59 protein-coding genes and 1 pseudogene (2 of these 60 running past the window's edge) are annotated in these 55,624 nt (G+C 63.9%); 38 read left to right on the plus strand and 22 right to left on the minus strand.

Annotation, left to right across the window (positions count from 1 at the left end; translation table 11 throughout):
* The 17 genes from WDX12_RS12905 to WDX12_RS12985 all read left to right on the plus strand — a co-directional run.
* On the plus strand, positions 1–1,412 hold the 3' portion of the coding sequence (locus WDX12_RS12905; RefSeq protein ID WP_434725127.1) for a di-heme oxidoredictase family protein. 190 nt of this gene lie to the left of the window's left edge; only the last 1,412 of its 1,602 coding nucleotides appear in the window; the start codon falls outside the window, past its left edge; the stop codon is at positions 1,410–1,412.
* Positions 1,413–1,432: 20 nt separating this feature from the next.
* On the plus strand, positions 1,433–2,512 hold the full coding sequence (locus WDX12_RS12910) for an imelysin family protein (protein ID WP_434725621.1): 1,080 nt from the start codon (positions 1,433–1,435) through the stop codon (positions 2,510–2,512).
* A gap of 3 nt (positions 2,513–2,515) precedes the next feature.
* Positions 2,516–3,631: a DUF1513 domain-containing protein gene (locus WDX12_RS12915; protein ID WP_434725128.1), complete on the plus strand. Its 1,116-nt coding sequence runs from the start codon at positions 2,516–2,518 to the stop codon at positions 3,629–3,631.
* Between the two features lie 126 nt (positions 3,632–3,757).
* Complete coding sequence (gene tsaB, locus WDX12_RS12920) at positions 3,758–4,447, plus strand: tRNA (adenosine(37)-N6)-threonylcarbamoyltransferase complex dimerization subunit type 1 TsaB (RefSeq protein WP_434725129.1); 690 nt, start codon at positions 3,758–3,760, stop codon at positions 4,445–4,447.
* Positions 4,447–4,941, plus strand: coding sequence for a GNAT family N-acetyltransferase (locus tag WDX12_RS12925; RefSeq protein WP_434725130.1), 495 nt, complete (start codon positions 4,447–4,449; stop codon positions 4,939–4,941). Before tsaB ends, WDX12_RS12925 begins: the two co-directional genes overlap by 1 nt.
* 27 nt (positions 4,942–4,968) lie before the next feature.
* Positions 4,969–5,769 carry a lysophospholipid acyltransferase family protein gene (locus WDX12_RS12930; RefSeq protein ID WP_434725131.1) on the plus strand — a complete coding sequence of 267 codons (801 nt, stop codon included), beginning with the start codon at positions 4,969–4,971 and terminating at the stop codon, positions 5,767–5,769.
* 107 nt (positions 5,770–5,876) lie between these two features.
* Positions 5,877–7,286, plus strand: a complete 1,410-nt coding sequence (miaB, locus tag WDX12_RS12935) for a tRNA (N6-isopentenyl adenosine(37)-C2)-methylthiotransferase MiaB (protein WP_434725132.1) — start codon at positions 5,877–5,879, stop codon at positions 7,284–7,286.
* 136 nt (positions 7,287–7,422) lie between these two features.
* Positions 7,423–8,415: a PhoH family protein gene (locus WDX12_RS12940; protein ID WP_226892268.1), complete on the plus strand. Its 993-nt coding sequence runs from the start codon at positions 7,423–7,425 to the stop codon at positions 8,413–8,415.
* 11 nt (positions 8,416–8,426) lie between these two features.
* Positions 8,427–8,924 carry an rRNA maturation RNase YbeY gene (gene ybeY / locus WDX12_RS12945; RefSeq protein ID WP_320297752.1) on the plus strand — a complete coding sequence of 166 codons (498 nt, stop codon included), beginning with the start codon at positions 8,427–8,429 and terminating at the stop codon, positions 8,922–8,924.
* A 27-nt stretch (positions 8,925–8,951) separates the two neighbouring features.
* On the plus strand, positions 8,952–10,022 hold the full coding sequence (locus WDX12_RS12950) for a hemolysin family protein (protein ID WP_434725133.1): 1,071 nt from the start codon (positions 8,952–8,954) through the stop codon (positions 10,020–10,022).
* 102 nt (positions 10,023–10,124) lie between these two features.
* Positions 10,125–10,595, plus strand: a complete 471-nt coding sequence (locus WDX12_RS12955) for a VOC family protein (RefSeq protein ID WP_434725134.1) — start codon at positions 10,125–10,127, stop codon at positions 10,593–10,595.
* A gap of 97 nt (positions 10,596–10,692) precedes the next feature.
* Positions 10,693–12,282 carry an apolipoprotein N-acyltransferase gene (lnt, locus tag WDX12_RS12960; RefSeq protein WP_434725135.1) on the plus strand — a complete coding sequence of 530 codons (1,590 nt, stop codon included), beginning with the start codon at positions 10,693–10,695 and terminating at the stop codon, positions 12,280–12,282.
* 140 nt (positions 12,283–12,422) lie between these two features.
* A complete protein-coding gene (locus WDX12_RS12965; RefSeq protein WP_320297748.1) occupies positions 12,423–12,845 on the plus strand; it encodes a helix-turn-helix domain-containing protein in 423 nt (140 codons plus the stop codon).
* A gap of 165 nt (positions 12,846–13,010) precedes the next feature.
* Complete coding sequence (gene metK, locus WDX12_RS12970; RefSeq protein ID WP_320297747.1) at positions 13,011–14,276, plus strand: methionine adenosyltransferase; 1,266 nt, start codon at positions 13,011–13,013, stop codon at positions 14,274–14,276.
* Complete coding sequence (gene trmB, locus WDX12_RS12975; protein WP_434725622.1) at positions 14,273–14,983, plus strand: tRNA (guanine(46)-N(7))-methyltransferase TrmB; 711 nt, start codon at positions 14,273–14,275, stop codon at positions 14,981–14,983. The genes metK and trmB overlap by 4 nt, the downstream gene beginning before the upstream one ends.
* A gap of 64 nt (positions 14,984–15,047) precedes the next feature.
* Positions 15,048–15,347, plus strand: a complete 300-nt coding sequence (locus tag WDX12_RS12980) for a DUF1778 domain-containing protein (RefSeq protein WP_320297746.1) — start codon at positions 15,048–15,050, stop codon at positions 15,345–15,347.
* A gap of 3 nt (positions 15,348–15,350) precedes the next feature.
* Entirely contained in the window at positions 15,351–15,860 is a 510-nt protein-coding gene (locus tag WDX12_RS12985) for a GNAT family N-acetyltransferase (RefSeq protein WP_434725136.1), read from the plus strand.
* A gap of 52 nt (positions 15,861–15,912) precedes the next feature.
* Here the strand turns inward: WDX12_RS12985 and WDX12_RS12990 are convergent, their stop codons facing one another.
* Positions 15,913–16,185: a hypothetical protein gene (locus WDX12_RS12990; protein ID WP_434725137.1), complete on the minus strand. Its 273-nt coding sequence runs from the start codon at positions 16,183–16,185 to the stop codon at positions 15,913–15,915.
* Positions 16,186–16,257: 72 nt separating this feature from the next.
* On the opposite strand from WDX12_RS12990, the gene WDX12_RS12995 reads away from it, so the two are divergent.
* The 12 genes from WDX12_RS12995 (at position 16,258) to WDX12_RS13050 (ending at position 29,588) form a co-directional block, all read left to right on the plus strand.
* Positions 16,258–16,506 carry a CopG family ribbon-helix-helix protein gene (locus WDX12_RS12995; protein WP_224666574.1) on the plus strand — a complete coding sequence of 83 codons (249 nt, stop codon included), beginning with the start codon at positions 16,258–16,260 and terminating at the stop codon, positions 16,504–16,506.
* The gene (locus WDX12_RS13000; RefSeq protein ID WP_320297744.1) at positions 16,503–16,790 is read left to right on the plus strand and encodes a type II toxin-antitoxin system RelE/ParE family toxin; all 288 of its coding nucleotides are present in this window, start codon (positions 16,503–16,505) and stop codon (positions 16,788–16,790) included. Before WDX12_RS12995 ends, WDX12_RS13000 begins: the two co-directional genes overlap by 4 nt.
* A gap of 158 nt (positions 16,791–16,948) precedes the next feature.
* On the plus strand, positions 16,949–17,581 hold the full coding sequence (gene rimP, locus WDX12_RS13005) for a ribosome maturation factor RimP (RefSeq protein WP_320297743.1): 633 nt from the start codon (positions 16,949–16,951) through the stop codon (positions 17,579–17,581).
* Positions 17,582–17,627: 46 nt separating this feature from the next.
* Positions 17,628–19,223 (plus strand): transcription termination factor NusA, encoded by a 1,596-nt coding sequence (nusA, locus tag WDX12_RS13010; RefSeq protein ID WP_320297742.1) that lies wholly within the window; start codon positions 17,628–17,630, stop codon positions 19,221–19,223.
* A gap of 38 nt (positions 19,224–19,261) precedes the next feature.
* Positions 19,262–19,912, plus strand: a complete 651-nt coding sequence (locus WDX12_RS13015; protein WP_434725138.1) for an RNA-binding protein — start codon at positions 19,262–19,264, stop codon at positions 19,910–19,912.
* Complete coding sequence (gene infB, locus WDX12_RS13020) at positions 19,909–22,491, plus strand: translation initiation factor IF-2 (protein ID WP_434725139.1); 2,583 nt, start codon at positions 19,909–19,911, stop codon at positions 22,489–22,491. The genes WDX12_RS13015 and infB overlap by 4 nt, the downstream gene beginning before the upstream one ends.
* A gap of 124 nt (positions 22,492–22,615) precedes the next feature.
* Positions 22,616–23,032, plus strand: a complete 417-nt coding sequence (rbfA, locus tag WDX12_RS13025; protein ID WP_320297739.1) for a 30S ribosome-binding factor RbfA — start codon at positions 22,616–22,618, stop codon at positions 23,030–23,032.
* Positions 23,033–23,992, plus strand: coding sequence for a tRNA pseudouridine(55) synthase TruB (gene truB, locus WDX12_RS13030; RefSeq protein WP_434725140.1), 960 nt, complete (start codon positions 23,033–23,035; stop codon positions 23,990–23,992).
* Between the two features lie 329 nt (positions 23,993–24,321).
* Complete coding sequence (gene corA, locus WDX12_RS13035; RefSeq protein WP_320297737.1) at positions 24,322–25,416, plus strand: magnesium/cobalt transporter CorA; 1,095 nt, start codon at positions 24,322–24,324, stop codon at positions 25,414–25,416.
* Positions 25,417–25,709: 293 nt separating this feature from the next.
* Complete coding sequence (rpsO, locus tag WDX12_RS13040; protein WP_027165894.1) at positions 25,710–25,979, plus strand: 30S ribosomal protein S15; 270 nt, start codon at positions 25,710–25,712, stop codon at positions 25,977–25,979.
* Between the two features lie 379 nt (positions 25,980–26,358).
* Positions 26,359–28,509: a polyribonucleotide nucleotidyltransferase gene (gene pnp / locus WDX12_RS13045; RefSeq protein WP_320297736.1), complete on the plus strand. Its 2,151-nt coding sequence runs from the start codon at positions 26,359–26,361 to the stop codon at positions 28,507–28,509.
* Between the two features lie 71 nt (positions 28,510–28,580).
* Positions 28,581–29,588 (plus strand): class I SAM-dependent methyltransferase, encoded by a 1,008-nt coding sequence (locus WDX12_RS13050; protein WP_434725141.1) that lies wholly within the window; start codon positions 28,581–28,583, stop codon positions 29,586–29,588.
* Between the two features lie 8 nt (positions 29,589–29,596).
* On the opposite strand, the gene WDX12_RS13055 is transcribed toward WDX12_RS13050, so the two are convergent.
* The 4 genes from WDX12_RS13055 to fabA form a co-directional block, all read right to left on the minus strand.
* On the minus strand, positions 29,597–31,150 hold the full coding sequence (locus WDX12_RS13055; protein ID WP_320297734.1) for a putative bifunctional diguanylate cyclase/phosphodiesterase: 1,554 nt from the start codon (positions 31,148–31,150) through the stop codon (positions 29,597–29,599).
* A gap of 102 nt (positions 31,151–31,252) precedes the next feature.
* Complete coding sequence (gene fabI / locus WDX12_RS13060; protein ID WP_095765954.1) at positions 31,253–32,065, minus strand: enoyl-ACP reductase FabI; 813 nt, start codon at positions 32,063–32,065, stop codon at positions 31,253–31,255.
* A gap of 31 nt (positions 32,066–32,096) precedes the next feature.
* Positions 32,097–33,317, minus strand: a complete 1,221-nt coding sequence (gene fabB / locus WDX12_RS13065) for a beta-ketoacyl-ACP synthase I (protein WP_320297733.1) — start codon at positions 33,315–33,317, stop codon at positions 32,097–32,099.
* A 116-nt stretch (positions 33,318–33,433) separates the two neighbouring features.
* Positions 33,434–33,949 (minus strand): 3-hydroxyacyl-[acyl-carrier-protein] dehydratase FabA, encoded by a 516-nt coding sequence (fabA, locus tag WDX12_RS13070; protein WP_149790431.1) that lies wholly within the window; start codon positions 33,947–33,949, stop codon positions 33,434–33,436.
* Between the two features lie 246 nt (positions 33,950–34,195).
* Between fabA and irrA the strand changes: the two genes are divergently transcribed.
* Together irrA and WDX12_RS13080 are read left to right on the plus strand one after the other, a co-directional pair.
* Positions 34,196–34,627, plus strand: a complete 432-nt coding sequence (gene irrA / locus WDX12_RS13075) for an iron response transcriptional regulator IrrA (protein WP_434725142.1) — start codon at positions 34,196–34,198, stop codon at positions 34,625–34,627.
* A gap of 10 nt (positions 34,628–34,637) precedes the next feature.
* Positions 34,638–35,018, plus strand: coding sequence for a DUF4260 domain-containing protein (locus WDX12_RS13080; protein ID WP_434725143.1), 381 nt, complete (start codon positions 34,638–34,640; stop codon positions 35,016–35,018).
* A 133-nt stretch (positions 35,019–35,151) separates the two neighbouring features.
* Here WDX12_RS13080 and WDX12_RS13085 read toward each other — a convergent pair whose 3' ends face one another.
* The gene (locus WDX12_RS13085) at positions 35,152–35,967 is read right to left on the minus strand and encodes an oxidoreductase (protein ID WP_434725144.1); all 816 of its coding nucleotides are present in this window, start codon (positions 35,965–35,967) and stop codon (positions 35,152–35,154) included.
* A 77-nt stretch (positions 35,968–36,044) separates the two neighbouring features.
* Positions 36,045–36,938 carry an NAD(P)/FAD-dependent oxidoreductase gene (locus tag WDX12_RS13090; protein WP_434725145.1) on the minus strand — a complete coding sequence of 298 codons (894 nt, stop codon included), beginning with the start codon at positions 36,936–36,938 and terminating at the stop codon, positions 36,045–36,047.
* A 129-nt stretch (positions 36,939–37,067) separates the two neighbouring features.
* On the opposite strand from WDX12_RS13090, the gene WDX12_RS13095 reads away from it, so the two are divergent.
* Positions 37,068–37,754, plus strand: a complete 687-nt coding sequence (locus tag WDX12_RS13095; protein ID WP_320297728.1) for a TetR/AcrR family transcriptional regulator — start codon at positions 37,068–37,070, stop codon at positions 37,752–37,754.
* A 79-nt stretch (positions 37,755–37,833) separates the two neighbouring features.
* A pseudogene (locus tag WDX12_RS13100) lies at positions 37,834–37,966 on the plus strand (transposase); the annotation flags it as partial.
* A gap of 23 nt (positions 37,967–37,989) precedes the next feature.
* Here WDX12_RS13100 and WDX12_RS13105 read toward each other — a convergent pair.
* Entirely contained in the window at positions 37,990–38,547 is a 558-nt protein-coding gene (locus WDX12_RS13105) for an SH3 domain-containing protein (protein WP_320297727.1), read from the minus strand.
* 270 nt (positions 38,548–38,817) lie between these two features.
* On the opposite strand from WDX12_RS13105, the gene WDX12_RS13110 reads away from it, so the two are divergent.
* Positions 38,818–39,819: a 2-hydroxyacid dehydrogenase gene (locus tag WDX12_RS13110; protein WP_112100053.1), complete on the plus strand. Its 1,002-nt coding sequence runs from the start codon at positions 38,818–38,820 to the stop codon at positions 39,817–39,819.
* A 4-nt stretch (positions 39,820–39,823) separates the two neighbouring features.
* Here WDX12_RS13110 and WDX12_RS13115 read toward each other — a convergent pair whose 3' ends face one another.
* The 11 genes from WDX12_RS13115 to WDX12_RS13165 form a co-directional block, all read right to left on the minus strand.
* The gene (locus WDX12_RS13115) at positions 39,824–40,237 is read right to left on the minus strand and encodes an aconitase X swivel domain-containing protein (protein WP_434725146.1); all 414 of its coding nucleotides are present in this window, start codon (positions 40,235–40,237) and stop codon (positions 39,824–39,826) included.
* The gene (locus tag WDX12_RS13120; protein WP_434725147.1) at positions 40,234–41,487 is read right to left on the minus strand and encodes an aconitase X; all 1,254 of its coding nucleotides are present in this window, start codon (positions 41,485–41,487) and stop codon (positions 40,234–40,236) included. Before WDX12_RS13120 ends, WDX12_RS13115 begins: the two co-directional genes overlap by 4 nt.
* Positions 41,484–41,972, minus strand: coding sequence for a GNAT family N-acetyltransferase (locus tag WDX12_RS13125; RefSeq protein WP_434725148.1), 489 nt, complete (start codon positions 41,970–41,972; stop codon positions 41,484–41,486). Before WDX12_RS13125 ends, WDX12_RS13120 begins: the two co-directional genes overlap by 4 nt.
* A gap of 4 nt (positions 41,973–41,976) precedes the next feature.
* On the minus strand, positions 41,977–42,732 hold the full coding sequence (locus WDX12_RS13130; protein ID WP_320297723.1) for a molybdopterin-synthase adenylyltransferase MoeB: 756 nt from the start codon (positions 42,730–42,732) through the stop codon (positions 41,977–41,979).
* A 31-nt stretch (positions 42,733–42,763) separates the two neighbouring features.
* Positions 42,764–43,924, minus strand: coding sequence for a DNA replication/repair protein RecF (gene recF / locus WDX12_RS13135; RefSeq protein ID WP_434725149.1), 1,161 nt, complete (start codon positions 43,922–43,924; stop codon positions 42,764–42,766).
* Positions 43,925–43,952: 28 nt separating this feature from the next.
* Positions 43,953–45,071: a DNA polymerase III subunit beta gene (gene dnaN, locus WDX12_RS13140; RefSeq protein WP_140645319.1), complete on the minus strand. Its 1,119-nt coding sequence runs from the start codon at positions 45,069–45,071 to the stop codon at positions 43,953–43,955.
* Between the two features lie 201 nt (positions 45,072–45,272).
* Positions 45,273–46,748: a chromosomal replication initiator protein DnaA gene (gene dnaA, locus WDX12_RS13145; protein WP_434725150.1), complete on the minus strand. Its 1,476-nt coding sequence runs from the start codon at positions 46,746–46,748 to the stop codon at positions 45,273–45,275.
* 912 nt (positions 46,749–47,660) lie between these two features.
* Entirely contained in the window at positions 47,661–47,927 is a 267-nt protein-coding gene (gene rpsT / locus WDX12_RS13150) for a 30S ribosomal protein S20 (RefSeq protein ID WP_140645317.1), read from the minus strand.
* A 196-nt stretch (positions 47,928–48,123) separates the two neighbouring features.
* Positions 48,124–48,897 (minus strand): enoyl-CoA hydratase, encoded by a 774-nt coding sequence (locus WDX12_RS13155; RefSeq protein ID WP_434725151.1) that lies wholly within the window; start codon positions 48,895–48,897, stop codon positions 48,124–48,126.
* Between the two features lie 47 nt (positions 48,898–48,944).
* Positions 48,945–49,835, minus strand: coding sequence for a bifunctional DNA-formamidopyrimidine glycosylase/DNA-(apurinic or apyrimidinic site) lyase (gene mutM / locus WDX12_RS13160; RefSeq protein WP_434725152.1), 891 nt, complete (start codon positions 49,833–49,835; stop codon positions 48,945–48,947).
* Positions 49,828–51,066: a phosphopentomutase gene (locus tag WDX12_RS13165; protein ID WP_434725153.1), complete on the minus strand. Its 1,239-nt coding sequence runs from the start codon at positions 51,064–51,066 to the stop codon at positions 49,828–49,830. Before WDX12_RS13165 ends, mutM begins: the two co-directional genes overlap by 8 nt.
* A gap of 132 nt (positions 51,067–51,198) precedes the next feature.
* Between WDX12_RS13165 and WDX12_RS13170 the strand changes: the two genes are divergently transcribed.
* Positions 51,199–52,137, plus strand: coding sequence for a phosphate/phosphite/phosphonate ABC transporter substrate-binding protein (locus WDX12_RS13170; RefSeq protein ID WP_434725154.1), 939 nt, complete (start codon positions 51,199–51,201; stop codon positions 52,135–52,137).
* 4 nt (positions 52,138–52,141) lie between these two features.
* On the opposite strand, the gene WDX12_RS13175 is transcribed toward WDX12_RS13170, so the two are convergent.
* The 3 genes from WDX12_RS13175 to WDX12_RS13185 all read right to left on the minus strand — a co-directional run bounded on the left by WDX12_RS13175 (position 52,142) and on the right by WDX12_RS13185 (position 53,963).
* Positions 52,142–52,753: a TadE/TadG family type IV pilus assembly protein gene (locus tag WDX12_RS13175; protein ID WP_320297715.1), complete on the minus strand. Its 612-nt coding sequence runs from the start codon at positions 52,751–52,753 to the stop codon at positions 52,142–52,144.
* 37 nt (positions 52,754–52,790) lie between these two features.
* Positions 52,791–53,402 (minus strand): TadE/TadG family type IV pilus assembly protein, encoded by a 612-nt coding sequence (locus WDX12_RS13180; protein WP_430699285.1) that lies wholly within the window; start codon positions 53,400–53,402, stop codon positions 52,791–52,793.
* Between the two features lie 141 nt (positions 53,403–53,543).
* Positions 53,544–53,963: a pilus assembly protein N-terminal domain-containing protein gene (locus WDX12_RS13185; RefSeq protein ID WP_320297714.1), complete on the minus strand. Its 420-nt coding sequence runs from the start codon at positions 53,961–53,963 to the stop codon at positions 53,544–53,546.
* A gap of 348 nt (positions 53,964–54,311) precedes the next feature.
* Between WDX12_RS13185 and WDX12_RS13190 the strand changes: the two genes are divergently transcribed.
* The 3 genes from WDX12_RS13190 to cpaB all read left to right on the plus strand — a co-directional run.
* Positions 54,312–54,488, plus strand: a complete 177-nt coding sequence (locus WDX12_RS13190) for a Flp family type IVb pilin (protein WP_320297713.1) — start codon at positions 54,312–54,314, stop codon at positions 54,486–54,488.
* A gap of 158 nt (positions 54,489–54,646) precedes the next feature.
* Positions 54,647–55,165 (plus strand): A24 family peptidase, encoded by a 519-nt coding sequence (locus WDX12_RS13195; protein ID WP_320297712.1) that lies wholly within the window; start codon positions 54,647–54,649, stop codon positions 55,163–55,165.
* 222 nt (positions 55,166–55,387) lie between these two features.
* Positions 55,388–55,624, plus strand: the 5' portion of a protein-coding gene (gene cpaB, locus WDX12_RS13200) for a Flp pilus assembly protein CpaB (protein ID WP_320297711.1). 576 nt of this gene lie beyond the right edge of the window; only the first 237 of its 813 coding nucleotides appear in the window; it begins with the start codon at positions 55,388–55,390; its stop codon lies off the right edge, out of view.

Below are 55,624 nucleotides of genomic sequence, written 5' to 3' on the forward strand. Positions count from 1 at the left end.
AGGATCAGGCGCGGGTTCTGGCGGTCACCAGGCCAACGACCGATTTTACCAAGCCCGAGGCGTTCGAATTGATGCAGGGCGGCGCCGGCACGTCGCGCAAGGACGTCGATCGCGACGCCTTCTCGCAGTCCTCCGCCAACATCACTTTCGAGGAGGAGGGCACCTTCAAGCTCGGCAACGCGCTTTTCCGCAAGAACTGGGTGTCGTCGCCGTCCTCGACCCAAGCTTCAGACGGGCTCGGTCCGCTGTTCAACGAGCGCGCCTGCCAGAACTGTCATCTGAAGGACGGTCGCGGCCGTCCTCCGCAAGGCGATGCCGGATCGACATCGATGTTCCTGCGGCTCGCCCGCGACGCCGCCAGCGCCGAGGAAAAAGCCGCGCTTGCCGATCACAAGGTGCTGAACTTTCCCGATCCGGTCTATGGCACGCAACTGCAGGATCTTGCGGTCCCGGGCCTCAAGGGCGAGGGCCGCATGCGCGTTGAATACTCCGAGGAAAAAGTGACGCTCGGCGACGGCACTGTCGTTTCGCTGCGCAAGCCGCGCTATTTCGTCGACAATCTCGGCTACGGGCCGCTCGGTACGCGCACCACGCTGTCGCCGCGCCTGACGCCGCCGATGATCGGGCTCGGCCTGATCGAGCAGATTGCGCCGGCCGATATCCTCGCCCATACCGATCCGGACGACCGCGATGGGGACGGTATTTCTGGCCGGCCGAACATCGTGCGCGACGCGTTGAGCGGCGCGGTGACCTTGGGCCGCTTCGGCTGGAAGGCGCAGACCGCCTCGATCCGCCAGCAGGCGGCCGATGCCTTTGCCGGCGATATCGGCATCTCCACGCCGGAAATGCCGAAGCATTGGGGCGATTGCACCGAGGCGCAGACGGATTGCCTTGCCATGCCGAACGGCGTGCAGCAACGCCTGGGGGTGGAGGCGCCGCTGCCGGTCATGGACCTCGTCACCTTCTATTCGCAGAATCTGGCCGTGCCGGCGCGGCGCGACATCGCCACACCGCAAGTGCTCGCCGGCAAGAAGCAGTTCTACGAGATGGGCTGCATTTCCTGCCACACGCCGAAATTCGTCACAATGCGCGGCACGCCCAACAAGGCGCAGGCCTTCCAGCTGATCTGGCCTTATTCCGACTTCCTCCTGCACGACATGGGCGAGGGCCTTGCTGACGGCCAGCGGGTTGGGGAAGCGAGCGGCAGCGAGTGGCGCACCCCACCGCTCTGGGGTATTGGGCTCACCGCGACGGTCAACGGCAATGTTTTCTATCTGCATGACGGCCGCGCCCGCACGCTTGCCGAGGCGATCCTGTGGCATGGCGGCGAGGGCCAAAGGGCACGCGACCGCTTTGCCGGCGCCGCGGCCGCCGATCGTGACGCGCTGATCAAATTCCTGGAGTCCTTTTGATGTTAAAACGCGTCGCTTTGATGTCGAAACGCCTGGCTGCCGCGCTTGCCCTTCCGCTTCTTTTGGTCATCTCCCCGCCCGCATCGGCCGCGGTCAAGGCTTCCGATGTCATAAGCCGCGCGATCGACGGCTTCGTCCGCCCAGCCTATGCCGGCCTAGACGAGCATGCGATGAGCCTGACCAAGGCGATGCGCCAGCTTTGCGAGGCGCCGTCTGAAAAGAATCTCGAAGCGGCGCGCTCGGCGTTTTCAGGCACTGTGGAGGCCTGGTCGGTGGCCGAGATCATCGCCTTCGGGCCGATCAAGGAGAACAACCGGCTGGAGCGCATGCTCTATTGGCCGGACCGCAAGAGCATCGGCCTGCGACAGGTGCAGGCCACGCTCGCATCCAAGGACCCGTCAGCCACCGATCCGGCGCAACTGGCGCAAAAGAGCGTCGCCATGCAGGGCCTCGGCGCGCTCGAATATGTGCTCTACGGCGACGGCGCCGACACGCTCGCCAGGAAGGACGATCCCTATCGCTGCGCCTATGGCGCCGCGGTCGCCGGCAACATCGAAACGATCGCCGGCGAGGCGCGTGACGCCTGGCAAAGGCCCGACGGCTTTGCCTCGCTCTGGGCCAATCCGGGGCCGAAGAATCCGCTCTACCGCGACGGCAACGAAGCGGTGACGGAACTGGTCGGCGTCTTCATCAACGAGCTGGAAATGATCCGCGACGTGCGGCTCAAGGGCTTTCTCGGCGCCAAGCCCGATGCCGACAAGCCGAAGCAGGCGATCTACTGGCGCTCCCAAAACACGACGGCTTCGCTGAGCGGGAATCTCGCCGGCATCGACCAGCTGTTCCAGGCCTCGAAGCTCGGCGATGCGCTGCCCGCCGATGCGCAATGGATGGCCGAGTCCATCCACATCCAGCTCGCCAATGGCGTGGCGACGGCGAAATCCATTGCCGGTCCGATCGACAAGGCGCTGGCCGATCCGGCGCTGCGCGACAAGCTCGAGCATTTCGCGCTGATCACCTCGAGCCTGTCGACCCTGATCGGCACCCGAATGACCGCCGAGTTCGGCCTGACCGCGGGCTTCTCGTCGCTGGACGGAGACTGATCGATGGCGTGGACAGGTACACGGCTCATCGATCGCCGCGATTTCCTGCGGGCCGCGGGCGCGTGCTTTGCCGCCGCCATGGCGCCGCGCGCCTGGGCCGATACGCTTGCCGCGGACGCCGTCTTTGCCACGGCCTTCGTCAAGCGCGACGGCAGCTTCGGCGCCGCCGTGCTCTCCGAGGCGGGAAAAATCCTGCACACGGTCGATCTGCCCGATCGCGGCCATGACGTCACCTTCGATCCGGTGTCGAAACGCTCGGTCGTCTTCGCCCGGCAGCCCGGCACGTTCGCCGTCGTCTTCGACCACGCCGGCCGCGACAAGCCGTTGACCATTGCCAGCATCGCCGGCCGGCATTTCTTCGGCCATGGCGTGTTCTCGCCCGACGGCGCCCTGCTCTATGCGACGGAGAACGACTTCGACAACGCGTCAGGCGTCGTCGGCGTCTATGACGCGCGGGCGAAGTTCAATCGCATCGGCGAGTTCCCGACTTACGGCATGGGGCCGCACGAGTTGCTCCTGCTTGGCGATGGCCGCACCTTGGCCATTGCCAATGGCGGCATCGAAACCCATCCCGACTATGGCCGCGCCGAGCTCAACATCGCGACGATGAAGCCCTCCTATACGCTGGTCGACCGCGTCACCGGGGACCTGATCGAAAAGCATGAATTGCCGCCGGCGCTGCATCAGCTTTCGATCCGCCACATGGATCGCGACCAGGCGGGCACCGTCTGGTTCGGCTGCCAGTATCGCGGGCCGGCGACCGACAGCCCGGCGCTGGTCGGCCGCGCCGCGCGCGGCAAGGAGCTCGAGCTTTTGGAGATGCCGCAGGACGTGCTCTCCGGCTTCCGCAACTATATCGGCTCCGTCGCCGCCAATGCCGCGACAGGCGCGGTCGCGGTCACTTCGCCGGAAGGCAATTCGTTGGCCGTCATCGACGCGGCCAGCGGGCGTGTGGTCGCCACAAGGTCGCTGATCGAGGTCTGCGGCCTTGCGCCCGACGGCGCCGGCTTCATGGCGACGACCGGCGCCGGCGAGATCGTCGGTGGCGCCGGCGCGACCCGTTCCGAGCCGGACTATGTCTGGGACAACCACATGCTGCGCATTGTCGCGACGGCGTGATCGCCGCGCGTAGAAGCAAAGCCGCTTAACATTTCTCCGCCCTGGCTCTTGCGGCGGCGGCCCATGCCGGGCAGAGGGAATTGTGTTTCGATCCAGTTCTTTAACCGGCGATATGAAGCTGCCCGCATGAAGGTGCTTGCCATCGACTGTGCCGCCAATCTCTGTGCCGCCTGCGTCTATGACGCGGGCGCGGGGAAGGAGCTTGGCCGTGAGGTGCGCGACCTCGGCAAGGGGCATGCGGAGCATCTGATGGCCGTCATCGAGGCGGCCCTGAAAGCCGGCGGGATCGGCTACCCCGACCTCGACGCCGTTGCCGTCTCGATCGGGCCCGGCTCCTTCACCGGCCTGCGCGTCGGCGTCTCGACCGCGCGCGGCCTGGCGCTTGCGCTGAAAATCCCGGCGATCGGCGTGACGACGCTGGAAGCCCTGGCGGCGGAGGGTGCCAAACTCTTTCCCGGGCGCTCGGTGCTTGCCGCGCTCGATGCCGGCCGCGAGGAAATCCACGCTGCGCTCTACGATAAAGCGTTAGTTGAAACTTACGGACCTTCGGTGGTCACACTTGCCGAGGCCGTGTCCGTGGCGACCGGCGCCGACGCGGTCCTGGTCGGGACCGCCGCGCCGCGGATTGCCAAGGCAGTGGGTCGCGCCTTCGACACCGGTCCGGTCGCCGCGACAGCCGACATCGCGACCTATGCCAGGCTGGGCTCGGCCAGGGAGCCGGGTGAAAAGCCGAAACCGCTTTATCTGCGCGGCGCCGACGCCAAGCCGCAGGCGGGTTTCATTCTGCCAAGGCAGGATAAGGGAAACGAGCCCTGATGCGCATACCGTTCTTTCAGCCGCGCCGCAGGGACTATGCCTTGGAGCCGCTGACGGTCGCCGACAGCGTCGCCGTTTCGGTGCTGCATCGCGAGGATTTCGTGCGGCCCTGGACCGATGGCGAGTTCGCCGCGCTCCTTGAACAGGACACGGTCTTCGGCTACGCCGCGCGTGAGACCGGCCAAGGCTCCAAGCCGCCGGTCGGCTTCGTGCTGGCGCGGCTCGCGGCCGGCGAAGGCGAAATCCTGACCGTGGCCGTCGCCCGCACGCATCGCCGCCAGGGCCTTGGCTGGCAATTGATGGACGCGGTACTGCGCGAGCTTCACGCGCAGCGCGCCGAGGCGCTCTTCCTCGAGGTCGACGAGACCAACGCGCCGGCGATCGGGCTCTATCGCAGGCTCGGCTTCCGCCAGGTGGGTCATCGTCCCAACTATTATCGCTCGACCGAGCACGGTCCGACCGGCGCGCTTGTCATGCGCCGCGATCTTCGCTAGCCAATCCGCGCGATAGGGCGGGAGCGAATGATCAAGAAATTACGGATTTTCCTGGCGCTCTTCTATGTCGTCGTCTGTTCACTGGTGCTGGTGCCGCTGCAGATGCTGTCGATGAAGACGGGGTTGTGGCCCGAAACCTTCATCCTGAAGATCTGGCACCGCATGATCCTGAGGGCGCTCGGCATGCGGGTGCATGTGAAAGGCGCGTTGGCCAGGGAGCGGCCGCTGCTGGTGGCGGCCAACCACATTTCCTGGACCGACATCATGGTGCTCGGCTCCTTCGCCGATGTGAAATTCATCGCCAGGGCAGACATGGAAGGCTGGCCGCTGATCGGCATGCTGTCCAAGCTGCAGCGCACCGTCTTCATCGAGCGCGAGCGCAAGCGCACCTCCGGCGACCAGGCAAGCGAAATCGCCAAGAGGATGGCAAAGGGCGACGCCATGGTGCTGTTCGCCGAAGGCTCGACCGGCGACGGCAACCTCGTGCTGCCGTTCAAGAGCACGCTGTTCGGCGCGGCCTCCATGGCGATTTCGGAAGGTGCGGCGGAACAGGTCTTCATCCAGCCCGTGGCGATCGCCTATACGCGCCTGCACGGCATGCCGATGGGCCGCCGTCATCGGCCGATTACCGCCTGGATCGGCGACCAGGATCTGATGCCGCATCTGAAAACCCTGCTTGCCGAAGGCGCCATCGATGCCGAAGTGCATTTCGGCGAGCCGGTGCCGTTCTCCAAGAGCTCGAACCGCAAGGAAACGGCGAGGCTGATGGAAGCCAAGGTGCTCGAGATGATGCAGGCTATCCTCGCCGACCCGGCCAAGAGCCGCTGATCGGTATGCCGCCCAAAGGCCTGTAGCGGTTTTGGGACAGGGCGGCGCGACGCGCTACAGGCAGAATCGTCTGTTTTTTGTCATGGAAAGGCGCTAGAAGCCGCCCGATGGAATTGAACACGATTGAAAGCCATGGCGCCGGCTCGCCCGCCGAGCATTCGGCCAGCACCGACCGGACGGTGAAAAAGGTCTTCGTCAAGACCTATGGCTGCCAGATGAACGTCTACGATTCCCAGCGCATGACCGATGCGCTGGCCGCCGACGGCTATGTCGCCACCGACGCCGTCGAAGACGCCGATCTGGTGCTGCTCAACACCTGCCATATCCGCGAAAAGGCGGCGGAAAAGGTCTATTCCGAGCTTGGCCGCATCCGCGACATGAAGGCCGAACGCGCCGAAGCCGGCCGCGAGCTCCTGATTGGCGTCGCCGGCTGCGTGGCGCAGGCCGAAGGCGCCGAGATCATCCGCCGCGCTCCGGCGGTCGATCTGGTCATCGGTCCGCAGACCTATCACCGGCTGCCCGACGTGCTGGCGCGGGTCCGTGGCGGCGAAAAGATCGTCGAGACCGAATACGCCATCGAGGACAAGTTCGAGCATCTGCCGCCGCCGAAGCGCGCCGAGCTTGCCAGGCGCGGCGTCACCGCCTTCCTCACGGTGCAGGAAGGTTGCGACAAGTTTTGCACCTTCTGCGTGGTGCCTTACACCCGCGGCTCGGAGGTCTCGCGCCCGGTGACGCAAATCGTCGCCGAGGCCGAGCGCCTGGCCGAGGCCGGCGTGCGCGAGGTGACGTTGCTTGGCCAGAACGTCAACGCCTGGCACGGCGTCGGCGAAAATGGCGAGGAATGGGGCCTCGGGCGCCTGCTGTTCCGACTGGCGCAAATCCCTGGCCTGGCGCGGCTGCGCTACACCACAAGCCACCCGCGCGACATGGACGACGAGTTGATCGCCGCGCATCGCGACCTGCCCGCCTTGATGCCCTATCTGCATCTGCCGGTGCAGTCCGGCTCGGATCGTATCCTCAAGGCGATGAACCGCCGCCATACGGCGCGCGACTATCTGGCGCTCATCGAGCGCATCCGTTCCGCCCGAACCGACATCGCCATGTCCGGCGACTTCATCGTCGGCTTCCCCGGTGAGACGGATGAGGATTTCGAAGCGACGCTGAAATTGGTGCGCGAAGTGAACTATGCCTCGGCTTTCTCGTTCAAATATTCGCCTCGCCCCGGCACACCGGGCGCCGAAATGGATGGCCATGTCGCGGAAGCGGTGAAGGATGAGCGGCTGCAGCGGCTGCAGGCGCTGCTCTTGAAGCAGCAGCAGGATTTCGGCTTGAGCCTGGTCGGCAGGACCATCGGCACGCTGATCGAGAAGCCTGGCCGGCAGGCCGGCCAGAAAGTTGGCCGTTCGCCCTGGCTGCAGCCCGTTATTGTTGACGACAAGGCCGGCGGAATCGGTGACATTATCGACGTACGAATCACAAGGACCGGCTACAATAGCCTGTTCGCCGAACCGGTCTGATGCATGTCGCCCAAAAGTGCCCGCGGTTTTGGGATAACGACATGCATAGCCACAAACCTCGGCAGATGAGGAGAGACGGTTGAGCGCTGCTGAACTGAAGAATCTGCCCCAGAACCAGGCGTCCGGGGCTTCCGACATGGCGCACATCGTACTGACCTTCGACAACAACAAGCTAGCCAGCGCCCTTTACGGTCAGTTCGATGAGAATTTGGCCCGGCTTGAGCAGAAGCTCGGCGTCGACATCCGCTCGCGCGGCAATCAGCTTACGATCAAGGGCTCGGCGGCCGCAGCCGAGCAGGCGCGCCGCGCTCTGGATACGCTCTATGGCATCCTGCAGAAGGGCGTCGACATCGGCCAGTCGGACGTCGACGGCGCCGTGCGCATGGCGATTGCCGCCGACGATCAGCTGACGCTGCCGACGATGGAGCGCAAAGGCAAGGTATCGGCTGCCCAGATCGCGACGCGTAAGAAGACGATTTATGCCCGCTCGCTCAACCAGGACGCCTATATGCGGGCGCTGGAGCGCTCCGAAATGGTCTTCGGCATCGGGCCTGCCGGCACCGGCAAGACCTATCTGGCGGTCGCGCATGCCGCGATGCTCTTGGAGCGCGGCATGGTCGAGCGCATCATCCTTTCGCGCCCGGCCGTCGAGGCCGGCGAGCGGCTGGGTTTCCTGCCCGGCGACATGAAGGAGAAGGTCGATCCGTATCTGCGACCCCTCTATGACGCGCTTTACGACATGATGCCGGCGGACAAAGTCGAGCGGGCGATCGCCGCCGAGGTGATCGAGATCGCGCCGCTGGCCTTCATGCGCGGCCGCACGCTGGCGCACGCGGCGGTGATCCTCGACGAGGCGCAGAACACCACGCCTATGCAGATGAAGATGTTCCTGACCCGTCTCGGCGAGAACTCGCGCATGATCGTCACCGGCGATCCAACCCAGATCGACCTTCCGCCCAACACCAAGTCGGGACTTGTCGAGGCGCTGCGTGTCCTCGACGGTGTCCCCGGCATCGTCACCGTCCGCTTCAACGAGGGCGACGTGGTGCGCCATCCGCTGGTCGCCGAGATCGTCAAGGCCTATGACCGTGACGGCAAGCTGGCGCGAGGCCTCGGCGCCGAAAGCTGATCAAAGGCCGCATGGCTGAAGACACCAAATCCTCTGCCGGTATCCCGGTCGATATCGATATTTTCGTCGAGGCCGGCGCCTGGCCCGCGGAAGCCGAGTTGACGCACCTGGTCGAGCGCGCCGTTGCGGCCGCCTTTGCCGAGACCGGCGTGGACGGCGCCTCCGAGCTCAGCATCGTCTTTTCCGACGATGCCCATATCCAAACGCTCAATGCCGAATGGCGCGGCAAGGACAAGCCCACCAACGTCTTGTCTTTCCCGGCTTTTTCCTTTCCGAAAGGCGGTCCGCTGCCGCCGATGCTGGGCGACATCGTGCTGGCTTCCGAGACGGTGGCGCGTGAGGCCGCTCTGGAAGACAAGCCGATTGAAGACCATATCACCCATCTCGTTATCCATGGCCTGTTGCATCTTCTGGGCCATGATCACGAGACCGACGCCGAGGCGGAGGAGATGGAAGCGATCGAGCGCGCGGCGCTTGCGAGGCTTGCCATTCCCGATCCCTACGCGTAACAAAAAAGCTCAATTGACCCGATGGCGATGAACGACACACCAGAAACTGCCGCCCGTCCGGACGCCGGCAGTGCTGCCAAGCCTTCCGAAAAGACGGAAGAGGGCTCGAGTCCGAGTAGTCCGACCGGCAGCGCGGCCGCTGAGCCGCATGCCGGTCCTTCCCTTGTCGACCGCGTGCTCGGCCTGTTCCGGCACCGCAACGGCACCAGCCTGCGTGAGGAAATCGCGGGCGCGCTGGCCGAAACGGCAACCGATGCCGAATCTTTCTCGCCCGGCGAACGCGCCATGCTCAACAACATCCTTCGCCTTCGCGAAGTGCGGGTCGAGGATGTCATGGTGCCGCGCGCCGATATCGAGGCGGTCGAGATCAACACCACGCTTGGCGACCTGCTCGGCCTTTTCGAGCAATCCGGCCATTCGCGCATGCCCGTCTATTCCGAGACGTTGGACGATCCGCGCGGCATGGTCCACATCCGCGACGTACTCGCCCACATCACCAAGCTCGCCCGTGTCAAGAAGGGCCGCACCAGGGCGAAGGCGCCGGTGACGACGGCGCTCGACCTCGCCCAGGTCGATCTCGCGCGCACCATCGGCGATCTCAATCTTATCCGCGAGGTGCTGTTCGTGCCGCCCTCGATGCTGGCCTCCGACCTGATGGGCCGCATGCAGACGACGCGCACGCAGATGGCGCTGGTCATCGACGAATATGGCGGCACCGACGGCCTCGCCTCGCTGGAAGACATCGTCGAGATGGTGGTCGGCGACATCGAGGACGAGCATGACGACGATGAGCCGATGATCACGCAGACCGGCGACGGCGTCTTCGTCGTCGACGGCAAGGCCGAGATCGACGAGGTCGCCAAGATGATCGGCGAGGATTTCGCCGCCGGCGAGCATGGCGAATATGTCGACACGATCGGCGGCATGATCTTCAACACGCTGGGACGTGTCCCGGCCAGGGGCGAAGTCGTGCAGGCTATCCCCGGCTTCGAATTCCATGTGCTCGACGCCGACCCGCGCCGCGTCAAGCGCGTACGCATCGTGCAGAGCCAGAAGGGCGAGCGTCGCCGCCGCGCCGCGCGCACCGAACAGGCCTGATATCCCGGAGCAATTCCAGGAAAAGTGCCTGGCGGTTAGGCTCGGCGCCTTCGCCGTAACCCTTCCGTCCGGAATTGCGCAGAGACAAAGACTTGAGGCCGCATGGTGATCGACGATCCGTTCAAGCACGCGGTTCTGGGTTCGGGTGTTTTCTATAAGGATTCGCGCGCGGCATTGACCTGGCTGCAGGCAGCCTTCGGCTTCGAGCCGAGCATGCTGGTGAGCGATGCCGACGGCCGGCTCGTGCATGCCGAAATGCGCTTCGGCGAGGGCTACATCATCGTCGATTCGGAATGGGATGAGCATATCGCCAGCCCGGCCTCCGTCGGCGGCAAGAACACGCAGGCCGTCTATGTGCGTCTGCAGCAGGATATCGACGCGCATTGCGAGAAGGCGCGCGCGGCGGGCGCGGATATCGTCGAGGAGCCCGCCGACCATTTCTACGGCGAGCGCCAATATCGCGCCCGTGACCCCGAAGGCCATGTCTGGACGTTCACCCAGACAATGCGCGTTGTCCTGAAGGACGAAGCCGAGCGACTGAGCGGCCTGCGCATCGAGGGCTGGCATAGATAGCGCGACCTTGTATCAGGCTGCGCTTATCCGCGTTTGGATCGGGCGGCGCGGCCTGTTAAACCTCTAGCTCCCTGATTCGCGCGACTTGGGAAGCTGGATGCAGCGCTTTGCCGGCCGGATAATTCTGCTTTGGGGGTGGCGGCGGGCGCTGGTGGCGTTTGCCGCCGGAGCGCTGGCGGTGCTTGCCCAGGCGCCTTACGATTTCTTCGCCGTCTGCTTCGTTTCGTTCCCGGTCTTGGTCTGGCTGCTCGACGGCGCCACCGGCGAGGCTTCCGATGGCTGGTTCCGGCGTCTGAGGCCGGCTTTCGCAACCGGCTGGTGGTTCGGTTTCGGCTACTTTCTCGCCGGTCTCTGGTGGATCGGCCAGGCCTTGCTGGTCGAGGCCGACAACTTCGCCTGGGCCTTGCCCTTCGCCGTTGTCGGCATCCCCTTCGCGCTGGCCTTCTTCTACGGTTTTGCCACCGTGGTGGCGCGGCTGTTCTGGAGCAGCGATATCGGCCGCATCGCCGCCCTTGCCTTCGGGTTCGGCCTTGCCGAATGGCTGCGCGACTTCCTCTTCACCGGCTTTCCCTGGAACGCCGTCGGCTATGCCGCGATGCCCGTGCCGCTCCTGATGCAGAGCGTGTCGGTGACCGGAATGATCGGCATGAACGCGCTCGCGGTCTTCTTGTTTTCGCTGCCCGCGCTGGTCGTGGCGCGCCGGCATCTGAGGCTGGGCGTTGCCCTGTTCGTCATCCTCGTCGCCGCCCATGTCGGCTTCGGCTATTTCAGGCTCGCCATGCCGGCCGAGCCGGCGACACGCTCCCTCGACGTCCGCATCGTCCAGCCCGCGGTCGACCTCAGCGAAAAGTGGGACGCCTCGGTGCGCGACCGCATCTTCGCAACGTTGCTGGGGATATCGGGGAAAGCACCCGAAGAAAGTCACGCCAAGCCTCAGCTCATCCTGTGGCCCGAGACATCGGTGCCGTTCCTCTTCACCGAGCGCCCGGACGCGCTGACGGCGCTGGGCGACTTGCTGGCCGACGGCCAGATGCTGATTGCCGGTGTCGTGCGCGAGGAGGGCGGATCGGCGAGCGCCGGCAGCCGCTATTACAATTCCGTGGTGGCGATCAACGACAAGGGCGAGATCGTCGATGCCGTCGACAAGGTGCATCTGGTGCCCTTCGGCGAATATCTGCCCTTCGCCGACCTGTTCGAACGCTTCGGCATAGGCCAGCTCGTCGCCGGACCGATGAATTTCGCCGCCGGCAACGAGCGCCATCCGATCGCCGTGCCGGGCGGCCTGCGTGCCGCTCCGTTCATCTGCTACGAGGTGATCTTTCCCGATCTCGTCGCCGCAGACTCTGCGTCATCTGACGTAATTGTGAACGTCACCAACGACGCCTGGTTTGGCGACACGCCAGGCCCGTATCAGCACTTCAGGCAGGCGCAGGTCCGTGCGGTGGAGAATGGATTGCCGCTGCTGCGCGCCGCCAACAATGGCATCTCCGCCGTCGTCGATTCGCGCGGGCGCATTGTCGATGCGCTTGCCGTCGACGCGCGCGGCGCCATCGACGCGCATGTGCCGGTTTCTGGGCGCGCTCTCCTGTCCGCCGAACAGCGGCGCATTAACGGATTGCTGATCATGTTGCTGTTTGCGCTGATTGCCTTCACACTGAATGTAAGGCAGCGGCTACGGGTGAATTGACAGTCGGCACATTAGAAACTCATACTGTAACGCCTAAAATTTTCTCGAAGTCGGTTGGAGGGTTCTGTTGGGGCAGGTGGCTCCGGCTTCATATGGGCGGAACAAAATAGAAAAAGCCGGAAAAATTCGGCGAGGAAAAAATGACAGAAGAGAACAAGAAGAAGCCGAATCCGATCGACATCCATGTCGGGAGTCGCATTCGGCTGCGTCGCAATATGCTTGGAATGAGCCAGGAAAAGCTGGGTGAAAATCTCGGCATCACCTTTCAGCAGATCCAGAAGTACGAGAAGGGCACGAACAGGGTTGGCGCCAGCCGTTTGCAGGCGATCGCCTCCATCCTGAGCGTTCCGGTCGCCTTCTTCTTCGAGGATGCCCCGGGCGAGGAGCCCGCTGGCGGCAATCGAGGATTTGCCGAAGACTCCTCGATGGCGTTCGCCATCGAATTCTGCGGCAGTCCTGAAGGGCTTCAGCTCAACCGGGCTTTCGTCAAGATCGGCGACGTCAAGGTGCGCCGCCGGATCATCGATCTGGTCAAGGCGCTCTCCGCCGAGGACGCCGATTGATTTGCCTTATGCCGTCGGCGGTGTCATGCCGCCGGTGGCATAGCCGACCTTGCCTACATTCATGCCAGATCCGTCGCGCCGCTTGACGAGCGGCGCCTGGCACCGCTAACACGTGGCGCGCCAAAATCGGCAGCCCTGCCGATCTTTTTTCAAGAGGGGACACCCGTGACGCGGCAGAATTATCTCTTCACCTCGGAATCCGTCTCCGAGGGTCATCCCGACAAAGTCTGTGACCGTATCTCCGACGAGATCGTCGATCTGGTCTATCGCGAAGCCAAGAAGACGGGCATGGATCCTTGGAAGGTGCGCGTTGCCTGCGAAACGCTGGCCACCACCAACCGCGTCGTCATCGCCGGCGAGGTCCGCGTCCCGGACACGCTCTTGAAGAAGGACAAGGCCGGCAACGTCCTCAAGGACGCGTCCGGCCACCCCGTGGTCAACCCGGCCAAGTTCAAATCGGTTGCCCGCAAGGCGATCCGCGAGATCGGCTACGAGCAGTCCGGCTTCCACTGGAAGACCGCCAAGATCGACGTGCTGCTGCATGGTCAGTCTCCCGACATCGGCCAGGGCGTCGACAACGCCGCCGACCGCCAGGGCGAGGAAGGCGCGGGCGACCAGGGCATCATGTTCGGCTACGCCTGCCGCGAGACGCCCGACCTGATGCCGGCGCCGATCTATTACAGCCACAAGATTCTCGAATTGCTGGCGGCGGCGCGCCACGAAGGCAATGGCGAGGCCGGCAAGCTCGGCCCGGACGCCAAGAGCCAGGTCACCGTGCGCTATGCCGACGGCAAGGCGGCGGAAGTCACGCAGATCGTGCTCTCCACCCAGCATCTCGATGCGAGCTGGGACTCCAAGAAGGTCCGCAAGGTGGTCGAGCCCTATATCCGCGAGGCGCTTGGCGAGTTGAAGATCGCCGAGGACTGCAACTGGTACATCAATCCGACCGGCAAATTCGTCATCGGTGGGCCTGACGGCGACGCCGGCCTTACCGGCCGCAAGATCATCGTCGACACCTATGGCGGCGCGGCACCCCATGGCGGCGGCGCGTTCTCGGGCAAGGATACCACCAAGGTCGACCGTTCGGCCGCCTATGCGGCGCGCTACCTTGCCAAGAACGTGGTGGCGGCCAAGCTTGCCGACCGCTGCACCATCCAGCTCTCCTACGCCATCGGCGTCGCTCAGCCGCTGTCGGTCTATGTCGACCTGCATGGCACCGGCAAGGTGGACGAATCGAAGCTCGAGGATGCGCTGCGCAAGGTGATGGACCTGTCGCCGTCGGGCATCCGCCGTCATCTCGACCTCAACAAGCCGATCTATGCAAAGACCTCGTCCTACGGCCATTTCGGCCGCAAGGCCGGTCGCGACGGTTCCTTCTCCTGGGAGAAGACCGATCTCGCCAAGGCGCTCAAGGACGCCGTCGCCGCCTGACGCCAGCGGACGCAAAGGACAGGCCGAGCCGGGCGACCGAAGGATTCTTCGGTCGCCGGCACGGCAAGACTATACGCCCGCAGCAGGCGATCGCCCTCGAAAGCGGTCTGCGCGAATACCGGCTCGACCTGACGGCGGAAGCGCCGGCCGATCTCAGGACCTTGTTCAAGGCACAGATTTCGACGCTCCAGCTGGAAATAGGCTTCGGCGGCGGCGAGCATCTCCTGCATCGCGCGGCGGAAGCGCCGGCAACCGGCTTCATTGGCGTCGAGCCCTTCGTCAACGGCATGGCCAAGATGATGACGGCGCTTGGCAAGACGCCGCTTGCCAATCTCAAAGTCTATGACGACGACGCCACGCGCCTGCTCGACTGGCTGCCGTCAGGCTCGCTCGACGGCATCGACCTGCTCTATCCCGATCCATGGCCGAAGAAGAAGCACTGGAAGCGGCGCTTCGTCGGCGCCGCCAATCTCGCCCGCTTCGCCCGGGTGCTGAAAGCGGGCGGCAGGTTCCGCTTCGCCTCCGACATCGACAGCTATGTGAACTGGACGCTGCTCGCCTGCCGCGATCACGGCGCTTTCGCATGGCAGGCCGAAGACGCCGCCGGCTGGCACCGGCCCTATGACGGCTGGCCCGGCACGCGCTACGAGGCCAAGGCCATCCGCGAGGGACGGCGGCCTGCCTATCTGACCTTTATCCGGAAGTAATCGGGCGGTCCTCTGTATTGCATATAGCGCTACAGACCGCTAGATTGCCGGCAAGGAGACAGTTATGGCCGCCCCGGTCGAACGCAAGGAATACCCGATCTCGATGCGCCTGCCGGAAGCGGACGTTGCGATGATCGATCGTGCCGCAACCCTGCGCGGCCGGTCCCGCACGGATTTCGTGCGCGACGCCGCCGTGCGCGCGGCCGAGGATGTGCTGATGGACAACCGTCTTGTCCGCATGAGCCCGGAAGGGTTCGCGGAGTTCATGGAGGTCCTGTCGGCTCCGGCCGCTCCCGTTCCCGACATGGTGGAACTGGCAAAGCGGCCCGCCCCCTGGGAAGCTGGTTACACGACGAAGCGCTGACCGGTGGCCTTATCGGCTCCCGAACCGCTTACGGCACTTCACGACGTGTCCGGATTTTCCTGTGGGAAGCCTGCGCTCGATCACTGGCTGAAAACCCGCGCACTTTCCAATCAGGAGAAGGGCTTTACGGCCGTTCTCGTTGTCCAGGAAGCCGGCCGGGTGGTTGGATACTATGGTTTGGCGCCGACGGCCGTTGTGCCGTCGATCCTGCCCCGGTCGATCCGCACGGGGCAACCGCCCGACCCGGTGCCGTGCCTGCTCCTCGGCCAACTTGCGACCGATACCGGTTGGGCCGGGCGCGGCATCGGCACAGGCCTGGTAAAGCATGCCCTTCAGCGCTGCGCTCAGGCGGCGGAACTGATCGGAGGGCGCGCGTTGATGGTCAATGCCGTCGACGCCGAAGCGGCGCAGTTCTGGCAGCGCCGGGGGTTTCTCCCGACGAGGGACGATCCGCTCATCTTATTTCGCTCGATCGCGGCAATCGCCGCCTCGCTGGCGGAGGCCCAGAGATAAGGTAGGGCGCCGCCATTGGCGAAGTGGTGACGGTCGGGCTTCCATTGTGAGGCTAGAAGCGGCCGATCCTGTCGAAAGCGGCCGGATCGATGCCAGGCTTCTTCAGGTCGCTGCGGCGCGGCTTGCGGCCAGCCTCGAGCGCCCGCGCCGCGGCTGCCGCGCTGCCGAATGTGTTGAAGAAATCGCCTATGACGAAAAACAATCCACGGTCCATATGATCAGCTTCGCGCGCCACCGCGCGCGTCCCTTTTTTTTCATGCAGCATAAATGGTGACGACACGTCGATTAGCCAAAGGGCTGCATGGCCGCCATGCGCGGCGCGCAACGCAGCCCAAGCGGGTTCTTGACGAACCAATTTGGTTCTAGCACATTCATAGTGAACCAGAATGGAGACAGGATAATGAGCGCCTTCACCGTGCGGCTTCCTGATGAGACTGTGGCCAAGCTCGACCAACTGGCCGAAAAGGTGGATCGCTCTCGTTCCTACGTCGCGGCTCAAGCGATCGAAGACTATGTCGCGAGGGAAGAATGGCAACTTGCCGAGATCGAGGCTGGCCTTGACGAAGCCGATCGAGGAGAATTTGCGAGTGAGAAGGATCTGGCAGGCGTCATAGCGAAATACGTCAAGCCGGCTTCTGAACGATGAAGCGGATCCGCTGGACCCAACGCGCCGTGCGCCGTCTCGACCAGATTGGCGCATTCGTCGAAAAGGACAATCCAGCCGCCGCGGAACGGGTCATTGCCCGTATCGTTTCCTCTGCGGACAATCTCGCCGAGCAACCCGCCATGGGGCGCGTCGGGCGGGTGAAAGGGACACGAGAGCTGGTCCTGGCTGATATCCCATACATAATTCCCTACCGCGTTGTCGGCGGCGAGATCGAGATACTCACCGTGATGCATGCGGCCCAGCGATGGCCGCGCCAGTTGTAGACACCGCCGCGAGCCTTTGCCTGAAGGCTTGAAACGCCGCCGGCAATCGTCTATATCAACCTCAAATTCTTGGTCTGTATGACGAAGAGTGGGTCCACCCGGTCCCGCTCTTTTTTATTACTTGCCGGCCGGAAACGCAAGAAAGCGACAGGGATCTGATGACTGCAGCGGCAAGCGAGGCCGACGACCGTATCATCCGCGAAAGCGGCATCGATGCGCGCATTGCGCTGATCGTGCAGCCGGTGCTCAAGGCCATCGGCTTCCGTCTCGTGCGCGTGCAACTGACCGGTCAGAACGGGCTGACGCTGCAGATCATGGCCGAACGCGAAGACGGCACCATGACCGTCGAGGATTGCGAAGAGGTCAGCCGCGCGGTGTCGCCGGCGCTCGATGTCGATGATCCGATCGAAAAGGCGTATCATCTCGAAGTATCGTCGCCCGGCATCGACCGGCCGCTGGTGCGCAAGTCGGATTTCACCACCTGGACCGGCCATCTGGTCAAGCTGGAGACATCGGTTCTTGTCAGCGACCGCAAGCGCTTCAAGGGCAAGATCGCCGAGGCGGATGCCGACGGCATCCTTGTCGAGCGCGACAAGGCGGCCTATGGCGAGGAGCCGACGGTGCGCGTGCCTTTTGACGCGATCGCCGAAGCCCGGCTGGTGCTGACCGACGATCTCATCCGCGATGCCCTGTCGAAGGACAACCGGGCGCGCAAGGAAGCCAGGAAGCGCCGCGGCGAAGCGGAAGACGCCGCCGACGGCGAGGAAAACGAAACCGAACAGGAAAGTTGATTGAGCAGCCGGGCCGTATGCCCGGCGCGAAATCGGGAGAAAGACAATGGTTGTAAGCGCCAACAGGCTTGAACTGCTGCAGATCGCCGACGCGGTCGCGCGTGAAAAGTCGATCGACAAGTCGATCGTCATCGCCGCCATGGCAGATGCGATCCAGAAGGCGGCGCGCTCTCGTTACGGCCAGGAGACCAACATCCGCGCCGACATCAACCCGAACACCGGCGAGATGAAGCTGCAGCGGCTGATGGAAGTGGTCGAGAAGGTCGATGACTACGCGACGCAGATCGCGCTTTCCACGGCGCGCGAGCGCAACCCCGACGCCCAGCTCGGCGACTTCATCGCCGAGCAGCTGCCGCCCATGGATTTCGGCCGCATCGCCGCTCAGTCGGCAAAGCAGGTCATCGTGCAGAAGGTGCGCGAGGCCGAGCGCGATCGCCAGTATGACGAGTACAAGGATCGCATCGGCGAGATCGTCAACGGCACCGTCAAGCGCGTCGAATACGGCAATGTCATCGTCGATCTCGGCCGTGGCGAGGCGATCATCCGCCGCGACGAGTTGATCCCGCGCGAGAACTACAAATATGGCGACCGCGTGCGGGCCTATGTCTATGACGTGCGCCGCGAGCAGCGCGGCCCGCAAATCTTCCTGTCGCGCACGCATCCGCAGTTCATGGCCAAGCTCTTCACCATGGAAGTGCCCGAAATCTATGACGGCATCATCGAGATCAAGTCGGTAGCTCGCGATCCGGGCTCGCGCGCCAAGATCGCCGTGATCTCGCGCGATTCCTCGATCGATCCGGTCGGCGCCTGCGTCGGCATGCGCGGTAGCCGTGTCCAGGCGGTTGTCGGCGAGCTGCAGGGCGAGAAGATCGACATCATTCCGTGGTCGCCCTCGGCTGCTTCCTTCATCGTCAACGCACTGCAGCCGGCCGAAGTCGCCAAGGTGGTGCTCGACGAGGATGCCGAGCGCATCGAAGTGGTGGTGCCGGACGACCAGCTGTCGCTGGCCATCGGCCGCCGCGGCCAGAATGTGCGCCTGGCATCGCAGCTCACCGGTTGGGATATCGACATCCTGACCGAGCAGGAGGAGAGCGAGCGTCGCCAGAAGGAATTCGTAGAGCGTTCGGCGCTGTTCATGGAAGCCCTCGACGTCGACGAGATGGTCGGCCAGGTGCTTGCCTCCGAAGGCTTCACCAGCGTCGAGGAAGTCGCCTATGTCGACTCGGGCGAAATCTCCTCGATCGACGGCTTCGACGAGGACACCGCTTCGGAAATCCAGACACGCGCCCGCGAATATCTGGAGAAGATCGAGGCCGAGCATGACGAAAAGCGCAAGGCGCTGGGCGTCAAGGACGAGTTGCGCGAGATCCCCGGCGTCACCACCGCCATGATGGTGACGCTCGGCGAGGACGGCGTGAAGACGATCGAGGACTTCGCCGGCTATGCCGCCGACGACCTGACCGGCTGGAAGGAACGCAAGGACGGCGAGACCAAGGTCTATCCGGGCGTGCTCGCCAGTCACGGCGTCTCGCGCGCCGATGCCGAGCAGATGGTTCTGGCAGCCCGCCTCAAGGCTGGCTGGATCAGCGAAGACGAGCTTGCAGCCGAACAAGTCGCGGCTGACGAAGCTGTTGGTGCGTGAGGTGAAACCGCATCGCACACAACCCGCCCCAGGACGAGATGAACGATCGCACTTGCATCGTTACGCGCAGGCAGGCCGAAGCGGATGAGCTGATCCGCTTCGTCGTCGGCCCGGATTCGGCCGTCGTTCCGGACATCAAGAGAAATCTGCCCGGCCGCGGTTGCTGGGTCACCGCCGATCGCCTACATATCGAGAAGGCAGCGGCCAAGAACCTGTTTGCCCGTGCTTTCAAGGCGCAGGTGACCGTTCCCGCCGATATCGGCGGCATGGTCGACGGGCTGCTCTCCAGATCCGCTCTGGGCATGCTTGGCCTTGCTCGCAAGGCCGGCGCCGTCGTTCTTGGCGCCGCCAAGGTCGAGGGCGCGGTGCGCGACGGTCAGGCGCTGCTGGTGCTGCACGCCACCGAGGCTTCGAACGACGGTGTCCGCAAGATCAGTCAGGCGCGGCGGGCAACCGTCCATCTCGGCGGCCCCGCCATCCTTGCCTACAAACTTTTCCCCGAGGCCGAGTTGAGCTTGGCATTGGGGGGTACAAATGTGATACATGCTGCCGTCCTCGCGCAGGACGCGGGACTGGCGGTTGAGAAGCGCGTTGTTGCGCTCGACCGATATCGGGGCGGTACCCCGAACGATCTGGCAATGCTTGCGGCCGTTGCTGACGAAGATGATGCCGCAGAGGATATGGAATGAGCGATACGAAATCGGGCGACGACAAGACGTTGAGCGTGACGCCGAAGAAGACCTTGACGCTGAAGCGTCCCGGTACCGAGCAGGGTACCGTGCGCCAGAATTTCTCGCATGGCCGCACCAAGCAGGTCCAGGTCGAGATCAAGAAGCGCAAGTTCTCGATGCCTGGCGACAAGCCGGAGCCGGTGGCTGCGTCCGTCTTCACGCCGAAGCCCGCCGCTGCCGCCCCTGTTGCCGCCGCGCCTGTCGTGCAGGAAGCGCCCAAGGCGCCGCCCCCGCCGCCGGAGCGTTCCGGCATGGTCCTGAACGAACTCTCGCGCGGCGAGATGGAAGCGCGTCGCAAGGCGCTGGAAGGTTCCAAGGTCCGCGAGGCCGAGGATCGCCAGCGCGCTCAGGAAGATGCCAAGCGCCGCGCCGAGGAAGAAGAACGCCGCAAGCGCGAGCGTGACGAATCCGCGCGCCGTCAGGCCGAGGAGGAGGCACGCCTGCAGACGGAGGCCGAGGCCCGCCGGCGCGCCGAGGAAGAGGCTCGCCGCCGCGCGCCGCTGGCGGCGGATGTCGCCACGGCTGACGACGAGGAGGAGGCCAAGCCGCGGCGTACAGGTACCGGTGCCGGTGCGAGTGCGCCGCCGCGCCGTCTTGCGACGCCGGAAGTGGCGCGGCCGGCCAAGCCGACCAAGGGCGAGGAAGATCGCCGCCGCGGTAAGCTGACGCTGAACTCGGCGCTGTCGGATGACGACGCGCGCGCCCGCTCGCTGTCGTCGATGCGTCGCCGCCAGGAAAAATTCAAACGCGCGATGCATAACGAGCCGCGCGAGAAAGTCATGCGCGAAGTGATCCTGCCCGAAACCATCACCATCCAGGAACTGGCGCAGCGCATGTCCGAGCGCGCCGTGGACGTGGTCAAGTTCTTCATGAAGCAGGGCCAGATCCTGAAGCCGGGCGACGTCATCGACGCCGACACGGCCGAGCTGGTCGCCTCTGAATTCGGCCACACGGTCCGCCGCGTCGCCGAGTCCGACATCGAGGAAGGCCTGTTCAACATCGCCGACCGCGCGGAAGACCTTGTGTCGCGTCCGCCGGTCGTGACCATCATGGGCCATGTCGATCACGGCAAGACCTCGCTGCTCGACGCCATCCGCAACGCCAATGTCGTCTCCGGCGAGGCCGGCGGCATCACCCAGCATATCGGTGCCTACCAGATCGAGAAGAACGGTCAGAAGATCACCTTCATCGACACGCCCGGCCACGCCGCCTTCACGGCCATGCGCGCCCGTGGCGCGCAGGTCACCGACATTGCCGTGCTGGTGGTGGCGGCCGACGACAGCGTGATGCCGCAGACGATCGAATCGATAAGTCACGCCAAGGCGGCCGGCGTGCCGATCATCGTGGCCATCAACAAGATCGACAAGCGTGACGCCGACCCGCAGAAGGTGCGGACCGAACTGCTGCGCCACGAAGTGTTCGTGGAATCGATGGGCGGTGAGGTGCTGGACGTCGAGGTTTCGGCGACCAAGGGCACCAATCTCGACAAGCTGCTGGAAGCGATCCTGCTGCAGGCCGAAGTCCTCGACCTCAAGGCCAATCCCGATCGCACCGCCGAAGGCGCGGTCATCGAGGCGCAGTTGGACAAGGGACGCGGGCCTGTCGCCACCGTGCTGGTGCAGACCGGCACGCTGATGCCGGGCGACATCATCGTCGCCGGCAACGAGTGGGGCCGTGTGCGCGCGCTCGTCAACGATCGCGGCGAGCATGTGCCGGAAGCGCCGCCGGCGATGCCGGTCGAGGTGCTTGGCCTCCAGGGCACGCCGCAGGCCGGCGACCGTTTCGCCGTCGTCAACAACGAGGCGCGCGCCCGCGAGATCACCGAATACCGCCAGCGCCTGGCGCGCGACAAGGCTGTGGCCAGGCATGCCGGCCAGCGCGGCTCGCTTGAGCAGATGATGTCGCAGTTGCAGACGAGCGGGCTGAAGGAATTCCCGCTGGTCATCAAGGGCGACGTGCAGGGTTCGATCGAGGCGATCAATGCCGCCCTTGAAAAGCTCGGCAATGACGAGGTGCGTGCGCGCATCGTCCATGCCGGTGCCGGCGGCATCACCGAAAGCGATGTTTCGCTCGCCGAGACGTCCGGAGCGGCGATCATCGGCTTCAACGTCCGCGCCAATGCGCAGGCGCGTGCGGCCGCGGCCGCTGCCGGTATCGAGATCCGCTACTACTCGATCATCTACAATCTCGTCGATGACGTGAAGGCGGCACTTTCCGGCATGCTTTCGCCGGAGCGGCGCGAGACCTTCATCGGCAATGCCGAGATCCTCGAGATCTTCGATATCTCGAAGGTCGGCAAGATCGCCGGCTGCCGTGTCACCGAAGGCAAGGTCGAGCGTGGCGCGGGCGTGCGCCTGATCCGCGACAACGTCGTGATCCACGAAGGCACGCTGAAGACGCTGAAGCGCTTCAAGGACGAGGTTGCGGAAGTGCCGGGCGGCCAGGAGTGCGGCATGGCCTTCCAGAACTACGAGGACATGCGCGTCGGCGACGTCATCGAGTGCTTCCGCATCGAGATGGTAACCAGAACGCTCTAATTCAGCTATACTTGCCGGATAATAACGGGCGGCGGCCGAAAGGCTGCCGCCCAGACCCCTTACGCATGTTGAGACATGTGGCGTGGTCCCATCCCGCGCTTCACGATTTCAGGACCCAGAAAAAATGCCCCGTTCGACCACATCAGGCCCTTCGCAGCGCATGCTGCGCGTCGGCGAGCAGGTGCGCCATGCTCTGTCCGAGACCTTGCAGCGCGGCGAGATCATCGATCCGGTGATCGAGAACTGCGTCGTTTCGGTTTCCGAGGTGCGCATGTCGCCCGACCTCAAGATCGCCACCGCCTTCGTCTCGCCGCTCGGCGCGGGCGACGATGGCGCTGTGGTCGAGGCGCTCAACAAGCATGCGAAGTTCATCCGCGGCCGTGTTTCCGGCGCGCTCAGGCAGATGAAGTACATGCCGGAGTTTCGCTTCCGGCTCGATACGTCCTTCGACAATTTCGCGAAGATCAACGAACTGCTGAAATCGCCCGAAGTCGCGCGCGATCTCGGCGACGGCAAGAACAACGACAAGGACGAGGAATAGGTGGCGCGTCGCGGCAAGAAGAAGGGCCGGCCGGTTTCCGGTTGGGTGGTGCTGGACAAGCCAGTCGGCATGGGTTCGACCGAAGCGGTCTCCAAGATCAAATGGCTGTTCCAGGCAGAGAAGGCCGGCCATGCCGGCACGCTCGATCCGCTGGCCTCCGGCATGCTGCCGATCGCGCTCGGCGAGGCGACCAAGACCGTTCCTTATGTGCAGGACGGCGCCAAGGTTTACCGCTTCACCGTCGCCTGGGGCGAGGAGCGCTCGACCGACGACCTCGAAGGCCCCGTGACCAACAGCTCCGACCGGCGCCCGGCCGAGGCGGAGGTGAGGGCGCTCTTGCCGAAATACACCGGCGTCATCATGCAGACGCCGCCGCAATTCTCGGCCATCAAGATCGCCGGCGAGCGTGCCTATGATCTTGCCCGTGAAGGCGAGACGGTCGATATCCCGGCGCGCGAGATCGAGATCGGCCGCCTCGACATCGTCGAGCACGGTGCCGACAAGACCGTCTTCGAGATCGAATGCGGCAAGGGCACCTATGTGCGCTCGCTGGCCCGCGACATGGGTCGCGACCTCGGTTGCTTCGGCCATATAGCCGAATTGCGCCGCGTCGAGGTCGAGCCGTTCACCCCGGAGGATTTCGTCACGGTTGCCGAGCTGGAAGCGGCCCGCTTTGGCGACAAGGAGGAGCCGAATACGGACGAAGCCGAGGCGCCGATCGATTTCAGCGCCATCGACGCGCTGCTGGTCGAAACGGCGGCGGCGCTCGACTGCCTGCCGCAGGTTGCGGTCAGCGACGATGCGGCGACGAAGATCCGGCTCGGCAATCCCGTCATCATTCGCGGCCGCGATGCGCCGGTCGAGGCTGAGGAGGCCTGCGCCACCGCCCGCGGCAAGCTCGTCGCCATCGGCGCCATCGAGCAGGGCATGTTCAAGCCCAAGCGGGTCTTTGTCGGGTGAATCCCGTCTGGAGCAATTCCAGGACAAATGTGAGCGGTCAGGTTCGGCGCCTCCGCCGTAACTTTCCGCCCGGAATTGCGTCAAAACAAAGAGATAGGGCGTTTCGCCGTGAAACGTCGAAACGCCCTGGTGCATGTCGCCCAAAAGTGCGCAGCGGTTTGGGAGAACGACATGCATCAACACAAAGACTTGAAGCGCGTCGACTGAATCCGTTTCAGCGCGACGCGCTTAAGTGGTTGTTATTTACACAATTCCGGACGGAAAACCGCTGCGCACTTTTCTTGGAATTGCTCTAATCTCGGCCGAACGCTGAGTCCCGAGGATATCTCATGGCCAAGGCTGATGCAGGCAAGAAGCGGGCATCGCTGAAAACCCGCAGGCCACCGGTCGGGGCGTCGCCCGGCACGCTTATCGCCGATCCGGCGGCGCGGCGCAGCGAGCTTCGGCTGACACTGATCTCGCCGCAAAAATACAAGACCATCGACAATGCCTCGATCGACGATCTCAACGCCCATTGCGAGAAATGGCCCGTCGTCTGGCTGGACTGCACGGGGCTTGCCAACATCCCGCTGATCGAGGAGATCGGCCGCATCTTCAATTTGCATCCGCTGGCGCTGGAGGATGTCGTCAACACCGGACAGCGGCCCAAAGTGGATTTCTTCGAGGATCATGCCTTCGTCGTTATGCGCATGATCGACGATGTCACCTCGCACCGCTACGAGCAGATCGCGCTGTTCTTCGGCGGCAATTTCGTCGTCACCTTCCAGGAGCGCGAGGGCGACCCGTTCGATCCGGTGCGCAAGCGCATCGCCAGCGCGATGCCCAACCGCCTTCGCTCGCGCGGCGCCGACTATCTCGCCTATGCGCTGATCGATGCCATCGTCGACAGCTATTTCCCGCCGATTGAGGCGGCGAGCGAATTGGTCGACGGCATCGAGGACGAGATGCTGAACAAGCCGCACAAGGATCAGATGCGGCAGCTGCATGAATTGCGGCGCGACGCCGGCGTGCTGAAGGGCGTGCTGTGGCCGATGCGTGATACGTTGGCGACGTTGATCCGCAACGACGTGACCTTCGTGAAGGCGGAGACCAAGATCTTCTTCAACGACACGCTCGATCATTCGCTGCGCCTGATCGAGCTGGTCGAGAACCAGCGCGACATGCTCACCGGCCTGATCGAGATGCATGTCTCGCTGACCCAGGCCCGCACCAACGATGTCATTTCCTATCTGACGATCGTCTCGGTGATCTTCATGCCGCTGACCTTTCTGGTCGGCGTCTGGGGGATGAATTTCGATCCGGGAAGCTCGCCCTGGAACATGCCGGAGCTGAAAGCCTATTACGGTTATCCGGCGGCAATTCTGTTCATGGCGGTTGTCGCTGTCGGGCTGATCCTCTTCTTCAAATGGAAGAAGTGGCTCTAATGCATGTCGCCCGGAAGTGTGCAGCGGTTCTGGGACAACGACATGCATCAAAACAAAGACTTAAAGCGCGTCGCCTGAATCCGGTTCAGCGCGACGCGCTTTAGCCGCTGAACCCTTTGTTTTCACGGCAAGACCTGCGACAAGCCGGCTTGACATTTGGGCTGGCGTTTTTTCCGGAATTGCACTATATGCGCCGCAGCTTCGCGCCCTGACGCGTCGCTTGCACTGGCCTCTGCTGGACGACATCCCGGCTGTGGGCGTCCCGTTTCCTCCAACAGATAAGGAAAAACACGATGTCGATCACTGCCGATCGCAAGAAGGAATTGATGACTGAATTCGCGACCGCCAAGGGCGATACCGGATCTCCGGAAGTCCAGGTTGCCATCCTTTCCGAGCGCATCAAGAACCTGACCGAGCACTTCAAGGACCACAAGAAGGATAACCATTCCCGCCGTGGTCTGCTTGCTCTGGTCTCGCAGCGCCGCAGCCTGCTTGACTATCTCAAGCGCAAGGATGACGCGCGCTATCAGACGCTGATCGACAAGCTCGGTCTCCGTCGCTGACGAATTGACCGGCGGGCTCTCGAAGGGGGCCCGCCGGTCGCACATTGGCGCATCGGATGGTCCGGTGCGATAATGCCGGAGCGTGACGCGCTCCTGAAATTCGCATTCGCGCAGGGCGCGTTCCGGAAACAGCCGTTTCCGGCGTCATGCGCAAAGCCGGCCGATCAGTCGGCCAAACACGGTTCCGGACGCGCAGAGGGCCATTCGGAACCGCCCCATGGACGGTCATGGGGCAGGATTGCAGGATGCTCGCTCGGCTGAGGCCGGACTTATCGAGCTTCCCGTTGTCTTGCCCGTGGCTGCCCGACAAGGAAGCCAGGGAAGGGACATCCGCGAACCGTGAGACGGCGCGGCCCTTTCCGCATACGAAGGACAAGACATGTTCAATCAACACAAAGTGGAAATCGAATGGGGCGGCCGTCCGCTCATCCTCGAAACGGGCAAGATCGCACGCCAGGCTGACGGCGCGGTGCTTGCCACCTATGGCGAGACCGTCGTTCTCGCCACCGTCGTCTCGATGAAGGAGCCGAAGCCCGGCCTCGATTTCTTCCCGCTGACCGTCAACTACCAGGAAAAGACCTACGCCGCCGGCAAGATCCCGGGCGGCTACTTCAAGCGCGAGGGCCGTCCGAGCGAAAAGGAAACGCTGGTTTCCCGCCTGATCGACCGTCCGATCCGCCCGCTTTTCGCCGACGGCTACAAGAACGACACCCAGATCGTCGTCACCGTCGTCCAGCATGATCTCGAGAACGATCCGGACATCCTGTCGATCGTCGCCACCTCCGCCGCGCTCACGCTTTCGGGCGTGCCCTTCATGGGCCCGATCGGCGGCGCCCGCGTCGGCTACATCAACGGCGAATATGTGCTCAACCCGCATATCGACGAAATGCAGGAATCCAAGCTCGACCTCGTCGTCGCCGGCACCGCCGACGCCGTGCTGATGGTCGAATCCGAGGCCAAGGAACTCTCCGAGGACCTGATGCTCGGCGCCGTCGTGTTCGGCCACAAGAGCTTCCAGCCGGTGATCGAGGCGATCATCAAGCTGGCCGAGGTCGCCGCCAAGGAGCCGCGCGACTTCACCGCGCCGGATTATTCCGCGCTCGAAGCCGAGATGCTGAAGATCGTCGGCGACGAGCTCCGCGAGGCCTACAAGATCACCGACAAGCAGAAGCGCTACGCCGCCGTCGACGCCGTCAAGGCGAAGGTCAAGGCCGCGTTCGCGCCGGCCGAAGGCGAAGAGGCCAAATACACCTCCGAGCAGATCGGCTCGGTGTTCAAGGAGCTCCAGGCCAAGGTCGTGCGCTGGAACATCCTCGACACCGGCTCGCGCATCGATGGCCGCGACCTGAAGACGGTCCGCAAGATCGTCTCCGAAGTCGGCGTCCTGGCGCGCACCCATGGTTCGGCGCTGTTCACCCGCGGCGAAACCCAGGCGCTGGTCGTTGCCACGCTCGGCACCGGCGAGGACGAGCAGTATGTCGATTCGCTGACCGGCATGTACAAGGAGAAGTTCCTCCTTCACTACAACTTCCCGCCCTACTCGGTGGGTGAGACCGGCCGCATGGGCTCGCCCGGCCGCCGCGAGATCGGTCACGGCAAGCTCGCCTGGCGCGCCATCCGCCCGATGCTGCCGAGCGCGGACCAGTTCCCCTACACGCTGCGCGTCGTTTCGGAGATCACCGAGTCCAACGGCTCGTCCTCGATGGCGACCGTCTGCGGCACCTCGCTGGCGCTGATGGATGCCGGCGTGCCGCTGGCAAAGCCGGTTGCCGGCATCGCCATGGGCCTGATCAAGGAAGGCGAGCGCTTCGCGGTGCTCTCCGACATCCTCGGTGACGAGGACCATCTCGGCGACATGGACTTCAAGGTCGCCGGCACCGCCAACGGCGTCACCTCGCTGCAGATGGACATCAAGATCGACGGCATCACCGAGGAGATCATGGGCATCGCGCTTGCCCAGGCCAAGGACGGCCGCCTGCATATCCTGGGCGAGATGGCGCATGCGCTCTCCGGCGCCCGTGCCGAGCTCGGCGAGTTCGCGCCGCGCATCGAGGTCATGCATATTCCGACCGACAAGATCCGCGACGTCATCGGCTCGGGCGGCAAGGTGATCCGCGAGATCGTCGAGAAGACCGGCGCCAAGATCAACATCGAGGACGACGGTACGGTCAAGATCGCTTCGGCCAACGCCAAGGAGATCGAGGCGGCGAAGAAGTGGATCCACACCATCGTCGCCGAGCCGGAAGTCGGCGAGATCTATGAAGGCACCGTCGTCAAGACGGCCGACTTCGGCGCGTTTGTCAACTTCTTCGGTCCGCGCGACGGTCTCGTCCACATCTCGCAGCTCGCCAATGAGCGCGTCGCCAAGACCTCCGACGTCGTCAAGGAAGGCGACAAGGTTTGGGTCAAGCTGATGGGCTTCGACGAGCGCGGCAAGGTTCGCCTGTCGATGAAGGTCGTCGACCAGGCGACCGGCAAGGAAATCGCCCAGGACAAGAAGAAGTCGGACGGCGAGGAAGACGCCGCCTGATAGACCTGAACGGGTAATCCATGACGGGCGCGCCGCAAGGTCGCGCCCGTTTTGTTTGAAGGACTATGCGAATGGCCGCCGAGCCGCTGAAGACGCTTTTCTACCCGTTCGCGGCCGAGGCGCTGCCTCTGCCGCGAAAGGATGCTCGCGTCCTGTTTCTCGGCGCCGAGCCCGGCTTCCGCTTGCCTGCCGGCTTCGAGGCGGCGCTGCATATCGTGCAAGGCTTTCGGCCGCATTTTCGAACGCTGCGGGCGTCAGGCTACGCCGTCACGCCGCGCTCTGAGGGTGCCGGCTTCGACATGGCGTTGGTGCTTGCGGGCCGTCATCGTGGACAAAATGAGTTGCGCATCGCCGAGGCGATAGAACGCACCGTGCCAGGCGGGCTGATCGCGGTCGCGGGTGGCAAGGAGGACGGTATCGACAGCCTGCGCAAGCGGATCGACGCGCTGGCGCCGCTCGAAGGCCATCTGCCGAAGCATCACGGCGTTGCCTTCTGGTTCCGCCGGACCGGCACGGAGGCGGCTGCGACGCTGCGCGCCGGCAATCCCGATCTTGTCGTTGAAGGCGGCTTCAAGACCAAGCCCGGCATGTTTTCCTTTGATCGTGTCGACGCCGGTTCAAAATTGCTTGCCGCAAGCCTGCCCGGCGACCTCAGGGGCAGCATCGCCGACTTCTGCGCCGGCTGGGGCTATCTGGCGGCCGACGTTCTGCAGCGCTCGCAGGGCCTCGTTGCCCTTGATCTCTACGAAGCCGATTTCGAGGCCCTGGAGGCAGCCAGGCTGAACGTCCATGGCGCCATCGAGCCCCGCTTCTTCTGGATCGATCTGCTCACCGAGGCGGTCGAACGGCGCTACGACGCAATCGTCATGAACCCGCCCTTCCACCGCAGCCGCGCCGCCGAGCCAGAAATTGGCGTCGGCATGATCCGTGCCGCGTCGAAGGCGCTGAAGCCGGGCGGGCGCCTGTTCATGGTCGCCAACCGCCAGCTTCCTTACGAAGAGGTATTGGCTGCCGCTTTCGCTAGCCATGCCGAGTTGGCCCGTGACGGCATGTTCAAGGTGTTTTCGGCACGCCGCTAAAGCTTGTTCTATTGAATGCTGACGATGCGGGCGGGCTCGTTCCTGCCGAAGGCGGGCCGCGCTTCGCCGAGTTCGACCTTGAGCGGCGCCGGCCGGCCGAACAGATAGCCCTGCACCACCTCGCAGCCGGCCGCTCGGAGCAGGGTGGCCTGGTTCTCGGTCTCCACGCCTTCGGCGATGATGCCGACGCCCAGCGCCCGTGACAGGCCGACAATGGTCGAAACGATCGCGCCGGAGCTGGAGTCGGTGTCGATGCGGCTGACGAAGGAACGGTCGATCTTCAGCTTGCCGAAGGAGAAATCGATCAGGTAGCTCAAATTGGAATAGCCCGTGCCGAAATCGTCGACGGCCACGGAGATGCCCATCTCGGCAAGCTGCTCCAGGATCGCTGCGGCGCGGTCGCGGTCCTGCATCATCGCCGTTTCGGTGACCTCGAGCTCCAGCCGGGACGGCTTGATGCCGGTCGATGCCATCACTTCCCGCACGATGCCGACGAAATCCCTGGTCATGAACTGGACCGGCGAGATGTTGACGGCGACGAAGCAGTCCTCCGGCAGGTAGCGGGCGTCGCTGCAGGCCTTGCGCAGCACCCACTCGCCGATCGGATTGATCATGCCGGTTTCCTCGGCGATCGGGATGAATTCCATCGGCGGGATCATGCCGCGCTCCGGATGCTTCCAGCGGATCAGCGCCTCATAGCCGACGATGCGGCCGCTCGGCAGGTTGAGCTGCGGCTGATAGTGAAGACTGAAATCGCCGCGGTCGAAGGCGGTCTTCAGCTCGGATTCGATCCACTGCCGGTAGTCCGCCACCCGGCCCATGTCGGCGTGGAAGACAGACCAGTTGCCGACGCCGCTGGCGCGCGCGTTCTGCAGCGCCAGGTTCGAACGGCGCAGGATGAGCACCGGGTCGACGCCGTCCTTCGGCATCGCCACGATGCCGACCGACAGGCTGACCGATTGCAGATGGCTCTGCAGCGGATAGGGCTCCATCATCTCGTTGATGAGCTTCTCGATGAGCCGCTCGATCGAACCCCTGATGTCGCGATCCGGCAAAAGCACGCTGAATTCGCCGGCGCCGATGCGCCCGATCACCGCGTTCTTCGGCATGTTCTCTTTCAACCTGCTGGTGAAGGCGCGGATCAGTTCGTCACCCTGGCTGTAGCCGATGGCGTCGTTGATCTGCTTGAAGCGGTCGATATCGATGTCGATCAGGAACACCGGCTCGCCGGTTCGGATCGTCCCGGAGGCGGCCTCGGCTATCTTGCCAACCATGGCCTGGCGCGACAAAAGGCCGGTCAGCTTGTCGAAATGGGTTTCCTTGACGACATAGGCCACCGATTCATCGACGCCCGCGAAGAACGACAGCGCCGCACCGCCGGCGGCCAAGGCGCAGAGCGCGGCGATGACGCCGGCCATCGTTTCGGCCGGCATACCGGCCATGCCGTCGCCGAAGCCGAACCGCAGCCCCCATAGTCCAAGGATGAAACTGCCCATGCCCGAGCTGGCGATGGTGATCAGCCGGAACAGCGGAGTCCGTTTGGGATTGCTGACTGCAGGCATGCATTGTCCCTAGATTACGGGGCCTTATAGCGGATATCTCCTTAAAATGAGTTTCCGCCAATGCATCCAATTTTACTGGAGCGCTACTATCGCGACTGCAAACTATTCGCGCGTGCCGTCGTTCTGCTTCAGTTCCTCCAGTGCCGGCATCGAAACGATGTGATAGCCGGAATCGACATAGTGGATTTCACCGGTCACGCCCGACGACAGATCGGAGAGCAGGTAAAGTGCCGAGCCGCCGACTTCGTCGATGGTCACGGTCCGCCGCAAAGGCGAATTGCGCTGCTGGTAGGAGAACATGTGGCGGGCGTCGGACACGCCCGAGCCGGCCAGCGTCCGCACCGGCCCCGCCGAGATGCCGTTCACCCTGATGCCGCGCGGGCCGTAGTCGTTGGCAAGGTAGCGCACGCTGGCTTCCAGCCCGGCCTTGGCGACGCCCATGACGTTGTAGTTCGGCATCACCCTGACCGAGCCGGCATAGGTGAGCGTGATCATCGAGCCGCCATTGCCCATCAGCGCGGCGGCGTTGCGGGCGATCTCGGTGAAGGAATAGCAGGAGATCACCATGGTGCGCACGAAATTGTCGCGGCTGGTGTCGGCGTAAAGGCCCTTCAGCTCGTTCTTGTCCGAAAAGCCGATGGCGTGCACCACGAAATCCAGCCCGCCCCAGGCCTTGCCGAGGGTCTCGAAGGTCGCGGTGACCGAGGCGCTGTCCTCGACATCGCAGGGCACGATCAGCGAGGCCCCCACCTTCTCGGCAAGCGGCTTGACTCGCCGCCCGAAGGCGTCGCCCTGGTAGGTGAAAGCGAGCTCCGCCCCGTGTTCCGACAGCTTTTTGGCGATGCCCCAGGCAATCGAATGGTCGTTGGCGACACCCATGACAAGCCCGCGCTTGCCCTTCATCAACCCTTCCATGCCTGGCAATCCTTATGAAAAATGCTGGCGTTTATGCGGAATAGCGCTGGAAAATCAGCGTTGCGTTGGTGCCGCCGAAACCGAAGGAGTTGGAGAGCACGGTGTCGATCTTGGCGTTGTCGATACGCTTGCGCACGATCGGCATGCCCTCGAATTCCGGATCGAGCTCCTCGATATGGGCGCTCTCGCCGATGAAGCCGCCCTGCATCATCAGGATCGAATAGATCGATTCCTGCACGCCGGCCGCCCCCAGCGAATGGCCGGTAAGCGACTTGGTCGAGGTGATATAGGGCATCTTGTCGCCGAACACCTCGCGAATGGCGCCCATTTCCCTGGAATCGCCGACCGGCGTCGAAGTGCCGTGGGTGTTGATGTAGTCGACCGGCGAAGACACCGTGGCAAGCGCCTGGCGCATGCAGCGCATCGCGCCTTCGCCCGAAGGCGCAACCATGTCGTAGCCGTCGGAAGTAGCGCCGTAGCCGACGATCTCGGCATAGATCTTGGCGCCGCGCGCCTTGGCGTGTTCCAGCTCCTCCAGCACCAGCACGCCGGCGCCGCCGGCGATGACGAAGCCGTCGCGGTTGACGTCATAGGCGCGCGAGGCGGCCGAGGCATTGTCGTTGAATTTCGACGACATTGCGCCCATGGCGTCGAACAGGTCCGACATGGTCCAGTCGAGGTCCTCGTGGCCGCCGGCAAACATCACGTCCTGCTTGCCCCATTGGATGAGTTCATAGGCATTGCCTATGCAATGCGCGGAGGTCGAGCAGGCCGACGAGATCGAATAATTGACGCCGTGGATCTTGAACCATGTGGCCAGGGTGGCCGACGCCGTCGACGACATGGCTTTCGGCACGGCGAACGGGCCGATGCGCTTGGGGCTGTTGTTCTTGATCGTGGTTTCTGCCGCTTCGACGATGGTGCGGGTCGAAGGCCCGCCGGAACCCATCACGATGCCGGTCCGCTCATTGGTGACGTCGCTTTCGCCTAAGCCGGCATCGGCGATCGCCTGGTCCATGGCGACGTGGTTCCAGGCAGCGCCCTGGCTCAGGAAGCGCATGGCGCGGCGGTCGATCATCGGGGTCGGATCGAGCGTCGGCGCGCCCCAGACCTGGCAGCGGAAGCCGTGTTCGGCGAAGGAATTGGAAAAGCTGATGCCCGATTTGGCATCGTAAAGCGAGCTCTGCACCTCGTTGGCATTGTTGCCGATCGACGACACAATGCCGAGCCCTGTCACTACGACCCGTCTCATTCGCAACTCCTTCCGGCGTATTCGGGCGAAAAACCTAGCCGGTTTTCGCCCTTGATCCTACGCAAATAAACTGACTTGGCGTCCATTGGCTACGCGGACGCCGTGGCGAAAAACGGTCAGGCGGCCGACTGCTTGGACAGGCCGACCTTCAGATCCGTCGCCGCGTATATGGGTTCGCCATCCGCCTTGAGCCAGCCATCGGCGATGCCGAGCACCAAACGGCCGCGCATCACGCGCTTGAAGTCGACGCCGTATTCGACCTTCTTCACCGATGGCGTCACCATGCCCTTGAACTTCACCTCGCCGGTCGACAGGGCCATGCCCTTGCCGGGCTCGCCCAGCCAGCCGAGATAGAAACCGGTCAGCTGCCACATGGCGTCGAGGCCGAGGCAGCCCGGCATGATCGGGTTGCCGATGAAGTGGCAGGCGAAGAACCACAGGTCCGGCTTGATGTCGAATTCGGCGCGGATGAAGCCCTTGTCGAAGGCGCCGCCGGTCTCGCTGATCTCGGTGATGCGGTCGAACATCAGCATCGGTGGGTAGGGTAGCTGGGCATTGCCCGGCCCGAACAGGTCGCCGCGGGCGCAGGCGAGCAGTTCCTCGTAATCGTAGCTGGACTTTTGACCCGCCATCAAATTTCTGTCCCCGTGTTCTTCGCGGGCGGCAGGGCGCCCTTGTCGTTGGTTTCCTAACACACTCTGTTTGCGGCCGGAAACCGGCGTTTGCGCTTAACCCGTGCGCCTGCCCGGGTCAATGCGCGCTATTGATCGCATTCGGACTACAGAATATATGTCGGCTGATGTCCGGTTTTGGCTTTTGACGTCTTTTTGCCATGCTGGACCTGTTGATGGGCTGGGCAACAAAGCTTCGACGCGAAGATGGATTCGGGCTACCGGAAGGAAAATGTCGCTGTGGACAAGCGGGTTCGCGAAGCCGGCCTGAGGCCGACCCGCCAGCGCATCGCGCTGGCCGACCTGCTGTTCGCCAAGGGCGACCGCCACCTGTCTGCCGAAGAACTGCACGAAGAGGCGATTGCCGCCGGCGTGCCGGTTTCGCTGGCGACGGTCTACAACGCGCTCCACCAATTCACCCAGGCCGGTCTGTTGCGCATCCTGGCGGTCGAAGGCTCGAAAACCTATTTCGACACCAACACCTCCGACCATCATCACTTCTATGTCGAGGGCGAGAACCGTATTTTCGACATCGAGAGCGGACCGGTGACCGTCTCCAACCTGCCGGCGCCGCCGGAAGGCATGGAGATCGCCAATGTCGACATCGTCGTGAGGCTGCGCGCGAAACGCGGCAACTAATCCTGTGGCGATGCGGCCCGTCGACCTGATCGTCCGGTTTGAATGGGTCACCGTCGCCGCCTTGGCCATCGTTTGCTACGCAATGGCCCACTTTTCCTGGTGGTTGTTTGCGCTGTTTATCCTGGCGCCGGACCTGTCGATGCTGGGCTACCTCGCCGGGCCGCGCCTCGGCGCCGTCACCTATAACGCCTTGCATATCCTGATTGCCCCGCTGGTCCTTCTGCTCGCTGGCGCGTTGCTCGCCGGCCCGCTCACGACCGCGGTGGCGCTTATCTGGATAGCGCACATCGCCGTCGACCGTGCCCTCGGCTACGGCCTCAAGCTGTCCACCGGTTTTCAGGATACGCATCTCGGCCGCATTGGCCGCGACCGCAGCGGCGCGACCGGCTAGAGGTGTGTCGAGATTCAGGTCAGGCCGGCATCACCTGAATATCGGCAGGCCCTAGGCCGTGTACCCATAAACCCATGCGCTCCTAACTAAGGCTCTCCCTCCGGCTGCGAAACGAAAGCCGGGTGACCTTGCATCAGACGGGCAGTCCGAACCGCTTTCGTAGACTCTTGTCGAATGCGGACGCGGGGACGAAACGGCGCAGGAAACTGATCTGACGCGCCGTTTTCCCAGCCGTATAGCGCCTCTTCGGAGCCGGATCGGTCGCAGCCGCCAATACGGTCTGGGCTACCACTTCGGGCGCATCGCCTTTCTCCATCTCCTTCCGTACCGCTCCGTTCATGGCTGCGCGCGCCGTGTCATAGATATCCAGGAACTGGTCCGGCTTCGCGAGGTTCTCTTCGAAGGACGTGCGGGTATAGGCGGGCTCGACCAACGATACGCGAATTCCGAACGGGCGCAGTTCATGGTCGAGCGATTCGGAATAGCCTTCAACGGCATGTTTGGTCGACGAATAAAGCGCGAAAAAGGGACCCGGGATGAACCCCTGCACCGAGCTCAAATTAACAATTCTACCCTTTCCTTGGCGTCGCATTGTCGGCAACACCGCATTGGTCACGCGAAAGACGCCGAAGACGTTCACGTCGAAAAGCGCCTGCGCCTGAACCGTCGAGGACTCCTCCGCGGCGCCGAGAAGGCCCATGCCGGCGTTGTTAACGAGCAGGTCGATGCGGCCGGCCTCGGCAAGGACGCGATCGACCAGTTTCGCCACGGACTCGTCGTCGGTAATGTCACAGGTCAGCATAGTAATACCGTCGGATCTCTCCGTCGCGGCGCGGCGGCTGGTTCCGAACACTCGAAAGCCCGCATTCCGCAAGGCTTTGGCGGTGGCGAGACCGATGCCGGAGGATGCGCCGGTCACCAGGGCGACGCCAGGACTGGTCCTATTCATGAGGGTCACTTCCCTTCTTGCTTAGATTGGAGCACCGCCGCTGGGCTTGGCCAATTGGGACTCGAGAAACTCTGCTCTCAAGTCAGCATCGACTGCTGGGCGAAGATGCCCGCCATCGCGCCTTGCCATGATGCCGTGGTGACCGAGGGTATGAGGGGGTTGGTGAGGTCCCCTGCGGCATAGATGCCGGGCATGCTGGTTTCACGGCGCTCGTCGACCTTGAGGACGATGCCGAGAGGTGTATCGAGCGTGGCGAGACCCAGCGATTCATGCAGGCTTGCAGATGGCTTGTTGCGCGGATGCGCGAACAGGATGTCGACAGCGACATCGGGGCCGGTATCAAGCTTGACGGTGGCGCCATGCCCCCCGTGACGGGCGATTTCAGTGATCCGGCCGTCGACGAGAGGTGTGTTGCGACGCTCCAGATCGGCCTGGATATCGGGTGGAATGTCGTAACCATCGGCGAAGACCGTCAATCTGTCGGTCCAATCGTGGAACAGCCTGACCTGGTTGTGCGACTGCGGGCCGGACCAGACGAGACCCCAATGCTGGCCAGCGACTTCAAAGCCGTCGCAATAGGGACAGGGCACGATGGACGTGCCCCAGCCTTCGGCGAAGCCCGGCACATCAGGCATCTGGTCGGTAATCCCATAGCTCAGGATCAGCCGCCGCGCCCCAAGGCTTTCGCCATTGTCACTGAGAACGGAAAAATCGTCGATGCCGCCGGAGATGCCGTCGACCCGGGCATTGACCAGCCTGATCGCGGGATAACGCGCCAGCTGCCGCCGCGCCTCGGCCAGGATGTCCAGCGGTGGCTTGTGATCGTGGCCGAGCAGACCATGCGAGCGGCCGGCGAAGCGATTGCGCGGCAGGCCGGTATCAAGAACAGTGACCTTGCGGCGGGCACGGCCAAGCTGCAGGGCGGCGGCGAGACCGGCAAAGCTGCCGCCGATGATGATGACGTCATCCATGGTGATAAGCTCCGTGTTGTGGATGGAGGGGGGGGCGGCTGGTGCTGAAGCCTATCCATTGGCTTGCATATTTTAGGAACTGCGTGGTATCGTAATTCGAGAATTAGGATACTGTCAAGGACTTGAATTGTGGTAACCGAGAAAAACACTCGGGCCCGGCGCGGCCGGCCCGCCAACGAGGCGCTTGGACAAACGATCGTCGACACCGCGGGCGAACTTTTTGCCGAACTGGGTTTTCAAGCGACGACATTGGACAAGGTCGCCCAGCGAGCGAAGATATCCAAGCTCAGCATCTATCGGCACTTCGAGAACAAAGAGGCGCTGTTTGGCGCGGCGTTTGCAGCCCGCTGCCAGCAGTTAATACCACAGGCCCTTTTTGAAGGCGTCGAGGGTTCGGCCGAAGATCAGCTCATGGCGGTGGGGTCATCACTGCTTCGCACGCTGTTGCGCCCGGACGTCCGCAATGTCGAAGCGATGGTCATGGCCGACATGACGAGTCAAAAGTCGTTGAGCAAGCTCCATTACGAAGCCGGTCCCGCCCATATCATCGCCCAAGTCGAGGCCCTGTTGCGTCAGTTGCATGCGATGGCGGTTCTGAACGTGCCCGATCCTCTCCGGTCCGCCCGCTTGTTTGCCGCGCTTTTCAAAGGATCCGATCTCCTGATTATCGCACGCTTCGATGAGCCCAGAGCAGAGGACGACAACGAAATCGAATCCTATTGTCGGTCGGCCGTCGCCATGTTTATCGCCGCGCACGGTGGCAACGACCACGCGGGAGGATATTCGCCTGCCTCCAGGTCAAAAAGCAAAATTTGAATCGTGCGTGACCGAGTCGGCAGCAGGTCAAAGCAGGCCAGCAGATCAGGAAAATTGAGGAGTCGGCGCACGGTCCTGTCTCTATCGCGCTCGCAACCAGGTCGAGCGGTTCTTCAACAGGATCAAACAATGTCGTCGGGTGGCGAACACGCTACGACAGGCTCACTGCCAATTACCTAGCATTCGTTCGACTCTCGTCGATCAGGCTATGACTGCGCCTTAATGAGTCAGCGTCCTAGTTCTTGAACTTCTCGCCGGGGTAAGCGCCCCACACCTGCGACTGGGCCATCCAGCCGGTGTGGCCGTCGAAGGTCATCTCGCACCATTGGCCGTCGCATTTCTTGATCGCGCCGATCACGCCCGGCTCGATGATGGCGACGACGCCGGCATCCTTGTCGGGCTCGTAGAGCAGGTTGATTCGCCCGCCCTTGCCGCGCTGCCAGGGCGCGACGATGGCGGTGCGGCGGCCGGAGAGCAGCGACTGGTTGATCCAGCCTTCCGAGCCGTCGGCATCGCGCACGCGGCGCCAGGTGTCGAATTCCTGGATGATTTCCATCGGCAGGCCGGCCTTCAGATACATCCAGTTGACGGAATAGTTGGCGCCGGGGCCGACGCGCGAGTTGACCCGGGCCGGTTTCAGGCTGACGAAACGCGGCAGCGGCAGGCCGCTTGGGCCAAGCGTTATGGTCTGCGCCGGCGCGGCCGCGCTCTGTGCGAACGCCTGCGGCGCGCAGATGAGGGCGCCAAGAAGGGCTGCGCTGAAGGCCAGGCGAAGCGACGCGAAACCAGACACTTTCGTTCCTTTCGGCGCCGGTCCGTCGGGACGGGCGCCCCTTTTTCTTTGTCTTCGGCGGCACTGCTTGTTACAGGAGTGAGCTGATGCCGCGACTGGCTACAAGTTTCGCCGGTCTTGGTTAAAGAGGTCTCAACGAGATCGGATTCGAGAGCATGATCCCGAAAAGTGGGAACCGGTTTTCGGAAAAGATCATGCTCCAAAAAAGAGTAGGATCAGGATGACGATTCAACGAAACGTCATCCTGATCCAGGAAGCTTCGGGGATAAAATGGCAGGCAAAAAACGGCCCCTCGTCGTCATCACGCGCAAGCTGCCCGACCCGGTCGAAACGCGCATGCGCGAACTGTTCGACGCAAGGCTGAATGTCGAGGACCGGCCAATGACGCAGCCGGAGCTGGTTGCGGCGGTCAAGGAAGCCGATGTGCTGGTCCCCACCATCACCGACCATATCGATGCCGCGCTGATCGCCCAGGCCGGCGAAAATCTCAAGCTGATCGCGAATTTCGGCAATGGCGTCGACAAGATCGACGTCGCGGCCGCCGCCAAGAAAGGCATTACCGTCACCAACACGCCGAACGTGCTCACCGAAGACACCGCCGACATGACCATGGCCTTGATGCTCGCCGTGCCGCGCCGGCTGGCCGAGGGCGCCAACGTGCTGACGGGCGAGAAGAAATGGGCCGGCTGGTCGCCGACCTGGATGCTCGGCCGGCGCATCTGGGGCAAACGTCTCGGCATCGTTGGCATGGGCCGCATCGGCACGGCGGTCGCAAGGCGGGCCAAGGCCTTTGGCCTGTCGATCCACTACCACAATCGGCACCGCGTGCTGCCGGCGGTGGAAGAGGAACTGGAGGCGACTTACTGGGAAAGCCTCGACCAGATGCTGGCCCGCATGGACATCATCTCGGTCAACTGCCCGTCGACGCCGGCGACCTTCCACCTGTTGTCCGGTCGTCGCCTCGCGCTGATGCAGCCTTCCGCCTATATCGTCAACACCGCTCGCGGCGACATCATCGACGAGGAATCGCTGATCAAGCTCATCCATGACGGCAAGATCGCCGGCGCCGGCCTCGACGTCTACGAGCACGAGCCGGCGCTGAACGCCAAGCTTTTGAAACTTGCCGCCAAGGGCAAGGTGGTGCTTTTGCCGCATATGGGCTCGGCCACGCTCGAAGGCCGCATCGACATGGGCGAGAAGGTGATCATCAACATCCGCGCCTTCTTCGACGGCCATCGCCCGCCGGACCGCGTCCTGCCGCTGAGAACCTGAAGGTTTAAACGGTGCCGGTCACTGCGCCGTCCGAAGTGACCGTCACGACGGCTCCGCGGTAGGTATTGAACGCGCCGCGTTCGAGCCGCACCGCCATGGGCGTCTCCCAGCCCATTTCCCGGGCGACGATCAGGCCGAGCAGCAGGATGGCGTCCGGCTCGTGCAGCACCAGGGCGGCCGGCGCGCGGCCGTTATGGACGAGCTCCATCAGCACCGCCGAAGCGGATGACGAGCCGATCGTGCCTGGCAGGAACAGCACCCGGCCGGCAATGACTTCGCCATGCTGCGGGTGGCGGACATCGGCGATGCGGCCAGTCTTGGGGTCGACGCCGCCCCAGAAGCTGATCGGCCCCGTCAGCACCAGCGCCTCGCCTTCGCCCGCTCTGCCCGGCACCAGGATTTCGCCAGTCGCGCTCATGCGGCGATCTCCGTGAAGACCGGCCTGCCGAGGACCGCGCTTTCGACGCAGTCGGCGAGCGAGGCGTAGAGCACCGCATAGCCGGTGTTGCCTGGCGCGTAATGCGCGAACTTGCCCGAATTGGTCATCAACACCCCATTGCCGAGGTCCGGCATGATCGGTGTCACAACCACGCATGTATCGGCGACGATGACGACGCCGCTGGCCTCGAGCCTCTTTCGCCGGCCGTCCAGCTCCAGCAAGGCGAGCGCGTGGCGGCCGGTGCAGGCATAGATCGGCACCGCGAGCCTGCGTCCTGCGATCAGCCGCTCCAGGCTGTCGAACTCGGCGTTGGACAGATGCGGGCTGCCGATCGCCACCGCGTCGATGGTTTTGGCGGCGGCAGCGGTCGACAGGCCGGCGCGCGCCTTGGCCACCATGTCGGGCGTCACGCGGATCATCGCTTCCGGTTCCGGCCCGGCCAGGATGGTTTCGACGTCGGGTGCCTCGGGCGTCACGCCGGCAATATGGAACAGGCCGACCGCGCCCGACGACGCGGCCGCCGCGCCGAAGGCCTTCAACGCGTCCTCGCCGGGATGACTGGTCACGCCGGTGACGACACCGATCGCATTGCCGACCTCGCGGCCATAGAGGCTGCCCAGCACCGGCCACGCGATCTCCGAAGCGAGGAAGGATGGCGACAGACCCGAGACATCGAAGACAAGCCTCGCACGGCGGTTTTCGGGCCGATGCAGGCCATAGTCCGGCGCGCGGCCGACAATCGCGCAGGCGATGTCGAGAAAATCGCCGTAGCGGTTGGTGCGCGCGCCGAGGACCGAGTTGCAGAAGACGACCGCGTTGGACTCGCCCCAGGCCACGTCGCTGCCGAGCGCCGGCCTGTGTCCGGCCTGATAGGGCGCGCAGGTCCAGCTCTGCTCGCAGCCGAGCTTGCGATAGGCCTCCATCATCCGCCGAGCCATGCCGCGTTGCGGCTCCTCGAGGCGAATTCGCGAGCAGCCCATGAGGTCGAGCGCCCCGACATTGAGCGTCGAGCGCACCGCGACCCTCGCGCCGCCTTCGACCAGCCTCTCGGCAAACAACGTGCCGGAATCGCCATGGTAGAGTGCGCCGTCGATATGGGTGGAAGCGATCGGGATGAGACGCGGCGCGCCGAGCAGGCGAGCGCTTTCGGCGAGGATGCGCATCGCAATTGCCACGCCCTCCCGGCCGGCGGCGATCGCCTGCTCTTCCGGGCTGAGTGAAAGGCTCAAGACAGCACCTTGCGCATGGTGATGGAGGTCGGCCTGTCATAGCCCGCATGCGCCGTGCGCTCGGTCTCGCGAAATCCGAGCCGGGCGAAGGCTGCATGGTTTGCGGTCAGTTCGATGCGGGTCTGGAGCTCGATCGCATCCTTGCCGCGTTCGCGGGCAAGATCTTCCGCAGCCCGCATCAGCCGGGTTCCGATGCCTTGGCCCTGGAACCCTGGCTCGACCGCGAGCTTGCCGACGTAGAAATCCCGTGCCCTCTCCAGCGCGAACACGCAGCCGACGATCCGGCCGTTCCCCACAGCCAGGAACGCCGTCTCCCGCTTTGCCTTCTCGCCAAGGCTGTCGGCGGTCAACAGATGCGCCGATGACGGCGGGTCGATGACACCGTTCATATAGGCAAAGGCGCGCCGGATCAGCGCGAGCAAGTCGTCCCAGCGGTCGAAGTCCGCGGCAAGGAGAACTATGGAGATGCCGACGCTCTGGTCCATGCGCTCACACGGCCTTGTAGCGGATGGTGTCGAAGCGGGCCGTGAGCCCATCATAGAGCAGCAGCCGGCCGATGAGCGGCTCGCCCATGCCGGTAATCAGCTTGATCGCCTCCATCGCCTCCAGCGTGCCGATGACGCCCGTCAGCGCGCCGACGATACCGGCAACGGCGCAGGACGGCACCAGCCCTTCGGGCGGCGCTTCGGGGAACAGGTCGCGATAGCCCGGATTGCGCTTGCCGTCGGCTCCCGTCTCGAAAGGCTTCAGCACCGTCACGGAGCCGTCGAAGCGCCCGACGGCGGCGGTCACGAGGGGTTTCTTCTCGCCGGCGCAGGCATCGGCGACCGCGTAACGGGTTTCGAAATTGTCGGAGCCGTCGACGACGATGTCGTAGCGCGCGACGAGGGCAGGGGCGTTCGCTTCCGTCAGCCTCAGGAGATGCGATTCCACCGCGACGTTGGGGTTGATGCGCATGATCGCTTCCCGTGCGCTGTCGGTCTTGGCCATGCCGATCGTGTCTGTCCCATGGATCACCTGCCGCTGCAGGTTGGACAGCGAGACCGTGTCGTCATCGACGATGCCGAGCGTGCCGACGCCGGCCGCGGCAAGATATTCGAGCACAGGCGCGCCGAGTCCCCCGGCGCCGATCACCAGCACCCGCGCCCGTTTCAGCTTCTGCTGGCCCGGGCCGCCGATCTCGGGCAGCACGATGTGGCGGGCGTAGCGTTCGAGCTCTTCGTCGGTCAGCGCGGCATTGGTCATGGCAGGACCTTATCGCTGGCACAAGGCGTTGTCAGCCGGTCGGTCCGACGCTGCCGTGATCGACCGTCAGGAACTGCGCCCGGCCCTCGAGGCTGGAAAACAGCGCGGCATCCGTGCCCGTCATGAAGGCCTGGCAGTTCAGCTCCTCCAGGATGGAGAACAGCGCCGCGCGCCGGCCCGCGTCGAGATGCGCGGCGATCTCGTCCAGGAGGAGGATCGGCGTCAGCCCCGACATCTCGCCGGTCAGCCTGGCATGCGACAGCACGATGCCGACCAGCAGCGCCTTCTGCTCGCCGGTCGAACAGAGCTCGGCCGGCATCGACTTCGGCCGGTGCCGCACCACGAGATCGGAACGATGCGGGCCATCCAGCGTGCGGCCGGCGGCACGGTCGCGCTCGCGGCCATTGGCAAGCGCGCGGCGGTAGCGCTCCTCGACATCGACGGCCGGCGCGGCGGCGACCTCGCTTTCCAGGTCACCGGCGAGGCTGATGTCGGCTTGCGGAAACGGCCCGCTGCCGGGCAACCTGTCGATCATGGCGGCGAGCAGCCGCACCAGCTCGGCCCGCGCCGCGGCGATCGCCACTCCGGTCTCGGCCATCTGCGTCTCGATCGCATCGAACCAGGCGCCGTCACGCGAACCTTCGGTAAGCAGGCGGTTACGGCCGCGCATCGCCTTTTCATAGTCAAGCGCGCGCTGGCCGTGGCCTGGGTCGATCGCCAGCACCAGCCGGTCGAGGAAGCGGCGGCGGTCCGCCGCCGGACCGGGGAACAGCCCGTCCATCGCCGGCGTCAGCCACACGACCCGCAGCCATTCCAGCATGTCCTCCGCCGATCGCGCCGGCGCGCCGTTGATCCGCACCTTCCTGCCGCCTTCGCCGGCGGCCTCGCCCCCGGAAATCCCGGTGCCGATCTCGACCTGGCCTTCCGGCCCCTCGATGCGCGCATGCAAGGCGAAGCCGCCGTCGCCGCCTTCGCGCGCCACATCCGCATAGGGCGCGCGGCGCAAGCCACGGCCCGGCGTCAGCAACGAGATCGCTTCCAGGAGATTGGTCTTGCCCGCTCCATTGTCACCCGACAGCACCACGGCGCCGGGTGCGAGCCCGAGCGACAGCGCCGCGTAGTTGCGGAAGTTAGTAAGCGTTAGCTTACTTAGATAGCTTTGCTGCCGAAGCTGTTTCGCATCCGCGGTCACGGTGACATATCAGAGGTCCGTCTCGGACCTACACTCGCATCGGCATCAGCACGTAGAGTGCCGTCTCGTCGGCCATGTCATGGATCAGCGTCGGCGAACCGGCATCGGCCAGCATGAACTTGGCTTCCGAGCCGGTGAGTTGGGCCGCGACGTCGAGCAGGTATTTGGCGTTGAAGCCGATCTCGATCGGATCAGACGAATAGTCCGCCGCCAGTTCCTCCGTGGCGCTGCCCGAATCCGGGTTGTTGACGGCAAGTGTGACTTGACCTTCGTTGATCGAGAGCTTCACCGCGCGGCCGCGTTCGGAGGAAATGGTGGAAACGCGGTCTACCGCCGCAGCGAAGCTCTGGCGGTCGATGATCAGCTTCTTGTCGTTGCCGGTCGGAATGACGCGCTGGTAGTCGGGGAAGGTGCCGTCGATCAGCTTCGAGGTCAAAACGACGCTGCCGATGGTGAAGCGGATCTTGGTGTCCGACAGTTCCGTGGTCACCGCCACGTCCGGGTCGTCGACCAGCTTCTGCAGCTCGCTCACGGTCTTGCGCGGAATGATGATGCCGGGCATGCCTTCGGAGCCTGCCGGCGCGTCGATCTCGGCCCGCGCCAGGCGATGCCCGTCGGTCGCCACCGAGCGCAGCTTCAATTTGCCGCCCACCTCATGCGTGTGCAGGAAGATGCCGTTGAGATAGTAGCGCGTCTCTTCGGTGGAGATGGCGAATTGGGTCTTGTCGATCAGGCCCTTGAGCGCCGCCGATTCCAGCCGGAAGATGTGCGAGAACGAACCGGCCGAAAGCTCCGGGAAATCGGATTGCGGCAGGCACTGCAGACGGAAGCTCGAGCGGCCGGAGGTGACGGTCATCGCGTTGCCGTCCTCGTCCGTCTTCAGCATCACCTCGGCGCCGTCGGAAAGCTTGCGCACGATGTCGTAGAGCAGATGCGCCGGTACCGTCGTCGCGCCGCCGCGCTCGACCTTGGCGGGCGTCGCTTCCGTCACTTCAAGGTCGAGGTCGGTCGCCTTCATCTCGAGGCTGGCGCCCTCGGCGCTGAGCAGCACGTTGGACAGGATCGGTATGGTGTTGCGCCGCTCGACCACGCGGTGCACGTGGTTGAGGGACTTCAGGAGGTTTGACCGTTCCAGGATAACACGCATGACGAAACAGGCTCGCTTCAATGGATGAACGGGTCACCGGCAGGCGGTATCCCGTGAAAGCCCTGAAAGGCCTTCAGAATCTCTGTAAGCTGACAGTAAAAAGCCTGCGAACGCAAGCCCGCGACACCGGTTCCGGCCGGTAGCGCGGGCTTTCTGGGGATAAAGCCCGCGAAGCGCGTCGCCGGCTATTTCCACGCCCCTTCAGGCCTGGTCGTTGATCAGCCTTCTGAGCAGTTCGAGTTCCTGCGCCAGCGTGTTGTCCCCGCCCGAAAGGTCCTCGATCTTGCGCACGGCATGCAGCACGGTCGTGTGGTCGCGGCCGCCGAAGCGGCGCCCGATCTCCGGCAACGAGCGCGGCGTCATCACTTTCGACAGATACATCGCCACCTGCCGCGGCTTGACGATGGTGCGCGTGCGCCGGTTGGACAGAAGCTCCGTCTTCGACACGTTGTAGTGGCGCGCCACGATGCGCTGGATGTCCTCGATGCGTACCCGCTTCGGCTCGCCGGAACGGTAGATGTGGCCGAGGATCTCGTCGATGCGGTCGATGGTGATCTGCGGCTCGAACGACTGGCGGAACAGAAGCTGGTTGAAGGCGCCTTCAAGCTCGCGCCCGCTGCCGGTCACCGTGCGCGCGACGTGCTCCAGGATCTCGTCCGAAATGTCGAGCGAGGTATCATCGGTCTTGGCGGTGGCACGGCGCAGCTTCAGCATGCCGAGCCGCATGGCGAAATCCGGCGCCGACATTTCCAGCGCCACGCCGCCATTGAGGCGCGAACGCACGCGCGGCTCCAGCGATTCCAGTTCCGACGGCGGCCGGTCGGCCGCGACCACCACCTGCTTGGCGCTGTCGAGCAGCATGTTGATGAGATGGCAGAACTCGTGCTGGATCGACTTGCCCTGCAGGAACTGCATGTCGTCGATGATCAGGAGATCGATGTCGCGCAGCTGCTCTTTCAGCGTCAGCGCGTTGTTGTCGCGGATCGCGGTGGCGAAGCGCCACATGAAATACTCCGCCGTCAGATAGACGACGCGCGACTTCGGGTTGTGCCGCAGCGATTCCGCTGCGATCGCCTGCAACAAGTGCGTCTTGCCGAGCCCGACGGTCGCATGCAGGAAAAGCGGGTTGAAACGCACCGCGCTCGACTGCGATTCCGCCACCGCCTTGGCCGCGGCGAAGGCCACTCTGTTCGACGGTCCTTCGATGAAGGAGGCGAAGGTGTAACGCGGGTCAAGCGGCGACCCCAGCACGTTGTGGCGGAACTCCGGTTCCGCGGACGCGCCCTGGCGGGGCGCCGGCGCCCGCTGTTCCACGCGGCCGGCGCTCGCGGTGCCGTTGGCGAGCGCGGTATGCGCCTGCTTGGTCATCTTCCGCGCCGGCACGATTTCCGGCTCGATAGGGTTGCGCCCCTGGCGAGTCGCGGTGCGCACGACGATCTCGATCTTGAGGATGTCCGGATCCTCGTGCCGCCACAGCTCCCCGATAAGCTCGAGATAATGGCCGTTGATCCAGGACCGCAGGAAAGCCGTGGGCACCGAGATGCGGACAACGCCGCGGGAAGCTTCGGCGACCTTCATGCGGCCGAACCAGCTCGAATAAACCTCGGCTCCGAGACGCGCCTTCAGCTGGGTCTTCACCCGCTCGAACTTCTGTTCCGCGTCGCTGGATGCCGCCACGTCGTGCCCCCCGGCAAAAGTTGCTGGAAATGGAAGCTCGCCCGCTAGCTCCCTCTCGATGCCGCTCTGCATGATCAAAGTCCCTTGTCTCTCGTACCCTTTTCCCGCCGGGGATGCGCCTCCTGCATCCTTGGTCCGGCGACCTGATTTCGCCGCGATGCCGCTGCCGCCGCCGGCAACGATCGTCGCAACACGCGCAAGGGACCAGCTGCCGGCTCCGCACGCCGGCTTCCAACAAAGACAAGGCAACACCGCACCCTCCGGCGAAAACGCCGGCGAGACATCGACTGCCATGTACAATTACGCCAGTCCCCTACCCGCACCGAAGAGACAAACCAAGCCACACGCGGAATTGCTCCACGTCATGAATTCTGCCATTTTGTGCTGGCCGATTCAGGCTGGGTCAGGGGCTGAAGCCCGTCCCTTCGATGGATGGACATTACCGAAATCGTTGTGGATAGGGCAAGGCCACGTCTAACGGTTTTTTAACGAATCTGGTTACCGGACGGGGCTTGAAATCGGGTGCCGCCACGGCACGTTTTGACAAAGCCATTGTGATTCAAACCCTTTTCCGGCGAATATGAAAAAGGCCGCCCGAAACGAAATATTCTGAAATAATTCTCTTGACAGCTACTTCTCCCCCGCCGCTCGACCTTGAGTTGAACAAGCTGTGGATGACCGGCTGTAAGTCTTTGAAAAAACTGCGGATTTTTTGCCAGGCAAATTTGGGCAGGTGCCGCGGGGAGGGCGTGCCGCTATCAATGGCGTTGAATATGCCGGCAAAACATTACTGGCCTTGGAATCGCACCACAAGCAGCGCTCGCGGGCATTTTTTTTAAGTACTTGCCGGCAAACGAAAAAACCCGGCCTGTGCGACCGGGTTCAACGTCGATGGATTAAGGATTGAGTCGGTCAGGCCGACAGCGTCTTGACCCGCTGGGCCAGCCGCGAAACCTTGCGGGAAGCCGTGTTCTTGTGGACGACGCCCTTGGTGGCGGCGCGCATCAATTCCGGCTCCGCCGCCTTGAAGGCTGCCACCGCCGCGGCCTTGTCGCCGGCGGCCAGCGCCTCTTCGACCTGGCGGACATAGGTGCGGACACGCGAGCGGCGGTTCTTGTTGACCGCGGCGCGGCGGGCGATCTTGCGCGTTGCCTTTTTGGCCGAAGATGTATTGGCCATGATGCCTCTCTTCTGATCTGGTGGGCGCCAGCGGGGTGCCGCGGGGCGCAAAAAACAAACGGGCAGCCACAGGGCCGCCTCGGTTGGTGCGGCTTATAGTTCAGCTTTTCCGGCGCGTCAACGCCACTTGTCGGTCTTTTTGGAGACTGAAAGCGCGTCGGGTCATGGCCGGCTTTCCGTCATTGGGCAGCATGCCCTAGCGGTTGTTGAAATTCGGCTTCCGTTTCTCGACGAACGCGGCCATGCCTTCCTTCTGATCATCGAGCGCGAACAGCGAATGGAACAGGCGGCGCTCGAAGCGCAGCCCTTCGGCGAGCGTCGTCTCGTAGGCGCGGTTGACGGCCTCCTTGGTCATCATGACCGACGGCAGAGAGAACTCGGCGATCTTCGCCGCCGCCTTCAGCGCTTCCTCGGCGAGCTCGGCGACTGGCACCACCCGTGATACCAGTCCGCTGCGCTCGGCTTCGGCCGCGTCCATCATCCGCCCGGTCAGGCACATGTCCATCGCCTTCGACTTGCCGACGAAGCGAGTCAGCCGTTGCGATCCACCCATGCCCGGCATGACGCCGAGCGTGATTTCGGGCTGGCCGAACTTGGCATTGTCGCCGGCGATGATGAAGTCGCACATCATGGCCAGCTCACAGCCGCCGCCGAGCGCATAGCCCGCGACCGCCGCGATGATGGGCTTGCGCGTGCGCGTGAATTCCTCCCAGCCGATGAAGAAGTCCTGCGTGTAGGCGTCGGCGAAGGACATCGCCTGCATTTCCTTGATGTCGGCGCCGGCGGCAAACGCCTTTTCCGAGCCCGTAAGCACCATCGCGCCGATCCCGGGATCGGCATTGAAGGCGCTCGCCGCCGCCACGACCTCCGCAAGGACTTGCGAATTCAGCGCATTGAGCGCCTTGGGCCGGTTCAGCGTGATCAGCCCTACCTTGCCGCGCGTCTCGACGATAATGGTTTCATGGGCCATGGCTCGCTTCCTTCCGCGGCAGTGAGATGATCGATACGGTTCCTAGCTTACCGCTGACAGGTCCGGCAATAGAAGGTCGAGCGGCCGCTTTGCACGATGCGCTCGATGTGGCCGCTGCAGCCCGGCTTCGGGCATGGCTCCCCCTCGCGATCGTAGACCGCGAAGGAATGCTGGAAATAGCCGAGCGATCCGTCGGCCTGGACATAGTCGCGCAACGAGGAGCCGCCGGCGGCGATCGCGTCGGCGACGACCGAGCGGATCGCCTCTGCAAGGCGCCCGCTTTGCTCTTTCGCCTTCCTGGCGGACCCGGCGATGGTGCCAGCTTCGCGCAATGGCGAGAGGCCGGCGCGCCACAAGGCCTCCGCCACATATATATTGCCTAGTCCGGCGATCAGACGCTGATCGAGCAGCGCTGCCTTGAGCGGCGATCTGCGATCCTTCAGCAGCGAGGCGAGCAGGGGACCGTCGAGCGCGTTGCCGGTTGGCTCGATGCCCAGCCCGGCCAGCATCGGATGCGTGTCCGGCGCCCCTTCGGCAAACAGCATGAAGCCGAAACGGCGCGGATCATTGAAGACGACGCGGGAGCGCTCGTCCTTCGGCGAGACGACATCGAACACGACATGGTCGTGCGCGGTGCTTTTCGAGCGCTCGTGGTGGAAGGCGCCGGCTATGTCGCCGCCCTCGGTGGCCTCGACACGGAACGATCCCGACATGCCGAGATGGCAGATCAGAACCGGGCCGTTCTCGATATGCATCGTCAGATATTTGGCGCGGCGGCCAAGCGCCGTCACGGTCTTGCCGGTAAGCCGTTCCGAAAAGCGCTCGGGAAAAGGAAAGCGAAGGTCGGGCCTGCGCGCCTCGACCTTGACGAGCCGCGCCCCTTCCAGGACCGGCTGCAGTCCGCGCCGGACGGTTTCGACTTCGGGCAGCTCAGGCATGGCCGCCTATCGTCGCGAGGAAGGATGTTCCGTGGCGACCGGCGGCCAGGCCGAGGTGGTCTGCGACGGTTTCGCCGATATCGGCGAAGGTCGGCCTGAGCCCGATGTCGCCGCCCGTCAGCCCCGGCCCGGTGCCGATCACCGGAATGCGTTCGCGCGTATGGTCGGTGCCGCGCCAGGTCGGATCGTTGCCATGGTCGGCGGTGAGGATCAGAAGGTCGCCCGGCCCGATGCGCGATAGCGCCTCCGGCAGCCGGCGGTCGAACGCCTCGAGCGCGGCGGCATAGCCGGCGACGTCGCGCCGGTGACCGAACTCGGTATCGAAATCGACGAAATTGGCAAAGACCAGGTCGCCGTCGCCGGCATCGTCCATTGCGCCGAGCGCCTTGTCGAACATGGCCATGTTGCCACCCGCCTTGCGCACTTCCGAAATGCCGCGATGAGCGAAGATGTCGCCGATCTTGCCGACGGCGATGACCTTGCTGCCGCGCCCGGTCAGCCGGTCGAGCAGGGTCGGCTCCGGCGGCGGCACCGCATAGTCGCGGCGGTTGTGGGTGCGCTGGAAGGTGGCTTTCGTCTCGCCCACGAAAGGCCGCGCGATCACGCGCCCGATCTTGAGCGGATCGACCAGCCGACGCACCGCGAGGCAAAGCTCATAAAGCCGCTCCAGGCCGAAATGCGTTTCATGCGCGGCGATCTGCAGCACGGAATCGACCGACGTGTAGCAAATCGGTTTGCCGGTACGGATATGCTCTTCGCCGAGCCGTTCGATGATCTCGGTTCCGGGCGCATGGCAATTGCCGAGGATCCCAGGCACCTTGCCCTCGCGGATGATCGCTTCGGTCAGTTTGGCCGGAAAGGCTGGGACCGTGTCGGGAAAATAGCCCCAGTCGAAACGCACCGGCAGGCCGGCGATCTCCCAGTGGCCGGAGGGCGTGTCCTTGCCGCTCGACACTTCCTGGGCAGCTCCGTGGAAGGAAGAGGCAAGCAACGGCGTGTCGACGTCGAGCTTGAGTCCGGTCGCCGTCTGGGCCGCCCGGCCAAGTCCGAGCGACATCATGTTGGGCACAGCCAGCGGCCCGTTGCGCAGACCCGCCTGGTCGGCACGCCCGCCGGCGCAGGCCTGAAAAATATGTCCGAACGTGTCGGCGCCGGCATCGCCATAGCGCTCGGCGTCGGCCGCGCCGCCGATGCCGAAAGAATCGAGAACGAACAGGAACGCGCGCGCCATGGGTATCTTTGTTGTCAGTCTGGGTTGCCAGACATAAGGTTCCCCGGCGGTGTTGGCAAATCGGAAACCAAACCGCAACGGCTTGTCGCCATAGTTGCGGCGAGGCGCGGATGCGGCGGGAGCGGACGAGGTATGGCAAGGCGCGGCAAAACCGCGGCAAGGCAGGCCCTGAAAATATGCGCGGCCGCCCTCGCGGCGTACTGCACCGCCTCCTGGCCGGCACGCGCCGACTGGCGTGACGACATCGGCACCTTCCGCATCGGCATCGTCGCCGAACCGGGCGGCGGCAACACCGTCCCGGGGCTCGCGCGCCTGACCGACGCCTATGCCAATGCGCTCGGCATGAAGGTCGAGTTCGTCGTTGCGCGCGACTACGCGGCGCTGATCGAGGCACAGGCGAGCGGGCGTGTGCAGTATGCGATCTATTCCGCTCTCGCCTATGCCACCGCGTCGGAGCGCTGCGGCTGCGTCGAGCCTCTGGTGGCGCCGGTCGATGCCGACGGCGCCGTCGGCATCCGTTCCATCCTGGTGACGCGCGACGGCAGGCTTCCCGACCTTGCGGCGATCGCTTCGCACCGGATCGCGATAGCGCCGGCCGAAAATGTCGGCGGCGCGTTGCTGCCGCTGGCGGCGCTGTCGGCCGAAGGCGTCAAGATCGCACAGGACTCGCCCTTCCTGGCGCGCGCCGCTTCGGCAACCGCGGCCGAGACGATGCTGAGTGGCGGCGAAGCGGACGCGCTGTTCGGCTGGGAACCGGCCGATGCCGAGGGCCGGTCCACCCGTTCCGAGGGCACCGTCGCGCGGTTGGAGGCCGTCGGCATCCCCGAGGCGTCGCTTCGGGTGTTATGGACCTCGGGCCTGTTGCGCTATGGCCCGCACGCTGTCCGCAGCGATCTCGATCCGGAGGCAAAGCGGCGACTGACGGTCTTCCTGACCAATCTCAAGTCCCAGACGCCCGACGTGTACGACCTGGTTGAGGCGACGCATTCCGGCGGTTTCGGGCCGGCCGCGCAGAAGGACTATGCGATGGCCGTGGCGATCGTGCGGCAGGAAACGGCCGGGCAGGAATAGCGTATCAGCAGTCGCTGCAGGGAATCGTCGGACTCCGGCGCGGCCTTAGATAATAGGTTTCGCTCATCGATATGTTGCTGAAGGCCGAGGTCAGCCCGAGCGTCTGCGAATTGCTGGCGGACCAGGTGATGATCGGCTTGTAGCCGAGGTCGCTTTCCACGCGGATCAGGAAAGTGTTGCGGATTATCAGCGCCGACGGGACGGTGGTGATCGTGTTGGCGGCCGCGTCGGCGCTGTAGGTGGTGCCCACCACCTTGCGCGACCAGGCAACCTGCACCTTCGGCGACGCTTCGTCCGTGATCTGTATGCCTGTGATGATGATCGTCGGCAATGAACGGTTATAAGGCTGCAGCGTCGATGTGCCGATCTGCATCATTGCATCGAGGTTCGCCTTCACGACGGTCTGCTGCTGCGTGACGAGATCCGCGACCATGCTGCCGATACGGCTGACCTTCTTGCCGGTCTCGATGGCCTGCGAGGCCTCCATCGTGATGAAATACATGATGAGGAGCACCGGCACGATGAACGCGAACTCGATCGCCGCGACGCCGCGGCGATCGCGGCAGAACCGCTCCACCTTTGCCGAAATCCCCTGGAGTGCCCCCGCACTATGCATATCGTCCTCCACGCCGCGGCTTAGCCGTCGAGCAGTCTCAATTGTCGTCGAATGGTTCGTTCTGCCAGGTCACGGACGCGAAATGCAGCGTTTTGCTGTCCTTCAGATTTGCCATCGACTTGGCCAGGAAATCGGTCATTACCGGCCATTTGTAGAACACCCGAAGCATGTTGATGGACTCCGCCAGTCCGGGCGAGACGGTAGGAGACATCGTATTCGCGCCCTGCGTCAGCACAATATCGCCGCTCACGATCTTGAAACCCGCCGTCGCGGCGTCCGCGAAGGTCGAGTATTCGCGCAGATCGACCAGCAGTGGAGCATCTGGCCCGGTATCGGTGCAGTTGTTGGAAACCATGATCTGCAAGCGATTGCAGATCAGTTGCTTGATCGAGGCTTCGGTGACGTTGTTCTGCTGAAGCTGCCCGGTGCGCAACTGACGGGCCACGTCGTCGGTGACGTTGGCCATCACCTCCTGGCCGGCGAACGAAATGCAGCTTTCGAGGATGGCGAAGACGAGAAGCGCGAAAGGGATGGCCAGCATCGCGAATTCCATCGCCGTGCTGCCGCGCCTGTCGCTGAAGAAGCCAGGGCGGGCTTTGGCGCGCGCCTTGCTGTCCATGCCGTTGCCGGATGTGGCATCCTTGCTCATATCAAAGTTCCTGCCGATCCCCTTTGCGGTACCGGCGGCAAGGTTAGCGAAAACCCATTGAGTTCCGGTATGGATGATCGTTAAATTCGCCGGGCAAGCCTTAAGCTGTCTTTAATGCCACTGGGCCTGCCCTCGCAGGGCTCAGTGCCCGGCGCTCATTTCGGTCTCGGAAGCTTTCTCGGCCTCGCTCTTGAACGCGCTCTCGCAATAGGGCGTGCAGGACATGGTCTGGACGTCGGCGCGTCTGTAGATGCGCACCGACGAGGCGGCCTGTCGCACGACGGTCACCTGCTCATCGACGATCGGGCTGCCGTCCGAATCGAGCACGACCAGATTTGTGACACCGAAGCCCTTGCCGGTGAGAACGATGGTCGAGGCGTCCTGCACCGAGGCGTCGGCGATCGCCGGATTGCCGATGACGACCGTGTCGGCCGCGCGTGACAATTTGACGATCTTGGCCTGGTTCATGGTGACTTCTATACCCGCGCCGGCCCTGGCCGGCATGACCAAGGCGGCAGTTGCCAGCAGCGCGGCGACTGGAAACAGCGATCTCGACGTCATTGAAGCGCTCCTGGCGGGCAGATTCTTCAACGGAACATGAACGAGATTGGTGAACCAACGGTTAAGCCGGGCCCGGCCATGATTAAGGATCGGCTCGCTTGGCGCGTCATGCGCCGATGGCGCTTACTGTTTTAGGAATATTGCACAAGCGCCGGTTTCCCCGGGTCCCGAGCTGGTTGGCGATGTTTAGCCCGCGGTTAACCACACAATGCGTTCGCCACCGGAAAGGAATCGGTAAGGCTGTTTATTAAGCCGATCGAAACGGCTTCTCCCTAGATTTGCAGCATCCGATCAACCGCGAAGAGAAGTTGACGGAAGTGCTGTAACACGTGGAGTAGGAGCTCTCGCATGTCTAATCTCATTGCACGTTTCGTGAAGGACGAATCCGGCGCGACCGCCATCGAATACGGTCTGATCGCCGCTCTCATCGCGCTCGCCATCATGGTCGGCGCTACCTCGCTCGGCAGCGCGCTGAACGCCAAGTTCGCCAACATCGCCGCTACCCTCAACAGCGCGGCTCCGTAATAAGGCCGCGTATCGCGCCTTTTCGACACACAGAAAAAGGGCCGCCGGCTGGCGGCCCTTTTTCATGTGGTCGGCCGATTTTGATCGGCCGGCCTCATCGATCGTTAATCCGGCGTGCCTAGGATGCCGCTGGAAACTGCCATGGGCGCGCCGCATCGATGCTTGAAGCCGTGATCTTCGTCGTCTTTCCGTTCTGCATGCTGTTCGCGGCGGTCTCGGACGCCTTGTCGATGACGATCGCCAACCGTGTTCCGGTGCTGTTGGTGGCGACATTCGCGCTTGTCGCGCCGCTCACCGGTATGGACTGGACAACCTATGGCTGGCACTTCGCTGCAGGCGCCCTCGTGCTTGCGGTGACGTTCGGCCTCTTTGCGCTCGGCGGCATGGGCGGCGGCGACGCCAAGCTTCTCGCCGCGACCGCTCTATGGATGGGCCTCAACATCAACCTGATCGGCTATCTGGTGACGTCGGCTTTCATCGGCGGGCTGCTTACCCTCGCAATCCTGGTTTACCGGAAATCGCCGCTCGCCATGTACACCGGCCACAACCGACTTCTGCGCCATTTCGCAGACCAGAGCGTTGGCATTCCCTATGGCATCGCGCTTGGCGCGGGTGGGCTGATCACTTTCCCGGATTCGCCGCTGATGGTCTGGGCGCTGGAGAGGCTCACAACCTGATGCATGTCGCCCACAAGTGCGTGCGCTGCGGTTCTGAGGCAACCATCAAAACAAAGGCGGCCTGGCCGCCTTTTTCGTTAACGGCGGGGCCGTTCAATCGAATTTGAGTAAACCTTAAATTAATCACGATCGTAAGCATTGCATTAACCTTGTTTTGACGATTGCGGCTGCAAAGTCCGGCCTTGCGAGGTGGTTTGCCTTGAGGCGAAGGGTATCGGACGAATGCCAGCATCCCGATTGATTATTCTGGGCGTGGCTGCGGTCGCGGCGGGTGGCGCGGGCTATGTCGCAAAAAACATGGTCGTGGCGCCGCCGCCTCAGGTCGTCGTCGATGCGCCCAAGCAGCCGGCAATCGCATTGCAGGATGTGCTGGTGCTTTCCGGCGACGTGGCGATGGGCAGCCAGCTCGGCACCAACATCAGCTGGGAACAATGGCCGGCCGATGGCGTCAACGCCAAT

Origin of the sequence: Mesorhizobium sp. RIZ17 (assembly GCF_051127865.1) — a bacterium.
In the GTDB taxonomy this organism is placed as follows: Bacteria; Pseudomonadota; Alphaproteobacteria; order Rhizobiales; family Rhizobiaceae; genus Mesorhizobium; species Mesorhizobium humile.

Excerpts from the sequence above, each read along its gene's own strand:
- WDX12_RS13110 (WP_112100053.1), top strand. The coding sequence starts at position 38,818 with ATGGCAGGCAAAAAACGGCCCCTCGTCGTCATCACGCGCAAGCTGCCC.
- infB (WP_434725139.1), top strand. The coding sequence starts at position 19,909 with ATGAGCGATACGAAATCGGGCGACGACAAGACGTTGAGCGTGACGCCG.
- tsaB (WP_434725129.1), top strand. The coding sequence starts at position 3,758 with ATGAAGGTGCTTGCCATCGACTGTGCCGCCAATCTCTGTGCCGCCTGC.
- WDX12_RS13085 (WP_434725144.1), bottom strand. The coding sequence starts at position 35,967 with ATGAATAGGACCAGTCCTGGCGTCGCCCTGGTGACCGGCGCATCCTCC.
- WDX12_RS13170 (WP_434725154.1), top strand. The coding sequence starts at position 51,199 with ATGGCAAGGCGCGGCAAAACCGCGGCAAGGCAGGCCCTGAAAATATGC.
- nusA (WP_320297742.1), top strand. The coding sequence starts at position 17,628 with ATGGTTGTAAGCGCCAACAGGCTTGAACTGCTGCAGATCGCCGACGCG.
- WDX12_RS13055 (WP_320297734.1), bottom strand. The coding sequence starts at position 31,150 with ATGCCTGCAGTCAGCAATCCCAAACGGACTCCGCTGTTCCGGCTGATC.
- WDX12_RS12980 (WP_320297746.1), top strand. The coding sequence starts at position 15,048 with ATGGCCGCCCCGGTCGAACGCAAGGAATACCCGATCTCGATGCGCCTG.
- WDX12_RS13165 (WP_434725153.1), bottom strand. The coding sequence starts at position 51,066 with ATGGCGCGCGCGTTCCTGTTCGTTCTCGATTCTTTCGGCATCGGCGGC.
- WDX12_RS12915 (WP_434725128.1), top strand. The coding sequence starts at position 2,516 with ATGGCGTGGACAGGTACACGGCTCATCGATCGCCGCGATTTCCTGCGG.
- WDX12_RS13015 (WP_434725138.1), top strand. The coding sequence starts at position 19,262 with ATGAACGATCGCACTTGCATCGTTACGCGCAGGCAGGCCGAAGCGGAT.
- rpsT (WP_140645317.1), bottom strand. The coding sequence starts at position 47,927 with ATGGCCAATACATCTTCGGCCAAAAAGGCAACGCGCAAGATCGCCCGC.
- rimP (WP_320297743.1), top strand. The coding sequence starts at position 16,949 with ATGACTGCAGCGGCAAGCGAGGCCGACGACCGTATCATCCGCGAAAGC.
- fabB (WP_320297733.1), bottom strand. The coding sequence starts at position 33,317 with ATGAGACGGGTCGTAGTGACAGGGCTCGGCATTGTGTCGTCGATCGGC.
- rbfA (WP_320297739.1), top strand. The coding sequence starts at position 22,616 with ATGCCCCGTTCGACCACATCAGGCCCTTCGCAGCGCATGCTGCGCGTC.
- ybeY (WP_320297752.1), top strand. The coding sequence starts at position 8,427 with ATGGCTGAAGACACCAAATCCTCTGCCGGTATCCCGGTCGATATCGAT.
- WDX12_RS13090 (WP_434725145.1), bottom strand. The coding sequence starts at position 36,938 with ATGGATGACGTCATCATCATCGGCGGCAGCTTTGCCGGTCTCGCCGCC.
- WDX12_RS12965 (WP_320297748.1), top strand. The coding sequence starts at position 12,423 with ATGACAGAAGAGAACAAGAAGAAGCCGAATCCGATCGACATCCATGTC.
- WDX12_RS13175 (WP_320297715.1), bottom strand. The coding sequence starts at position 52,753 with ATGCATAGTGCGGGGGCACTCCAGGGGATTTCGGCAAAGGTGGAGCGG.
- WDX12_RS13190 (WP_320297713.1), top strand. The coding sequence starts at position 54,312 with ATGTCTAATCTCATTGCACGTTTCGTGAAGGACGAATCCGGCGCGACC.
- WDX12_RS13125 (WP_434725148.1), bottom strand. The coding sequence starts at position 41,972 with ATGGACCAGAGCGTCGGCATCTCCATAGTTCTCCTTGCCGCGGACTTC.
- WDX12_RS13180 (WP_430699285.1), bottom strand. The coding sequence starts at position 53,402 with ATGAGCAAGGATGCCACATCCGGCAACGGCATGGACAGCAAGGCGCGC.
- corA (WP_320297737.1), top strand. The coding sequence starts at position 24,322 with ATGGCCAAGGCTGATGCAGGCAAGAAGCGGGCATCGCTGAAAACCCGC.
- WDX12_RS13155 (WP_434725151.1), bottom strand. The coding sequence starts at position 48,897 with ATGGCCCATGAAACCATTATCGTCGAGACGCGCGGCAAGGTAGGGCTG.
- WDX12_RS12940 (WP_226892268.1), top strand. The coding sequence starts at position 7,423 with ATGGCGCACATCGTACTGACCTTCGACAACAACAAGCTAGCCAGCGCC.
- WDX12_RS12955 (WP_434725134.1), top strand. The coding sequence starts at position 10,125 with ATGGTGATCGACGATCCGTTCAAGCACGCGGTTCTGGGTTCGGGTGTT.
- WDX12_RS13185 (WP_320297714.1), bottom strand. The coding sequence starts at position 53,963 with ATGACGTCGAGATCGCTGTTTCCAGTCGCCGCGCTGCTGGCAACTGCC.
- WDX12_RS13195 (WP_320297712.1), top strand. The coding sequence starts at position 54,647 with ATGCTTGAAGCCGTGATCTTCGTCGTCTTTCCGTTCTGCATGCTGTTC.
- WDX12_RS12950 (WP_434725133.1), top strand. The coding sequence starts at position 8,952 with ATGAACGACACACCAGAAACTGCCGCCCGTCCGGACGCCGGCAGTGCT.
- irrA (WP_434725142.1), top strand. The coding sequence starts at position 34,196 with ATGGATTCGGGCTACCGGAAGGAAAATGTCGCTGTGGACAAGCGGGTT.
- fabI (WP_095765954.1), bottom strand. The coding sequence starts at position 32,065 with ATGGAAGGGTTGATGAAGGGCAAGCGCGGGCTTGTCATGGGTGTCGCC.
- miaB (WP_434725132.1), top strand. The coding sequence starts at position 5,877 with ATGGAATTGAACACGATTGAAAGCCATGGCGCCGGCTCGCCCGCCGAG.
- WDX12_RS12930 (WP_434725131.1), top strand. The coding sequence starts at position 4,969 with ATGATCAAGAAATTACGGATTTTCCTGGCGCTCTTCTATGTCGTCGTC.
- rpsO (WP_027165894.1), top strand. The coding sequence starts at position 25,710 with ATGTCGATCACTGCCGATCGCAAGAAGGAATTGATGACTGAATTCGCG.
- WDX12_RS13050 (WP_434725141.1), top strand. The coding sequence starts at position 28,581 with ATGGCCGCCGAGCCGCTGAAGACGCTTTTCTACCCGTTCGCGGCCGAG.
- fabA (WP_149790431.1), bottom strand. The coding sequence starts at position 33,949 with ATGGCGGGTCAAAAGTCCAGCTACGATTACGAGGAACTGCTCGCCTGC.
- WDX12_RS13130 (WP_320297723.1), bottom strand. The coding sequence starts at position 42,732 with ATGACCAATGCCGCGCTGACCGACGAAGAGCTCGAACGCTACGCCCGC.
- dnaN (WP_140645319.1), bottom strand. The coding sequence starts at position 45,071 with ATGCGTGTTATCCTGGAACGGTCAAACCTCCTGAAGTCCCTCAACCAC.
- pnp (WP_320297736.1), top strand. The coding sequence starts at position 26,359 with ATGTTCAATCAACACAAAGTGGAAATCGAATGGGGCGGCCGTCCGCTC.
- mutM (WP_434725152.1), bottom strand. The coding sequence starts at position 49,835 with ATGCCTGAGCTGCCCGAAGTCGAAACCGTCCGGCGCGGACTGCAGCCG.
- WDX12_RS13000 (WP_320297744.1), top strand. The coding sequence starts at position 16,503 with ATGAAGCGGATCCGCTGGACCCAACGCGCCGTGCGCCGTCTCGACCAG.
- WDX12_RS13115 (WP_434725146.1), bottom strand. The coding sequence starts at position 40,237 with ATGAGCGCGACTGGCGAAATCCTGGTGCCGGGCAGAGCGGGCGAAGGC.
- WDX12_RS12910 (WP_434725621.1), top strand. The coding sequence starts at position 1,433 with ATGTCGAAACGCCTGGCTGCCGCGCTTGCCCTTCCGCTTCTTTTGGTC.
- lnt (WP_434725135.1), top strand. The coding sequence starts at position 10,693 with ATGCAGCGCTTTGCCGGCCGGATAATTCTGCTTTGGGGGTGGCGGCGG.
- WDX12_RS13080 (WP_434725143.1), top strand. The coding sequence starts at position 34,638 with ATGCGGCCCGTCGACCTGATCGTCCGGTTTGAATGGGTCACCGTCGCC.
- WDX12_RS12925 (WP_434725130.1), top strand. The coding sequence starts at position 4,447 with ATGCGCATACCGTTCTTTCAGCCGCGCCGCAGGGACTATGCCTTGGAG.